The following is a 48942-nucleotide window of genomic DNA, read 5'->3' as shown; positions in this document are numbered from 1 at the left end:
CAGGCCCATGACCAAATGTATACTGTTTTCCAATTGGTTGATCAAAACGATAGATTTCACCCTTTTTATACCATCTCATCCAGGTCTCAACTTGAGATTTATTCTTTATTTGATACTTGTCCATAATTTCTTTGGTGGTCAATTTTCCCTCAAGTTTTTCTCTCACAACAGCCCACTTAGTTTCACTAGTATATAAGTTTTTGCCCATGCAAAAACACCCCCGATAAATGTACTTGTTTAAAGTGTAACATTTTCGAAGGTGTTTTATATTGTCTCATTAATTTAGGTTAGCCCAAAGGGAGATTTTTTCCTCAATGCTTTTTTTTGTCCACATTGACCCACACAATTACTTACCCAGACTATCTATATAAGTTGAACTTAAAAATTCCCCACTAATTAAAAAGGATTTCCATATATCACTCGTCGAATAAAGAATTAACTCTAATTGGCAGTGATTTCTGTGAGGGTGTTCTTTCCTCTCTCAATACATTTTTATGCACATGTTCTCCTTCGCACCAGATATAGTGGTTTGATTGCGGAGGACAGAACGAGTCAGCACCATTCCTGTTGAGTCACAAGACTTCCGGGTGGCGGAATGTCAGGGATCATCCGATTCAAATTGTACCGCTTGAACCAGGGTTACACAATGATATATAGGCATTCATTTATAGTATAATGTCAGTATTTTACCGGAGGAGAGACCTAATGAGAACTTATGATTTTAATCCGGAAAAGCCGTACCGAGATAACCCGGATTTGCACCTGCTTTACTGGGGGAGGGAGGAGTGTGCTCCCGGACATGCCGTTGGCCCAATGGTGCGAGACAACTACGTCATTCATTTTATCCACAATGGCTCGGGCACCGTCCAAGTAGGAAAGCATACCTATTCACTTAAAGCGGGGCAAGCCTTCCTCATTTATCCGAATGTTTTGACTTTTTATAAAGCGGACATGCAGTCACCCTGGGTTTATTCGTGGTTGGTCTTTTTCGGAGAACAGGTGGAACCGATTTTGGCTCGTACACGCCTGACCCCGGAGAAACCGGTGTTTCCTATGGACATTAGGATCATGCCCGATATGTATAATCAATTAACAATGGTTTCTGGACAAGAACCTGGCGCCGATCTAAAGATCAAAGCACTTATGTATAATTTTTTATCCGTTCTCACGGAGACTGTTCCACTTTCCATCCCCTTGATTTCAAGCCCGAGGAGACGGGACACCTATATCGTGCAAGGAATGGAATATATTCATGCTCACTACCATGAACAAGTATACATTGAACAACTAGCTTCGTTTGTTCGGCTGGAACGCAAATATTTCTCCACCATATTCAAGGAATCAGTAGGATTAACTCCGCAACAATACTTGCTGCAATACCGGATGAATAAGGCTTGCGAGCTACTCAGGAAAGGACAGTATACCGTTGGTGAAGTGGCCCATTCTGTGGGATATACCGACTCCCTGTTGTTTTCAAGAATGTTCAAAAAGTTAAAAGGAACCTCTCCAAAGCATTATCGCCATCTAATTAGCCATTCCGACATCAATCCATAAACCACATCCTTGGTKATATAGGCTTGACCCGACAGTTTCGCTAAAATAGATTTAATTCGTAATATTTTAATATTATTGAAGATTCAGAGAATAATTTAAAGGAGGAAACAAATTGCGAAAGACACTGCACAAAATCGTAACTCTCTCCCTAGTGCTGGCCATGTGCCTATCACTGGTCGTCTTCAGCGTCCCTGCCCCGGCAGCGGCCAATGACGCGGCACCTAGTCTGCGTCCGATGGAGTACTTGACACGTGGCTTGGTTGCCGCCCAGGTCCAAGACGGCATATTCCTTAGCTGGCGCTTCCTGGGAGACGAGCCCGATGGACTCTCATGGAATGTCTACCGTAAAGATGGTGACGCGGACTTTGTGAAGATTACCACCATCACGCCTCGGGATGTACAGCCCGAGAGCAACTACGAGACAAACCCAGGCATTGTGAAAGAAAACATCACACCGTCTAACTACACCGATCCGGATGGCCTCATAACTTCCATCTATGAGGTGGCGCCGGTAATCAACGGCGTTGAGGGGTTGAGGCAGGGCATGTCCGTACCGATGCTGTCGGCCTTGGCGGGAAGCTCGGGGCAGGCCAACAGAGGCGCCGTGCAATATATCCCGATGAAGCCGGCTCCGGAACCAGTGCCGCTTGCACACTTCACTTACCGCGGCCACAGGTTCGGCCCGGACACCAATCTGAACACAGCTAATATGGTTATTCCTGGTTCGAGCGGCGAGCACTGGTACATCGTCGACATGGATTTGCTCAGGGATTTCCGCGAGCCCCATGACAACAAGACCCCGGTCAGCAATACAGATCTGAGCGGATGGATCGACAAACTTAATGAGTACAACCACGAAACCTGGCAGCCGTCCAATTCCCTCGGCGCCGATGGCATCATCAGCAATGACCTATATGCTGAGCTGGAAGCCAAGTTCATAAAATACGTAGAGGAACTAGATTCCGGTACCAAGCTCCCATACGCGAAAACCAGCACAGGTGCGATACATACATCGCAAAGTAGCACCTACGCCACCCACGACATGACGGTGGGCGATTTTGACGGCGACGGCGAATATGAGATTGTCGTTAAGTGGCGCAGCACCCAGACAGACCCCATGTATTCAGAACCGATATTTAATGGAAGGAGCACCACAACCGCTCCCGAGTACATTGACGTGTACAAGTTGGACGGCACCCTGCTGTTCCGTGTAGACATGGGCTATAATGTAAAATCGAGCAACGACCACGAGAACACCCTGTTTGCACAAGACTTTGACAATGACGGCAAGGCCGAGCTCATGCTCAAGACCGGAATCGGCACCCGTATCGGCAACTGGGACGAAGAATCGCAGTCCGTTATCTATCCAGACACCCTTAACACCGTCGTTGGCGGCGAGGATGGCTTGAACGCCACCACGGACAAGTTCAAGGAATACTTTGTCACCGGCAACGAACAGGCTCTCGACACCTATTGGGCACTTCTTAATAGCTTTACCATCTCCTACCGCAGCCCGGTAGCCGGAGGCGGTAACGATGGAGTTAATAATCCGGATGTCAAACGATGGATCAAAACATACCACGTCGGCCCAATCGGCCCTGCTAAAGACGATCTCGAGTTTTTCTCGGCTTTTAAGTGGGATAACGACGCAGGCAAGGGCGTGCTCGTAGACAGCGCTAAATATCCATTCCCTTACGAGGGCAGCGTGGACGGAGAGAACTGGGCCATGACGCCGGCGACTCAGCGCGGCAATTACTCTTATCTAGCCTTCCCAGGCCCAGGCGCTGGAAGTTCCTCAAGCGATTATAAAGCGCAGATTATGGCTCAGAAAGAAGCCTACTGGCTTGAGAATCCGTGGAAAGAAGCTGTGTGGGGCGACGCACAGGGCAACCGTGCCAACCGCTACCTTGGCGTCGTGGCCGCCCTTGACGCTGTTAATAACTACGCTGTTTCTCAGCGTGGCTACTACGCAAGGACAACCTTTGCAGCCTTCAATATTGTGGACGGCAAAGTTAACCTCCAGGCTAGCTTCGACTCGGACGATCCGCAGTACTGGGCCCTGGGCGGGACTGCCTATGACTACAGGAATCGCGGTAACCATTTTACTGATTCGGCTGACCTCGACGGCGATGGCCGTGATGAGATTGTGATGAAAGCCATGGTCCTCGGCCTGAACGCAGATAAGACTATGATTCTGCCTAAGGTACTTAACGGCGACATCATGCCTACAATCGAAGGGCAGAACAGCATCCCTCCGGTTGCTAACGAATTTGAGTTCGCCACCGACGCAGTGCGAAACAACCCGCTGAACGTGTGGGCTCCACTCCGTCACGGCGACCGCAGCGCTCTGCTCCCGGTCAACAAGGATAACAACATTCGCATGTGGTCCGGAAGCGAGGAGCACTTACTGGACGACATCCGCAACGGCAGGCACTACGGCTGGATTCCTGGTGTAGAGGCCCACGACCCGCTGAAGGGCAAGCGGCTGAACGAGCAAGGCGAGATCATCTATGAAAACTCGCTCATCTACGGCGTATACTCAGGTAGAGACAACGAGGGTGCGGTGGCCGGAAACTTCTCTAACCGCTGGCCAGGTGTACAGGGACATTCGGATAACGGTGCGAGGAGCATGATTACCGGCGAGCTCCTGAACGGTGGAAATAACCTGGGAAGCGGCCAGTATGCTATCTGGTTCGGTGGCGGCCTGACGGCCATGGCCGTCAGCGGCTCAAACATCAGCACGGTCGACGACCTGACCTTCGCTTACTCCCGATATCTCACGACAGGCTTTACGTCGACAGGCAGTAAGAGCACACCGACACTCAAGGCCGACATGTTTGGAGACTGGCGCGAGGAGCTCATTCTCCGTGCCAGCAATAACCGTCTTGCTATCGTCACGACCTTGTCGCCGACCGAGTACGGCATCCGCACACTGATGCACGATCCGATGTACCGCAACGGCGTGGCGAATAAGAACACCGGCTACGATCAGGTAGGATTCGCTAGCTTCTATCTGGGCGACGAGGCTGAGCTGCCTTCCATGAGGACCGACATCGCTGTTCCGACGATGGCCCCCAATGCCCAGAGCCAGATGAGTGTCCTGAGCGTGACGGCGAACGCGATCAACATCGAATGGTCCCAAGTCTCCGGCGCTACTGACTTTACCCTGTATAGAGACGGAGTGAAGATTGGTGAATTCACCGGTACGAGCTATCTTGACAAGGGACTCGAGCAAGGTACAAAGTACAGCTACACCGTGATCCCGAGCGACGACATGAACACTGGCGTGGAGTCCCTCCCGCTGGATGTCACGACCAAGACGGCCTCCGTCAAGGCTTCGGTCGAAAAGCTCAAAGGCAACCTGAACGGGCTGACGATCAAGGTCACCGAAAATGATCTCGACGGGACCCCGACATATTACACTAAAAGCTACAGCATCAACAACAACGCTGCCGGCACCTATATGGTCGGACCGTACGAAGTCTATGTAGACACCAAGGGCAGCACCCAGATCCGCGAGTGCTACATCATCAAGTAACCAAGAGACAGTACAACAAATCAAAAGCAATCGGAGGGCGGCGCGATGCCGCCCTTCGATGCGTATAAACAGCTAGAAAAGCAAGCCGCGGAATTTGTGGTTAATTCATCATGATGATCAGATACCCTAGGAAATCTTTGCTCCTTCTTTAGTTCTTGATTACAACGACAAGGTTTGCCCCGTATTATTTAACATGGAAAAAGCTGCCCATTGGTTTGAGTAGCTTATTAGTAATTTATAAGTGAGTTATTATCTAGAGTCAAAGTAAAATGAATATATCCACGATCTCACATTATCCCAAGTCAATCCCATTAACTCAATTTTTCCTCATGCCTATGTGCGACTGCATATTTTAATCCGATTCTCAAAAATGAGAAACAAAAAAGACCAGGTGCCCCCCTAGGTCTATGTATGTAAGGTATTCGCTAGAAACCTTGATATTATTTAATTGGCGGGACTGTGTGGTAATCGAACCCACCAGACCTGGCACGCAGGTCTCAAGCAGTTTTGAAGTTTGCTGGCATCTGTTATTCTAGTATCTTGATGTACCTGAAGTACTGATAAATCACTCGTTAAAATATCTGCTCCTAGCTCGATTACAAATGAAACCACAAGGTAATCTACCACGCCATTGTTCCGAGGTAACCTGCAGTGAACGTAACCGCGGTATTTATTAAAGAATTGGCATCTGCTAATTGGGTAGTAATATGATATTGCTATTTGAGGAAAATTTTATCTTTAATTGTTGTTATTAGTCCAAGCATTTCAGTACCTATTTAATATGTTATTAATGGAGGTGATGAATTAAAATGGTTAAACTCTTTATTGACCCCGGACATGGCGGTACAGACCCTGGAGCTTTGGGGAATGGTCTACAAGAAAAAAATCTTACTTTACAAATAGCGATAACTTTAAGAGATATATTACTAAATGAATTTGAAGGTGCATCAGTCCTATTAAGTAGGACAAGCGATCAGACTGTAAGCTTAAGCGAAAGAACAAATGCCGCAAACAATTGGCGAGCAGACTATTATCTTTCCATCCATATCAATGCAGGTGGTGGTACAGGTTTTGAAAGCTATATTTATCCAGGAGTTGGCTCCCCTACAACCACATACCAGGATATCTTTCACGATGAGATTCTAAAGGTAGTAGATTTTGCTAATCGTGGTAAAAAATCAGCTAACTTCCATGTTTTACGGGAAACATTGATGCCAGCTTTGTTAACGGAAAATGGGTTTATAGATAATACCAATGACGCAAATAAATTAAAATCACCAAGTTTCTTAGCAATTATTGCCAGAGGGCACGCAAATGGATTAGCAAGGGCATTTAACTTAACGAGAAAACCAAATGTTCTATATAAGGTGCAAATAGGTGCCTTTCGTATTAAATCTAATGCAGAAAACCTTACAGCAGAGGCAATGGCCAAAGGTTTCGATGCCGTTGTTTTATTAAGAGATGGTCTATACAAAGTCCAGATTGGCGCTTTCAAATCAAAAGAAAATGCAGAATCTCTAGCAGCTAAAGCAAAGAATGCAGGATTTGATGCCATAGTGTTTATAGAATAATTCACTTACCCTAGCCAATTTATCTTATATGCTTGGGTAGAAGAGCAAGATTCAACATTCTCCTACTCAAAATTTCCATTTTAGGTAGGGGAATGCTATTTTGGTATCAATTAAAAAAGAATCTTCTCATTAAACCCCAAAAATTTAAGTGTGTTTATATCAATTGTTTTTCCTCTAAATACTTGATTACTTGCGCTACACATTCTTCAAACGAATACCTGCTTGTATCGATGATCAATTCCGGATTAACCGGTTCTTCATAAACAGAATCTACACCCGAAAACTCTTTTATCTTTCCCTCTCTTAGTTTTTGGTAAAGACCTTTTGGATCCCGTTTCTCGCAAACATCCAATGGACATTTAACAAAAACCTCTATAAATTCATTTTTTTCAACTAATTGACGTACTTGATCTCGATCTTTTTGAAACGGAGAAATAGAGGCTGCAAGGACAACCTGACCACTATCTACGAATAAATTTGAAACTTCACCGATACGCCGAATATTTTCCTGTCTGTCTTCTTTTGAAAAACCTAAATCTTTATTCAGACCGAAACGAATATTATCCCCATCTAATACATAATTCCTAATTTTACGATCAAATAACCTTTTAGCTATTTCCTTGGCGAGTGTGGACTTTCCCGAGCCGGATAATCCCGTAAACCAAACGATAAAGCTTTTATGACCATTTTGTTCTCTCCGATCTTTTTTTGTAATACTAGATTCATGCCATGTTATGTTCGTTGCCTGGATCTTTTTTCCTTCCATAGGCAAAAGTTCCGTTTGCTTCCGTAAACCTTTTATTAGTACATCAACCACCTCTTTACGGCTAAAGGTGCTGGGAGGGTATATACCGTTACTTATTAATTTCCTTACTTTTGTTCCAGAAAGAACTAAATGATTGTGTTTGTCATGTGGACATGTTTTGGTAGAAGCCATTCCTTCACACTTTAAGCAATAAAAACTATGTTCAAAGAACAGAATGTTGATTCCAAGTTCCTCGCTAGTGAAGTTCTTGAAGATTTCTTGAGCTTCATAGGTGTTGTAATAGTTACCTACTCCTGCATGATCACGCCCAACAATAAAATGTGTACACCCATAATTTTTGCGAACGATAGCATGGAATACAGCCTCGCGCGGACCAGCATAACGCATTGCCGCAGGAAAAACAGATAAGAAAACCCTGTCTTTTGGATAATAATGATTTAACAAGACCTGATAACTTTCCATCCGAATTTCTGCTGGTATATCATCAAGCTTTGTCTCACCAACTAGTGGATGTAAAAAAAGTCCATCTACAACTTCAAGTGCTGTTTTTTGTATATATTCATGGGCACGATGAATAGGATTCCTTGTTTGGAATCCCACCACCGTATTCCATCCTAGCTCTTTAAATTTACTTCTTGTCTCAGATGGATCGATATGGAACGAAGCAAATTCCCCTTTTTCATTTTTTTTTACTAATCTGATTTCTCCAGCTGCATAAATATTGGGCCGTTCATATAATTTTTTGACTCCTGGATGCAGTAGATCGTTTGTTTTATAAACGTTCATTGCCTCTATCTGCTTATTGGGTGTATACAATTGTTCTAATTTTAAGACACCATACACGCCCCCCTCTTTTACTAGCTTTATCCACTTGCCCACAGTTAAATCTTCCGCTTGCTTCTCATTAACTGGGAGTGTAATCGGAATACTCCAAACAGTACCATCCAAAAGCTGCATATTCTCTACAACGGAATCATAATCTTCTTTTTTTAAAAAACCTTTTAATGGACTATAAGCCCCAATAGCAATAAGTTCAAGATCACTTAATGCCATGTTATCTAGTTCTATTTCACTTTTTAGGGATTTATAGTCAAAATCCGGTTCAAATAAATTAATCAATGATCCCCCATGAGGAATACTCTGACTCATTTACGAACACCTTCCTTTACTTCTATAAATTGGTAGAAGTTACCGTAATTTGCTCGGCGATTTGTTAATTTTGGTAGAGGTTACCAGCTTGTACATTTTACATGCCCACAATGTTTGAGGAATTTTAAATAGAGGAGTCTCAAATATTTATACGAGATAAATATACAATATAATGATTAATATATAGATATATTCTTCTATAAATAGAATCAAATTTTCACCAAGATAATTGCTAATAAAGAAAAATGTCAACAATTGATGGTTATTATCATTAGGTTCTGGCAATCACTACACTTCCTATCCCTTATCCTTTATAAAAGGAATATAGTGGAATTTTTGATTAAGACTATCCATCTGCACGTACATAAGCATAAGTGTCCTCTAAACCTTTAAGAATATCAAAAGTAGGATGCCACTCAAGCGACTGCAAAGCGTTTTGATTATTAAGACAGCTATGTTTAATATCACCGTTTTTACCATCAACAAAAACGTAGCCAATAGAGGAACCGTGTATTATTCTTAAGAAGCCGATTAATTGGTTAATGGACGTTGTCTTTGAGGTGCTGATATTATAAATTTGATGGTTTCCACGTTTGATTGCGGCGACATTGGCTAAAACAATGTCCTTTACATAAATAAAGTCCCTGGTTTGTTCACCATCCCCATGTACCAACAACATCTCATTCCTCATTATGCGATTAAGAAAAACTGCTATAACCCCTCCTTCTCCCTTTGGTAATTGCCTTGGACCATATACGTTTCCATATCGGAGAATAGTAAATGGAAGTTTATACAGTTGAGAAAATAAACGGATATAGGATTCCGCACTTAATTTTGATACTCCATAATACGAAATGGGTACAGTCAAATCGGTTTCCGATAATAAATCAGTCTCCAAATCTCCATAAACTGCTGATGTCGACGCAAAGATGATTTTCTTTACCCGAGCTTCATGACAAGCTTCCAAAATATTAATTGTTCCATTAATATTGACACCCGCATCATAATTTGGTTCACTGATAGATTTTCCAACATCCGCCTGGGCGGCTAAATGGAATACTATATCCGGCTTTTCCTTGATAATTATCTGCTTAGCCTTTGTACCGCGAATATCCTCTACATGAATGTTGGCAGAAGGATGGACATTTTCCAACCTTCCCGTTATTAGGTTATCGAGTACATGAACTTTAAATCCTCTTTTAATAAGCTCATCAACCAAATGAGAACCAATAAAACCAGCGCCTCCAGTGACGAACACCTTCATAAAAATAATTTACCTCCTTTTTCTTCCCAACCCTTGCTGGCTAATTGAAATAGTTTAAGACATTAACCTTTATTCGTTTAAAGTCTTTTTTTTTCATTATCCTGAAAGATTTAATTTTCGCCATTAGGACAGGTTTACTACATTCAAATACTAGACTTTGAGTATCATGTATTAATCCATGAAAAATTCTTTTAAGAAAGTGGTCTTCTCCTACTTTCTTTTTTTTGGGAATAACTTTTAAAAATGTGGAAAGGCGAGTACCTACAAGCTAAATTTTTGATTCTATTACGGCAGCAGCTCCTGCGACGGCTAGAACAAGAAAAAGTGGAAAAGTTACCGGAAAATATAGATAAACAATTACTACAGTCAAAGAGGACCAAAATCCTACACACCAAAAACAGCTTAAAAGAGAACCGATGAAATAACGTATCCCTGTCCCCTTGATTTCCACATTCTCCTCTAATTGGCCGAAATTATTTTCTACTATGTTTACAGAGAAAAATGGTCGCCTGATAAATGCAGTAATTTTATCATAGACAATTAAATGAGTTACTCGAAAGGATGCAAAAATGATTATAAATAAATCAATCCAATCCAAACTGTACATTCACACACCTCATTTCATGTATAATTTGATACATTGTATGTATAGCCCCTTTAAACGTTCCATCACCTTTATCAAGAAGGAAAAAACACAGGGTTCTGACAATTGTTTTACTTCTCATTGGCTGAGAATCAAGGTCTTGACAATCGCATATATTTTCCATTAATGAATGAATGAAGGAGGTACCGAATAAAGTAAATTGGGGATGGTGTACTACAACGAAAGGGAGGACTTTTTATGGAGTATAATAAGTTGCCAAAAGAAAAGCAGATAGTCTGTTCTGTTGTTACAGAATTACAAGCCGCACAAGTTGCCAAATTATGCGAAAGCTATGGCATTCAAGCAATAATCCGAATGAAGCCTTTTGTTGATATTTCCCACCTAAAAAAAATTGTAAAGGCAAAGATGAAGGAAAGATTATATGATCCATGTCCCTGCGGTAAAGAAAAGAAGTTTAAATTTTGCTGTTACCCAAAAGAAGTTGATATTAAGTTATAAGCTTGTCTCTCTATTGTTTATTGAATTTAGGAGTTTTCAGAGAATGATTGAGTAAAAACATGTTAAATAGGCCGCAAAATACGGTCTATTTAACATGTTTTTGTATTTGAGCTGAGGTCTTCCAGATTTTCCTTGGTTAATATTTGCTTTTTACTCCTATCTGTTTGGGTTTTCCGCAGCCGCATCCCCCAGAATCAGACTTCACCCTTTTATTGGATACTGCCCCCTGTGTTGAATAACTGGCAGCTATTTTTCGACCCATATAAACTTTTGATTGATGTAATAAATTAGAAGAAGGAGATCCATTTACGATTTTGTCAACCCGTTTGTTTTTCAATTTAACTACCTCCTTGCTATTTAGGGTTCTTATAATTATATGTTTCTTTGAATTGTGATGTGTTCCCATTTATGAGTTAGAAAATGGTTAAAAAAATTAGTTTCATAAACCAACAGAAAACGGCGTTCCACTAGGCCGCCGTTAAGTCAATTATTTGATATTATTAATGTCAATGGGATGACTTTTTTGTTGTTCATCCTAAAACAACCTACATGTACTTTTTCTTTATGAAATGAAACAATAAAGTAAGCAAGTTGATCATAGGGGTTGTTTTCAATATCCCGTGATGAAGGAATTGCTGGTGAAGTGGGATGTGAATGGAAAATTGCTGTTAGTTTTTCATCATTCTTATTCATTTCCATAACTGCACCTTTAATAGCCTCTTTAGACATATAAAATCGATTAAGTTGGCGGGTTTCATTTTTTATTTTCCATAAAGTGCTGCCTGTTTCATTTATACTCGAAAGTAAACCACATACTTCATAAGGCAACCCTTGTTTACAATAAGCAATCATTTCTTCATAAACAGATTTCTTAATATAAAACTCTTGATTATTTTCTTCCTGAATCCCTTTTGTTTCAATAAATAGATCCGGATCCGGAAGAGGGAGGCTGGGTTGTTTTACTTCGTAATGTGAAAAAATCGAGTGTTGTGGCATTTGAATTCGCATTTTTCTGAGCATTTTGATATATACCTTGCTGTTGTGAAATATTTCGATGAAACCAATCTCCTGATTGCGGCTCCTGAGGAATAGATGGTTTGTTTTCTAAGGCTAATGGCTGCTCATGTTGCTTAATGGCTTCTACAGTTGGTTGTACTGCTTTTTGAATTCCAGAAGTCAAAGGTGGTTGTGTGATATATTGCCTAATAAAATTTTCCTTTTCTTTCAAACTGGATTCTACTACCACAAATTTAGCATTCAATTCTTCCAATTGTTTTTCTGTATTCACTCTGTCTTTTTCATATTGACCAATTTTTTCTTGATACAATTTTATCTCAGAAGTAAAGTGTATCATCTGATCTTGAAGGGCCCTTTCACTTTCCTTTTGGATTTTATAAATTTCTAATTCTTTAGCTTTCAATTTTGCCGCTAACTCTTCTTTTTTCTGCTCCAGTTCCTCCATTTTCACGAGGGTAGCCTTTGTTTTTGCTAATTCAGATTTTAATTCATCAATTTGTTTGGACCATGAGCCTTTTTCTGCATCAAAAGACTCTGATTTTTCTTTATACACATTCACCTGATCCTGGACGTGTTCTAGTACCTCCAGGTAGGAATCTTTTTCACGCTGATAGTTATGGGTTAGATTATTAAATTCTTCAATTTTCACTTCCAATTCATCTTTTAGCTTGAGTTTTTCTGTTTCAAAGAGTTCGAGGCGAGTCAAGGAGTCTTGGGCTTTCAGTAACTCGGTTTTCATCACTTCAATCTGATTTTCAAGCTCACTCTTTCTAGCCTCCGACTTTTCAAGGTCATCATTAAGCTGAATTATCTCTTGCATAAGTTTCTCATGCTCCTTTTTTAGTTGATTAATCACTCTATTTTTTGCTTCCAATTGGCCTTGCAGTGAAGATGCCGTCCTAATGATTGTTTTTGTTTGAGTAAAAACACCATTTAGTTGGGAGGTTATATTATCGAGTCTCTTCTCGTCGGCCTCCCTTTTCATTGAGAATTGTACAACACTCTCACGAATTGAAACGTTTTCCTCTGTGAGAATCTTAATTTTTTTTTGAAGGCCGACTTTTTCTTCTATTATCTGACGATTCTCTTTCCCTAGTCTCCTTACCTCTTTTAGCCTATTTTTCAGACGAGCTAATAGTTTGCTTTTTAAGGTTTCTAATTCCGTTATTTGTTTTTTTACATCCAAAAGTCCTGTTTGATTATTCCCTAAAACCTCAAGTACAGCATACTTCTCTGAGTCCAATTGGGTAATCTTCTGTAAATAGATTACGTTTTTCTTAGTTATTTGTTCCATATTTTCATTTAAAACTTCAAATTGCTGAACATAATTTTTATTATGAACAGTTACATCTTCTAATTCCTTATTTTTCAATTGCAGCTCGTTTTGCAAATTTCTTTTTTCCTCATTCAACTGGCTAATTAACTTCTTTACCTCCAATAACTCTGCATCCATATCATTATTTTGCTGGCTTAAAGTTTTTTCTCTTTTCTCAAGTGCCTCAACCCTATTTTTATATTCTTCGGTATCCTCTTGAAACTGTTTAATACTATGTTGTAAAATTCCATTTCTTTCGTCCTTTTCAGTTATTTTTAGACGTAATTCATTAAGACTAGCCTGTAATGCTTCGTTATGTTCAAAGACTTCTTCTCTTTCTTTAATCGCCTTTTTCAATAAAGGTTCAAGTTTTCGAATTTCAACTTCCCGATCATGTCCTTTAAAAAGGTTTTGTTGAGACTCTTTATGCTCTTCCTTCAAGAGGGATATTCCCTTTTTTAACTGCTCCAATTGGACTTCCTTTTCTTGTTTTTCATTCAATAATTTTTCCGAGATTTCCTTCTGCCTTTGTGCTTCTTTTCTTAACTCTTCAGCCAATTTGACAAGTTTGTCATTTTCTTCTGCAATCCGGTCATTTTTCAAAACTATCTCCCGTACATCATTGTTCTCCTTTAGTTGAGTTAATTTGATTTGATAAGCTTTATTTTTTTGAAACATCTTATTATATTCAATAATGAGCTCATCTCTATCTTGAGCATATGTCTTATAATCATTAAGGATCTTTTGCATTTCCCTTCTTAAATTATTATTATCTTGTAGCAGCCTAATCACTTGCTCACGGTTACTTCGTTCCTTTGTTTCACTAATTGATTGGCATTTTAAAAGTTCTGACTCCAGATGAATCACTTTCTGCTGTAGCTGCATTTGGGTTAGTTTGTCAAAACGCTGCCCTTTTAACATTCTTTTTCCTCCTCTAGGCGAAAGCCCATTTTCACATTTTATGCGAGTTCTAGTCTAACCTTTACAAAACACCATGCATTTTATTATTTTTCAATTTAAGGGAAAAGTGGGGTGTAATTAATATTTAGCTTGTTTTACTGTAAATTTAGAGAACATTCAAGTACTTAAGGAATATATTGTAATGGGTGAGCTATTGATTCCCTTCTGTCCCTTCCTGATTTTATGAAAATTCAAACAAACCTTAACACTTTTCAGGATAGCAGCATAGGATGCATGAGACTCAACCCAAAAAAAGAAATATAAAGAAAAGAAAGGATGATTTTTTCATGGATTTTAAAGCTATAAGCGGTGGTCAGGAGACTCTTTGTATCAAAGTAAACAAAGTCTACGACTGGGTAACTCGTCAAGTAGATGTTCCTCTATTGGCCTTTGATAGAGGTGACCTTGGCTCAACATTGTTCTTTGATTGCCCGGGGGGAATCACACCAACACCAGGTTCTGATGACCCTTGTGCTATTCTAGGTGGTAACTATATCGTAGATTGTTTCCCTTCAGACGAGGACGGAAACCCTATCGACCCTTTAGCACCTGGTGCTATTTTATGTCAAGAAATCCCGCAGCCAGAAGGTCGTGCAACCGGGCAGTTTCAATTGCCTGATGGATCAACAATTACACTACAGAAGGTAAAGGTATTGAAAAAGGGGTTTATTGTTGTTCGTGTTACAAATCCTGCAGGAGATGTTTGTACATCCCTACCAATTCCTTGGGCTGTTTCTGAAAAGTTTTTCCTTTGTGCGCCTCCTGGCACGTTCCTTCAATGTGAAATAACTGACTTTGAATGTGATGCTAACCTAATTTGTCGTCCATTAGCTACACCTGGAACTTTCGAATTCCAACAACTCGATATCTCCATCAATTTATGCCAAAATGTTCAGATGGAGGCATTAGTAAAACTAGAAATTACTGCAGACTTCTGTCAGCCTCGGACAGATATGCCGTTTGTATGTCCGCCACTTGCATTCCCGCCACAATGTCCTACAATCTTCCCAGGGGTAGGACCCACTCCCACTCTTTAATAGAGACGGGACATAAGTGTTAATTCAAGGAGGTGTTCCACCTCCTTTTTTTTGTTTTTAAGCACAAACATTAAAGTGCCAGTCCATTTCATTGAAAACCCTTTACTATCATGAATTAAAATTAGTTGCATAGAATATTAGGAAATCTTTGCTAATCGGGGGGGAGGAATTCATTTGTTCTGGAAAAGAAAAGAACAGATAATTGCAGAGGGGCAGGCTTGGTTCAATTACGCCGTAATGCTTCCTGATATAGAGGAAGAAGAAAGAGATTTGACGATCATTGGAAATTTCATCATGAAAAATACAGGTCAAAAAACACTTAATAATCCAATCATCTGTTTACGAACAAATCCTCCAAAAAATGTCCGTCTTGGAGGAAAAATCGGATCAGTATCCCACACTGCCCTAATGATTGATGGAACAAATACAGAAACTTGGCATTACCTTTTTGATAATTGGAAGGAAAAAATCTTGGAAACAGGAGAACACATTCTAAAACCTAATATTTGCAGGTATATAGAACCTGGTGGAAATCTAATCTTTGCAAACGAACTGCGTATTACAAAAACGAGTGAACAAAAGTTTGTAGTGGTTGAAGGATTTTTTTATTGTGATGAAATAAAAGACGGAATTCCCGCATTAAACAGTATTACAGTAAACTATTAGGTGACGTGATGATGAAAATATTATTTATTACTTCCAGCTATAAAGGAATTTATGATTATTTTGAAGAATGGATTGTTAGTGAGCTAAGAAAAAACCATGAAGTGGAATTTTTCCATTTCAAGGACGGACTATCTAATTTGCAGTTGCTTACTAGAAAGTTTAATCCAGAGGTTGCCCTTACCTTAGTTGGGTTTAAGTTACCTATCCAAATGGTTCATTGGTTAAAGAAACAGGAAGTTAAGACAGCTGTGTGGTTCACGGAAGATCCCTATTTTATGGATCGAACACAATTGCTTTCTAAATATTTTGATTATGTTTTTACCATTGATTCTGCAGCACTTGAATATTATAAAAACAACGGTCATTTGCATGCCTACCAATTACCACTTGCTGCAGAACCACATGTATTTAAACCTAAGGTAGTGGAAACAAAATACAAGAGCGATATTTGCCTTGTAGGGTTTCCTTATCCGGATCGAGTACAATTTATTCAGTTCCTTTTACAAAATACAGTCTACAATATTAAAGTTGTGGGTAATTGGTCAAACCGTTTATTTCGCTTCCGAAGCAACCCCAAATTAATGATTCATGAAGGATGGGTACCTCCTACCGTTGTCGCTGATTTTTATAACGGTGCAAAGATCGTGTTAAATACACTTCGGCCGTTTAATCTAAAGCAAAACCAAAACAAACTGGGGATTGTTGGCAAAAGTATAAATAACAGAACCTTCGATGCCGCAGCGTGCGGTTCATTTCAACTGATTCAATACAAAGAGGATTTACAACACTATTTTATAGAAAATGAGGAAATCGTATCATTCAAAAATAATCAGGAGCTTTGCCAAAAGATTGATTACTTTCTGAAATCTGAAGTAGAACGACAAAGGATTGCGGACAATGCAAGAAAACGCGTCCTGAGGGAACATACTTTTGAGAAGAGGCTTGAAAAAATGTTGGAGCTGATTAAGGATTCAACCAAATAAAAGCATCGTTCAGTTGGATAGCCCTTTTTAGTTAAGTATAGTTTGAAAAAATCTTTTATCTCGATTTCGAAGGAGATGTTACATTTGGAGGAAAAAAGTAAGCTTTTCCTTGTTTTATGCCTTCACCGTTCCGGGTCTAGTGCTACTGCGGGTGTTATGCATCTATTAGGTATTCATATGGGAAATAGGCTCCTTCAGGCAACCAAGCATAATCAAAAAGGCCATTTTGAAAATGTTGAATTTGTACAATTAAATCAGGAAATTCTGAGAAGCGTCAACAGTTCATGGAACAAACCACCTCTCCAAGGAAAAATCACGGAAACCAAGATTTCAGTTTCAAAAATCCGCACATTTATTGAAAAAAATCGGAAATCTATATGGGGACTTAAAGATCCACGCACATTGTTAACGTTTGAACTCTGGAAACCATATTTAGAAGAGGCTGCGGATATCACCTATGTGTTTGTGCATCGGCCATTCGAAGCCTCGGTCCGCTCTCTGGCAAGTCGGGATCGGAACACGATTGGAACGGCAAATCTTATATTAATACCCTATCTAAAAAGCCTCTATCACTACCGTCATACTTACGGCCTGTCTCCTGAAAAGATAATCGATGTTTCTTATCAAGATTTCTTAAATAATCCAGAAGCTTTTGTCAGCCAAATAAACAAACTAACCGGTAACCCCCCTGATTATCGGCTCAAGGAGGTTAAAGAATTTCTAGACAAAAAGTTAAAAACTTTTTAAGGAAAATTTATCATACCATTCTTACACTACTCCTTCGTCTGCAATTACACTTGATAAATACCCTTTTAATCGTTCATTAAAAAGATGAATCCTCTTGTTTGAATAGGAGTTTTTTGAAATGTATTTTAAATATCCTGTTGCATCATTCATTTTGTGATAGTGAATGATTACTGGATCACATCGTTTCATCTCGTTGCTCATGTTGAGAGTTAGATGAAAGTTCATTTGTAAAGGCAATCTTGCAAAAGGTAAAGGATGGTCGGCAAAGGCGATGGTTAAGGAAGCCTGCTCACAGAAAAAATACTGCTTGCCTAACAAATATTTTTTTTGTGACAGATCTTGTGTGTATTTTCTCCAAATAGGAAAAAAAGACTGTATCAATGCTCTTGGGAAAACTAATACACCTGCATTACAATACCAAATTGTTCTCTGCTTTGTTATGGCTGTGAGATAATTTTGCTTTGGTAGCGGGAGACGGTAATGGGCAAAAAGTTTATGAAAAATAGCATTAGGAACAGTTAACCCCGCTGCTATTTCTGCCTGGAAATGATCGCCATCAATAAAAGGTGAAGGGTCTTGGACGATAATTGTATCACAATCCAAAAGCATGATCGTGTCGTAAGAAGAAACTTCTGGCAATTCAAACAACCTGAGCTTGTTAGAAGGGGGGTGCGATATACTAAAACGACTCACAATTCTTACAAATACCCCCCATTTTTCTAGCTCTTTAACATATTCCGGATCTGCTTCTTCAACCATACAGACAAAAATATTTGCCCCTGCCATACTTCCGCCGAACCAACGGATTGATTGTACAAGTCTGAGGGCCTGTGTTTGATATTTCTTATTGTTTTCCGCCACACATCCAATCATTAACCGGCCCGCCCCAGGTACCAAACGGCGATATTCCTCTTCCACATATTTTTCCTTTATATCAAGACCATATTGGTTTAACAACCTTTTATGATGAATTACAAATCGTTCCTTTTGTTCATTACTAAATAAAGAAAGGTCTTCTTGCCTCACGAGTGCAAAACACCCTTCTTCAGATGAAGCCATAATCAAATCATGTCGAAGGCAATCCCGTAACATTGTCCCTCCTGTTTGTTTGTTACAGCGGATCCCAACGGAATCTATTTCATCCTCCTCAAGTTCATTAGGATTGTCATATAGAACCGTTTTAATGATAATCAGACCGCCCGGACAAAGGTTTTTTTTTATTCCCCCCCAAATCGCCTCCATTTCAAAGACAGGGATATATTCCAAAAAGTTTGAAAGAATAATAACTTTATATAGGTTGTTACTATTTAGGTCGTTTGCATGGCAACAATGTAACACTTTATCCTTTTCAACATTTTGGATTAAAGAATCAATAAAGTTACTGAGATTCATACATATTCCTCCTTTCTTTTAGAAACAATTCTCCTTAGGTCTGATTACCTTGTGATGTTTCCATTTTAGTAAAGCAAATCATTTTTTGATTCCTTGGGTGTCCCCAATCACCTATATATTCAAGCTGTAGGGAAGTATCCTTAATTAAATATTCAAATATGGAAAGATGATAATGGTACGGATCTTTGTCAAGGTAAGTAGTAAGTCCTCCCGGATGGTTTACGGGATTATCATTGGACTTTTCTGGAGATTCAAAAAACGTAGCGTAAAATTTTCCCCCTGGATTTAATACCTTTTCAATATTGACTAGGCACCTTTGGATAACATTTACTGGTAAATGAGTTAACACCGACTGAGCAATTGCATAATCAAACTCCTTTTTGAAAAGATGGAAATAAAAGTTATCGTTAACCAAAAGAATTGGTTTCTTTCCAGTTAAATTGGCCTTTTTAAGTTCTGACTGCCCTGCTTGTATAAGCGAAGGATTGATGTCCAAACCGCTGTACTTGCCTTCATTTAAATATTTAATAAAATAAATTCCACCTCGCAGACTGCCGCACCCTACATCCAGGAGTTCGTGATGCGGCTTCAGCCCCTTCTCTTTTAAAAATGCAATTTGTTTCTCTCCCATTTCTTCCCACATTCCGCCTATTATACTGCGATGGCGCACATTTTGTATATCCAGTTCGGTAAGTTTTAAATCATAATATTGATTCCACATTTCAAGATTCCCTCCCCCGACAGTTACTTTTAATATATTGCATGCATATGTATTTGGTTCGTGGTGGTTTCGAATACCAATTTCTTCATTATATAAAAACTAATTCCATTTGGGATTTTATTGGCGGGTTATACCAATTCCTTCATTATATATATGATCTGTTCATATGTTTAAATGACAAAACGAAAACAAATATCTCCATAGAGGTACAATTATTGAGTAAAACAAAAAGACAGGAGTCTATGACACTCACTTTTTACATGAATACTTATAAAAGATAATGGAATCTTTTCTGTCTAGTTAAAACAAAGGGAGATGTTTAAATGAAAATACTGCTTGCTACGTTTTGGGGTATTCCACATGTGGGTGGAGTATGGAATTATATGAAGCAGTTAAAAGAAAAGCTTGAATCTCTTGGGCATGAGGTGGACTTACTAGGGTATGGAGAAGGTAATAATTATTTACACATTGTAACAAAAAAGCAGGTTATTCAAAACAAATGCTTACTTCCCGTTATTAATAAAATACATGAACAATCCGAATCGTCTCTTTATTATAAAAACCCAATATTGAATTATTATGAGCATCTACGGTATTGTTTTGAATTAGGAGCTGCTTATTTCAATCTAGGAAAGTATGACTTAATTCACACTCAAGATGTCCTTTCTACCACTTGTATAAATCGAATAAGGCCGCAAGGAACGGCTTTAGTTGCTACACTTCATGGAAGTGTTGCTCAAGAAATGAAACATTTCGCCACTAACGTTTATAAAAACACCACATCAAACCTAATCATAGAATATTTTGCGAAAATGGAATATAACGGGGCTACGAGTGCTGAATATACACTCGTAGCAAATAAATGGTTAAAGGACTTGTTAACAAACGAATTCCATGTACCCGTTGAGCAGCTAAAAGTGCTTCACTATGGATACGATACAGATACATTTGTTAAACGAATGAACGAAGCGTCTTCCATTCAGCGCCCGTCTGACAAGAAAGTGATACTTTTTACAGGCCGGCTGGTTGAGATAAAAGGGGTTCAACATTTGATAACTGCTCTCAGCCAATTAAAAAGCTTACGCTCCGATTGGGTTTGCTGGATTGCAGGAGACGGAAGCAAAAAAAAAGATTTAGAGTATCAAAGGAAGATTTTGGGTTTAGAAAGAGATATTTTATTTTTAGGGAAGCGGGATGACATCCCCAGTTTGTTGTCCAATTCGGATATTTTTGTTCTCCCCAGTCTTCTTGATAATCAGCCTTTATCGGTCATAGAAGCTCAAATTGCCGGAAAACCTGTTATCGTAAGTGATGCCGGAGGATTGCCTGAGATGGTTGAACATGGAACCACAGGTGTTATTTCACCTGCGGGAGATACTAATACTTTATGCACAAATTTAAACTATTTATTAGCACACGATCAATACAGAGAATATCTTGGTTCTAATGCTCAAAAATGGGCTCTGCCTTATTGGTCTATTGATACAGCTGTTAAAAACTTGTTAGATGTATACCAAAGAGCACTTTCTAATAAATAAATATTAAAATTAGCATTCTGGAAACTTATTTCTTTTGATACTCTCCAACATTTTTCCTAAGGTTTATTAACTTAATCTCATGCAAAGGGAGGAAATGAATGAATATATTATTTGTTTTTTATGTTCCGAGCGGAGGAGTAGAGACTTTAAACCGTCAAAGATGCAGAGCACTTAAAAAGAATAATATCAATGGCCATTGCCTTTACTACGAAAAAAGAAGACAGTTGATCAATGATCATAATACCACTACGTTTATTACAAATAATGATGATGAAATAAAAAAGATCTTACAAACAGGAAATTATAGTGCTATTGTGGTAGTTTCTGATTTTCAAGCGCTGCCGAGATTTCGTAACTTGGGTTACAGAGGGAAGATGATTATTGAAATCCAAGGATATGGCCCAAAGGAGACAGCAAGAAATGCCCTTACTAATGCGAAGCCCCTTGTCATGCAGCATGCAAATGGATTCCTCAATCCAAAAACTCCACACATTACGCAATTATTAGATGAATTATATCCATCTTTTCCGAAATTCAGTTTCAATAATTGTTTTGATACCAGTCAATTTTCTTATCGCTCCTTACCGTTGAATAAAGCCCCTATGATTGCTTGGATAGGCAGAATTGAAGATAATAAAAATTGGCGTGAGTTTCTTCAAATAGGCAGCTACCTAATCAAATCATTCAACTCAAACCTTCAGTTACTTATGTTTGAAGATCCCACAATCAGTACACCTAAGGAAAGGAATGAGTTTCAAAAATTAATTCAACAACTCAACTTAAAAAATAATCTAACAATACATTCGAATGTACCTAATTCTCAAATGGCAGATTATTTCTCAATGATTGGAGATTCCGGTGGTTTTCTATGCTCAACATCCAAGGTAGAAGGAGCTCCATTGTCTATCCTTGAAGCAATGAGCTGTAGATGCCCTGTTTTAACTACAGATTCAGATGGTGTAAGAAGTTCAATTATTCATAATCAAACCGGAAAATATTATACTTTAGGAAATATTACAGAAGCCGTTATTCAAGCAAAAGAGTTAATGTCAAACAAGACAGTAAGAGAAAATATTCGTTCACATGCCGTTGAATATGTAAAGAAACATTTTAGTCCTGATCAGTATTGTGTAAATTTTATCAATATGCTTAGCTCACTTGGAGTAAAGGTTTAGTAATAATCGACTACAGATTTATAATCGGAAATCAATTAGATCGTTTTTCGATTCAATGCAACTAACCCCCGGCACTCCATGGAGCTAGCCGGGGTTTGGTTTAGGAAAACATTTAATTTTTCATATCATATCCATCTGTTCGATGAATACAGATCCCTTTAAGGTGGAAACACGAAGGAATTACGGTCGCCTGCACGATTTTTAGCGTTTTTGATTATTAAAAGATTTATAGACCTGAAGAAATTGAGGATCAGGAATCGAATAGTCGGGCGGAAGCCGGTTAACAATCATTTCCCACATGGCCTTTTCTTGTACTGGGGCAAAGAGTAGTAATTCTTGTGGTGTGAAAAATTTGATTCGATTTATCACTTTTTCTGGATGCCTTCTTCCAATTTCAGAATGAAGGTGTGATGATCTTATCCGACTTCTCTGCTGTCGGTTGGTCTGAGATGATCGAATCCGCCCTTTCTGCTGTTGAATAGGCTGGGGAGCTCCGTCCCGATTCCTTTTCGGTTGATTGGGCTTTGGAAATCTGACTCGTTGTCTTAGCTGCTGATTTGCCTTTTGCTGTCCGAGTCGTGTTCTTTGTTGTTGATTGGTTTGGAAGTGCCTGACTGGTTTTCTCTGCTGCCGATTGATTTTTGATGACCAGATTCGGCTTCTGATTTGACCATTTAGTGCTGATCTCTCAATATGAGGATGATTTGGAAGGGATTGAGGTAAAGGCATTCTCTGTTTCTGACGGTTAGGGAGTAATTGCTTAATTGGCCTTCCAAATTGATTATTATAGGGTGATAACTTATTTCGATTTGCTTGTATTGGTTTAAGAAACCTTGTTTGAATCCTTCTTACTTGATTAATTTTTTGACCTCTACTCACTAACCTCTCCCCCATTCTTACGTTTAAGCACTTGCTCATATATTGTTATTGTTTTTTCTACCATTAATTCTAAGTTCCATCTCTCTTCTGCCCATTTTTGAGCGTTAGAGGCCATTGAATGTCGGAGAACTTTATTTTCAATTAATTTCCGGATATTTTGATATAAAAGTTCGCTATTTCCTTTTGGTGATATGAACCCCGTATGGCCATGGGCTACTGCTTCAGGCAGACCACCAGCATCAGTAGCCACCACCGGTTTCCCGGCCATATGAGCTTCCATAATCGCATATGGAAAAGATTCTTGTAGGCTAGAGAGTACACAGATATCTCCTTGTTTTAAAATCGCTGGAATATTGTCTTGCGACCCTAGAAACATTACGTTGTGAAGCAGTTTTAACTTTCTAGCCATGCTTACTAACTCATTTCGTGAATTTCCATCGCCGACTATCCAGCAAACCCAATCCGTACGCTGTTTTTTTAATTTTGAAAGAGCATCTAAAAGAGTTTTATGACCTTTAATAAACACCAATCGGGCTGGACAAACGATAACGGTTTTACCAGCTGGAGCAAGGACAGGGGAATTCCCCTCCATTTTTTTTCTAAATTGACCAATATCCAAAGCATAGGGAATGATCGATAGCTGTTTTTCTTCTACATGGAAATCATTTATTAAAAGATCCTTTAGCCATTGTGTTGCTACAATTGTGATGTCGCTGGAAGCTGAGCCCATATACTCCTGCCATTGCATATATCTCCATTCAAAATCCATTCTTGGGTTGTTGGTTTGATTTTTTATAAATGATCGATCTCTGTTTTGGATTAGATATTCGGTCGCAATACAGCCATGAATACTTGCAACGAGTGGAGTTTTTTTGGGTTTTACACGTGATAATAACCGTGTAGAAAAAATATCCTGAGTATGAATTAAATCATAATTTTCTAGATTGAAATAACTGGCTGCTAGTTCAAAGCAATGGTGGTTTATTTCATTAATAAAAGAAAAACTACCCCGATTCGCCATACATTGATTTACAACCTTGGATATTTTATTAATTTCAATAAATTTATTTGTATTAACCAAATAGAATTGATTTAATGATGGATGCTTTGCAAGAATATCAACCTTATGACCTATCCTTTCCAGGCCATTTTTTAATTGTTCAATGTACATGGCAGATCCCCCTACAACAGGGTGTTTCCAATATGTTACGATTAATATTTTCAACTCTGACACCTCATTTTCGAGTTACCATATCTTATGATACCACCTAAAAAAGGACCGGGCGGCAAGGTTGCCCGATCATTATCTAAATAGAATCAATAGCTGGTTTAGATCTCACACCCTTCAAACCACGGTATCCAGTTGAAAGGAACCGCAATGCCTTGTTCATTTGGGATGCTGGTCCAAGAGACTGGGTTAAGTTGCCTTTTTCTAAAAATATTTTCCTAAAGAACTATCTTCTTTTTTGATCAGTCGGAGTAGGCTTGGGCATTAAAACTTTCTGGACCTGTACGTGTTGGTGCAATTGGCACTCCGCCTGGTATGCTAATGAAAGCCTGATAGATTAAAAATGCAGGTGGCGGGTTAAAATCAGCACCTGTAAGAGTTATTATTCTTCTTGAAGCAACTCCTAAAGTACCTGAAACTTGTGATGTTTCTGAAGCTGAATAAACAAGAACACGATTTGGACCTGTCCCCCTGTATATTTCAATATTAATCGGAACTAATACCTGAGCGAGTGAACTAACTGCGATAGTTCCAGTAAATTGAACACGTCTATTTGGCCCTGCAGCCGAAAGGTTGAGTCCAAGGGTAGCAAAAAGAGTAGGGGTAGAAGAGAGAGGAATAGAAATCGCATCGCTATAGCTAATATTTTGAGAAATTTGAGCGTCTAAGAATCTAGTCACACTAATCACCTCCTTTTTTTCGTTGTAGTTAATCTTATGTATTAAAAACTATTTTTGTATGGACAAGTTACTTGATATATTCATACATTTTCACTAATTGGTAGAATTCGCCAATTTAATAGAATTTATATCCCTTAACTTCTCGATTTATATTTCAATGATATAACCATAGAATAGATTTTATTATTAGCTTTAATAAAAATAGTTTAAAAGTACAAGCTATTTTATAAGTTTCTAATAATATACAGTAGTATATCCGAAAGGAGGTTAAAGTTTTGGCTAATGTAATACTAGATTATAAAGCAAGCGTACCCAGCAATACATTCGGTGGTACGGCAGCGGTATCAATTCCGCAAATACCTAATCAGTTGCAAGTTGCTGATTTAGGAGTGTTCCTCTCCGAACTTACGCCATCAGCCGAAAGTAATCGAGTTTATTTGTCTGCCGATGTAGGAATTAATTCCCAGCTCGGTTCTATTTTCAATAATGCGGTTTTTTTCCGAATTTACCGAGATGGAGTAGAAATTTTTAATACTACAGTTGGTTTACAAAATACACCAGTACTTCCGGCACACGACTACAATGTTACCTTGAGTACCATTGATGAAGGTGTTCCGTTTGGTTTTCATGTCTACCAGCTAACATTACAGGCAGCTGTTGCCAATAGTAACCCAGCTCTTTTTACTATGGCTCAGGTTGTAGGTCCTGTTACATTTAGTGGTCTTGCAGTTGGGACAACCTAACCACTCAAATAACTTTGTGAGAAAGGAGTAAAAAAATGACAGAAACGATCTTGGCGTTTAACGATTCGGTTCCTTCCAGCAGATTAGGAGCAACCCCCCCTATAGTCATACCATTCGGTTCCCAACAAACAGTAGCCTCTTTTTCCATTCTTTTTAATGCCAGCACACCAGCAAGTAATCGGGTAGAATTGAATGCTACTGTAGGGGTAGCGGCTACGTCGTCCGTTGCACAGGTTATATTTCGGATTTTCCGAGATGAAATTCTGATTTTTTCAACCCGGCAAGGATTGCAAACTGCAAATGAACAATTTTATACCGTTAAAATGACAGCAATAGATTTTAACGTACCAGAAGGTACTCACAACTATATGTTGACAGTTGAACGATTAGCTTCTGCAAACACAGCAAGTGTAGCCGGTCCCATTACATTTGGCGGTATAGCATTTGGTCCCATTGATTAACTTCATTAGCTAAACAACTCATTGAAAGGAGTGAAAATGCATGCCAGAAATTATTCTTGATTATAAAGCCTCTGAGCCAAGTAACCAGACGGGCGGTGTTCCAGCCTTTCCTCTACCAGTTGGCGGAATTCAGCTGGCGGACTTAGGAATATTCATCGTGCCGCCGGTACCGGCAACCAACCGGATTGAATTAAAAGGGACAATCGGAATACAGGCTTTAACCGGCACACCTGTGGTCATTTTTCGGATTTTTCGTCAGGCGGACGGTGTTGGTCCAGAAGTGGAAATTTTCAATAAAAGGGTTACACCTGAACCAGCTCCTGCGGAAGCCTTTTATACCGTATCTTTTTCCACCATTGATTTTAACGTAGCTGCATCGAGTGGGTTTATTGTTTATAGATTAAGAGGTGAGGTTCTTTCCGTTCCAGCGGGTACTGTTAACGTAGTTGGACCCGTAACATTTACGGGATTAGCTGTAGGAAATATTGATTAAAACGATCTGAAATCCAATAATTAATTTGAAGCTTATAAGTATGAAAACTAAGAAGAAATAGAAGGAGAAGACTTATTCCGCATAAAAGTCTTCTCCTTTATGAGTTTGGAACCTGATACTAAGTTCTTCTGCTTTGCTCCTGCTTGTACTTTTGCAATTGTTTTTGTTCATCTACCGTTAAAGTAGTAAGTTTTTGAGATATGAGCTGCTTAGCAAACTCATATAATTCCAAATCTAATTGATTATATTGTTTAATTAAGTCTATAACGGAAGCTGGGACCTCTTGTTTTCGCAGGCGTTTTTTTGTTATATTGCGTTTATCGTAGTGAATATTATTCCAACCGTATTCCTTTTTAATCAGAAATAGGGACTCATTAAATAATTCAGTTATCCCTACCACTTTAAATGTTTTTAAATTTTCTTTTGCTTTTTCGAGGTTAGGATGAAGTTTTTGTCCGCATATCATCAAGGTCTGTAAATTTTTAGCTTCTGGCTCATTTAATACAAATTCCCGCAAGCTCATATTTTTAACTCTTTCATATCCTTTATAGTTTCGAAGAAAATAATATGAAGACAAAACACGGTCAATGGGCTCCCGTAACATAGTAAAGTAGGTACATGATTTTTTAAATTGCTCGTGGACCCCATAAAAATAATGACCTGCAACTGCTTTGATGTTCCTCTTTTCCTCTATAGTCAATTGATCAGCTTTTTTCATTATACCTCCCAACGAATCATGATCAAATATTTCTCCAAAAACGTATTGTTGTCTTAAAATTTCACTTAAAGTAGTTCCCCCAGTTTTAGGTATATGCATGAAAACGGTAAGTTTATCATTAATCATAATGATCATCTCCACTCTATTTAAGATAGATATTATGCTAAATAACATATGTTAGTGAGGTTAAAAATGGAATGGAGATAAATCATTTTAAACATTAGATATGGTAATTTTCTAATGTTAATAGGTTTTAAGAACCAATTTATATCAAATGAAAGAATTATTACATATGCTAAATAGTGTAGTACATGCGAGAATAGAAATCTAAGTTTGCTAGGACGGATTTTCATTAAACATTTACCTTTAAGGAGGATGAGAAGTGTATCCAAAAGTTTCCATTATTATTCCATTTTATAACTGTAAATATGTAGATCAGGCAATTCAAAGTGCCCTGAATCAAACATATCCTAATAAAGAGATTATTGTAGTAGATGACGGTTCGACGATTTACACTGAAAAAATTGCTCCATTTCATGATCAAATTGTTTATCTAAAAAAAGAAAACGGAGGTACTGCTACAGCATTAAACCATGGAATACGTTCAGCTACTGGGGAATATATTGCCTGGTTAAGCTCTGATGATTATTTTCTTCCCGAAAAAATATTGAAACAGATTACTTTTATGCAAAACAAAAATGCAAAAGTTAGTTTCACAAATTATGATATCATCGATAAGGATAACAAAGTCATTATTCCTTGTTGTGGCTACCGTTTTTCGGATTTGAAACAGATTTACAATGCTTTTTTAACCAAAAACTCTGTTAATGGCTGTACTGTGATTATGGAGAAGAACCTATTTGCCCGGATTGGGTACTTTAATCCTTACCATCGGTATACACATGATTATGAAATGTGGTTTCGTTTATTGGTAAACGGCTATAAATTGTATTATTTCGATGAAGTGCTCGTTAAATTCAGGAAGCACGAAGAATCAGGAACAAGCAAATATCAAATTAAAATGCAACAAGAAATAGCTGAAATAGAAATGTATTATCGGCCCCTTCTTTTAAAATATATTGAACGGATATAACTAGCTAAAACCCCTTGGATCCCAAGGGGTTTAGTTAGTTAAGAAGTTTTAATTTATCACTGGAGACAACGTTACCTTCAATTCTAATTTTGTCCTTTTTAGACGGGATAATTGGTAAATATATCAAATCCAATTGGTAAACATAGCAATAGATTACCATTGCAACAAGAATATAACCGCATAACCTATTAAGAAAAGTAAAGGGCCAAGCATGAAAGAAACTCAAAACTAACTAACCCAGTGGTAATATGTCAAGTGAAAAAAAAGGAATTCTAGTGCGATTTTTTAGAATCCGGATCAACTGGAAATTCTTGTGGAAAGTGCTCTTACTACTAATAGACGAGGGGGATTAACTGTGAAAATAATGACCATTTTAGGTACACGGCCTGAGATTATTCGCCTAAGCCTCATTATTAAAAAATTAGATTATTTTGCAGAACAGCACACTTTAGTTCATACAGGACAAAATTTCACTTCGTCACTGAGTGATATATTCTTTCAGCAGTTAGGAATTAGAAAACCTGATTTTGTATTGCAGGATCATCAGCAAACCTTAGGACAGCAGCTATCGGAAATGTTTAAAAGTCTTGAGACTATCCTACTGAAGGAAAAACCAGATAAAGTATTAGTTTTAGGTGACACAAACAGTGGATTAAGTGCTATTTTAGCGGAAAGAATGGGGATCCCAGTTGTCCATATGGAAGCTGGCAACCGCTGTTTTGATCTAGAAGTTCCAGAGGAAAAGAACCGTCGTGTGATCGACGCCATTTCAAGTTTCAATTTGCCATATACTCCTCAAAGTAAAGAAAATTTGGTAAGGGAAGGGATTCCTTCAAATCGAATTATTCTGTCCGGCAATCCGATTTATGAGGTATTAGAGAATTACAAAAACGATATAGAAAACAGTGAGATCCTTAACAGGCTATCGTTAAAAAAGGAAAACTACTTTTTAGTTACGACCCACCGTGCTGAGAATGTTGACCATGAAGACCGCTTATTAGAAATTATGAAGGGGATTAATTTGGTGGCTGAGAACTATCAAAAAAGGGTAATTTGCAGTATTCATCCTCGTACAAAATCGCGATTAGAAAGCAATTCATCATTATCGGTTCATCCGTTAGTAGAATTTCATGAGCCCTTTGGCTTTTTTGATTTTGTCAAACTAGAAAAAAACGCTTTGTGTGTCTTAACAGATAGTGGAACAGTCCAGGAAGAATGCTGCTTATTTTTCGTACCTACAGTAACCATTCGTAAAACCACAGAAAGACCCGAAACAATTGAATGTGGAAGTAACATGCTATCAGGGATAAATGCAGATAAGATACTTGATTGTGTTCATGTTATGGTAACACAGCCAAAAATATGGTCCTACCCTGACGGATACGACCATAAAAACGTTTCGGATAAAGTGATTAAAATTTTGTTAGGAGGCATGGAAATTGTTTAAAGATAAAATTATCTTCGTTACAGGCGGGACAGGTTCGTGGGGACATGAACTAGTTAAACAACTTTTGACATACAATCCGAAGGAAATCCGTATTTTTTCAAGAAATGAGACCAATCAATTTGCCATGAAACAAGAGTTCGACCATAATCCAACACTGCATTTTATTATTGGAGATATAAAAGAGAAAGACACATTAATTGAAGCAAGCCAAGGTGTAGATTATATTTTTCATTTAGCTGCTTTAAAGCATGTTCCGGTATGCGAGGATCAGCCCATCGAAGCATTAAAATCAAACGTAATTGGAACGCAGAATGTAATAGATGCTGCTATTAGTTCCAATGTTAAAAAAGTGATTTATATTTCTACCGATAAAGCCTCAGATCCTTCTAACTTCTATGGGTTATCAAAAGCTATGGGCGAAAGACTAATTATTCATGCGAATACATTAAATACGACAACGAAGTTTGTATGTATCCGAGGTGGAAATGTATTAGGGACAAATGGCAGTGTCATCCATGTGTTTAAAAGGCAAATTCAAGAAAAGCAAAAAGTTGGAATTACAGATGTAAGAATGACTCGTTTTTTCTTAACCGTAAAGGATGCAATAAAGCTATTATTTAAGGCAACTTTTGAAAGCATCGGGGGGGAAACTTTTGTCATGAAGATGCCTGCCTGCAGGATTATTGACATTGCTCAGGTATTAATAGAGGCATCCAATAAGGAAAATATTCAGATTGAGACCCTCGGGATCCGGCCAGGAGAGAAAATTCATGAACTACTTCTTTCAGCATATGAAAGTACAATGACAGTCTCTTATGACGAAGAATATTTTGTTATTTTGCCAGCCATTAATATTAATGGTGTAAAGGAACATTATGCAAAATATCCCCCTGTAAATTTAGAAAGCTATAATTCTAGTACAGGATTAATGAGTAAAGAAGAAATTAAAGAGATGTTAACAAAAGGCGGTTTTATTTAATGAAACTATTGGTTCTTGGTGGAAAAGGAATGGCAGGACATGTAATGACAGCCTATTTCACAGAAAAAGCGTATGAAGTGTTCTATACATCAAGAGTTAGAATTGATCAAAACAGCCATTATCTCGACGTAACTGATTTTGCAAGACTCGAAGAAATTATTGAATTGATAAAACCTGATATTATCATCAATTGTGTGGGCATTTTAAATGAACACGCAAGTAATGACCCCTTACTGGCTTTCCAAGTAAACAGTTTATTACCGCACCAATTGATGAAATTGATTGAGCGTCATCAAGGAAAACTTATTCATATTAGTACAGACTGTGTTTTTTCTGGAAAAAAAGGTAATTACATTGAAGATGATATACCGGATGGTACATCTGTTTATGCTCAATCTAAACGTTTAGGAGAAATTATTAGTGATAAACATTTAACCATTCGTACTTCAATCATAGGACCGGAATTAAAAGAAGATGGGATTGGATTATATTTATGGTTTATGAAGCAAACCGGGGAAATTAAAGGATATAAGAAAGCCTATTGGAATGGTGTAACAACACTTGAACTAGCCAAAGCAACGGAAAAAATGATTATGCACAATATTACTGGCCTTTATCATCTAGGTTCAGATACAATTGTTTCAAAGTACGAACTATTAAAAATGATCCAAAAGGTCTTTGAAAAGAATAATGTGAAAATCATTCCAGATTATGAAGTAGTGCTCGATCGAACGATTAAAAGCACAAGGACAGATTTTCAATACTTGGTTCCACCTTATGAGGATATGTTAGTAGAATTAAGGGACTGGATGCAAAGGCAATGAATCAACGGCACCGATTGTTAATTACAGGGGCAAGTGGGTTTACAGGTCAGCATGCATGCAAACATTTTGTGAAGGCGGGTTTTGATGTTACAGCCATAATAAATAACAACACTTATAAAAATAACGACGTTCGTATAGAACGATCGGATCTAACAAATAAAGATGAAGTAAATCATTTAATTAAAAAAGTCAAACCCCACTATCTTCTTCATTTAGCAGGACAAAATCACGTTGGACAATCATGGATAGATCCAATTTCTTCTTTAGAAGCAAACACCCTATCCACTGCCTATATTATTGATGCACTTCGCCAGGAAAATCCAAATTGTAAAATTGTAGTTGCAGGTTCAGCCCTTCAATTTAACCCAGCAAATATGTCTACTCTTACTCACCCATATAGTCTAAGCAAGACACTGCAAGTATTAATCGCTCAATCGTGGGCAGTTCTCTACAATTTGCATATTGTAATTGCCAAACCCTCTAATTTAATTGGACCAGGCTTCTCAAACGGTGTATGTTCTATTTTTGCTAAAAAGATAGCAGACATGGAAATGAATAAAGCAGACAAGGTACTTGAAGTGAACAACCCAAATGTCCAACGGGATTTTATCGACGTCAGAGATGCAGTGAGTGCTTATGAAACTCTCCTTTTGAAGGGGAAATCTGAAGAGATATATGAGATATCATCAGGGAAGAACCGCTCGCTGAAAGAAATAATTAACGGATTAAAATCATTAACAACCGTGAACTTTGAACTGAGGTCACTGTCAAATGAGATAGTAGAACAGACGGCTGAAGCAGGTCCAGTAAAACTAGTAAAAATAGGCTGGAAACCTGCCTATTCGCTTGAAACATCATTACTTGATATTCTAAATTTTTATCGTAGGAATTTAAAATAACTAAGTTAGGAACGCACATATAAACGCATTCATTTATATTAAAGAGGGAGAAACACATGAAAATTCTTATTACATCGATTACCTATTCAGGAAAAATTGGTGTTTCAACCTATATTGAACAACTTGTTCAAGGATTGAAATCTCAGGGACATCTTGTTGATGTTTTTACCTATAATCCTTTCTTAAAGAACCAGAAAAAGCAAATAACTATACAAAGCCAGGTTGCCGTTTATCGTGCTGCTGCTGCTCGTTTACCTTTTGAAACGTACGACCTCATTCATTCACAAGGTATCATACCCACAGTAGCCATTTCACAAATAAGGCCCAAAAATGTCCCTTTAGTCAGTTCATTACACGGCGCATTAGCTTCTAATATGTTAATCAATGGTGGAATAACAAAAAGTACCTCAGTCTGGCGGCAAATGATGGACGTTGAGTCTAAAGCAGTATCTTCAAGTGATATTTGTATTATTTCATCAAACTGGTTAAAAAATGTTTTTCTAAGTCAATATAAAATCCAGCAGAATCAACCCTTTTCCATCGTTCGCTACGGGATTGATACAGCAGAGTTTACTCGAAAGATGGAATTGCCCTCCTCAATTACAAAGCCAATAAATAAATTTATACTCGCCTGTACAGCACGCTTAATTCCATTAAAAGGACAGCTATTTCTAATAGACTCGCTTGCAAAGTTAAAACACGAGCGGCAAGATTGGGTTTGCTGGCTCATTGGAGATGGCCCTCTTCGCAATCAGCTTACACAAAAAGTAAATAGACTGGGACTTGGAGGACACGTAAAGTTTCTTGGAAATCAAGAAAATGTCCCTTCCATATTAAAGGAGGTTGATTTGTTTGTTTTCCCGAGTTTGCAGGATAATATGCCCTATGCCTTAATGGAGGCACAACTTGCAGGAGTCACAGTTGCCGTCTCCGATGCTGGAGGGATACCGGAAATGGTCCAAAATGGAGTAACTGGACTGATTTCCCCCAAGAAAGACAGTCATGCTCTCTATTTAGACATAAAAAATCTTATGGAAAATAAACAACTGCGGGAAACCTTATCACAAAACGCGAAAATTTGGGCAATCGACAATTGGTCAATTGATAAATTAATTAATAATACGATAACTGTTTATCATCAAGTATTACAGATAGAAAATTAATTCAATAGACAATAGAAACCAAATGACAACAGGTGGAATTTTGTGAAAAAGTTATATAGTGTCATAGAGAACAAAAGGACAGAATTACAGTGGAATTGCATTACGTGAAAATTACTCCGGTTAACACATAAGGCAAAAACGCATCTCCAAAAGGGGCAGAAGAAAACTAAGCGCCCTCCTTTTCCCAGTGATGATGCCGATGATTCGGCTAATTCCCTATCACTACTTACCATCTTTACCAAGTAGTGAACGCGTAGCGTGCACATATGTGGAATCATTTAATATAAAAATTTTGTTAAGAATCGTGTTAAAAAATATTACTTGACACCCCAGCAACAGATCCAACCATTGATAAATCAATATTTATAGAGGGTGGTGATTGCTTGGAAGTTAGACATACGCTTGGTGTCATTTTATTGTATGTTTTGGAAAAAAGGCAATTTTGAAACACTTMGAATCAACGCCGACAATGCGATTCTGAAAACTTTATTCAAAATGATTATCCAAGTACATGTACGAAGTGACGGTCTAGCACCAAGCAAGAAAACATCGCGCGGGGTTATTCGGGAGGCATCACCGAATTTTAAGACTAAAGCGCAATTATATTTCACTATAAAGGTAGTAAAGAAAAGCGCGAATTATTAAAAAAGATTTTGCTGATTTTGAGCGTAAAGAATAAGGCCTTATGCTGGAATTTTGATAGGTTGGTTCGAGGGGAGGTAGATTAGTTTGTTTGTTTTTGTTATGTCTGACCCTTTTTCTTCGATGGGTACTCAGTGCTCTATATGTAAACAGAATTGTGGCTTTGAAGGCGTCTTGCTCCGGGGCGGATTTACAGGTCCTTTCACTTATTGGGTCTGTCTTGATTGCGATGATTGGCTGGTTCAAATTGCCCGCCATAATTATACTCAAGATGAAGGTCCCAAATAGGGAAAAGCGCGAGTGCTCCCTTGGCTCACGCTTCCCCTTAAGGAGGTTCGACTTAAACTTGTTCTGTATTTGTCAGGGTCCTCGTTTTGGAGTGAAAAATCATATACCTTATTACTCATCTACAAAGTAAACATTAATTATAATCATATCTTCATAGCTTATCAGCTAATGATATTGCAGTAGAAGGCTAAAGATTACTTGATGTACAAGAAGACGTGGTAATATAAAGAGCTCTAAACTTTAACACAACTAGGCGTCCGATGAGAGATAACGTTGATACCTAAGTCTTCCGGATACCAAAGGCAATTATTGTTGCTGTGTTGCGCGATACTTTCATGAGCGTATTTGATTTGGCGATATCAGTTGATTTAACCTCCCCTTTCTGACTTATTTAAAGATAAAAGCATCTCGTTATATCTTGAGAAAAAATTGCCCTCTGGAAAAATATTATTTAATGAGTCACCGTATTCCTGAACAAAATTTAATAGTGAATAAATCTCAATCTCTGTTAGCCTTTTACTCCACAGGTCATTCCGATTCCTGTCAATTTTCCTAATGATGTTTGTGGGGAGATTGATGGGAATACCTAAAAAGAACTGACAATCTGTTAAAACTTTTTCAGGCTCCATTATTAACTCTTCTTCTTTGATTAAGAAAATCCGATCTGATGAAATGGACTGGGAAAAATCTGAAATGGCTTTGTTGGTTTCATACCAATATTCCGCTAAATACGTAATATCCCCCCCTGGAAAACAACGTTTACGATCGAGTTGGGCCGGAATACCATTAAAAAAGCATTCCCAGCATCGGACTGTTTCCAAATCATTCTTTGCAGGCCAGTAATGAATTACCTTCCGGTTTAGTATCTTTTTAAGGCTAGCTGTTACACTTGGCATATCGCGGTATATCCAAATAAATCTTGCATCAGGAAAAAGGGCGTTGACAAACGGCAACTTGTTCCCTAAGTGGGGGTTTTTATTTAATAGGAAGGCATGATTTATATTTTTACGGCCTTTATTTTTTTTCATTTCGGTGATAAATGCACGTGACAATCGCTCTGCTTGAAACGGTTGAACGTCAGTTTCTGTTAAGCAAGGACATTCTCGATCTAAAGTTTTCGGTGAGGCCATCGGTACATTTCCAACCTTTGACCAAACCCCTCGCAATTCAAACGGGCAATGAATAATATTTGGGTGGCCACCCAGCAAATCAGCCAGCATTGTCGTTCCGCTACGCATGCTACCTACCAAGAAAATTGGTTTTTCAATTTTCCCAATCATTATATCCCCCCAAAAAAGATACTGTTTTTGGTAAAGTTCAAGTAAAGAGCGATTGTTGGCTGCAATCGCTTTTTACATACTCATTTACTTGTTTTTTCCGTACCTTTTATACATTTGTGTTGTTTGTTTCACCATGGCTTGTGGAGAAACTAATTTTACATTTTTACCAATTGTTGCTTGAACAACTCTTCCCTGGTACAAGCCATTAGGTGAAAATCGTTTATTAAACTCATGGCATAAACACATAAAATCACCTCACTTCATAATATATTATATTAATAAGACTTATTTTTGCTTGTACGGTTGCACAAGGGATTGTTTTTTTGCGAATAAAAGTAATACCATCCTTCATAAAGGATATATTTTTAGGTTTTTCAACTTGGAAGTATTTATTTTATTTAGGTGGAAGTCTACAGGGGTAATGAGTATGTATAAAATTAGGTTGGTGGGACTCACAGAATTTATATTTTTAGTTTTGGTTCTCATTATTAAAGGTAGTCCGTAGATTGCGGATGACCTCGATTACAAATTCAAGTTCACTCTTTGAAAGCTTCTTTCCGTCCAACACGAAATTATATTTCTTAAATAGTTCCTCATGAGAAGAAATATCCAATTCCCCCATAAATTTATTTTCGTCTGAAGTATAGTCATTGTAGTCATCGAAAAAATAATTCATATTTACATTATAAACGTTAGCAATTTTTTTTAATAATTCCAATGATGGCTGATAAATTCCTCTTTCTATTTTAGAAAGGTTACTATAATCATAATTTATCTTGTTGGATAAATCCTTTAAGGTATCGCGATTTTTCTTTCTAAKGACTTTAATTTTGCCTTTCATGCAGTCAGTCCCCACTTCCTTTTTTATTTAATTTTAGCTTGAACTACTCATAAATGGAATATTTTTCTTATGAATTGGTGGTTATTGCAAAAAAAAATAAAAAATTGGTTCATAACACCCAAAACGTGCATATACTTATATTGAAAAAATCATCCTTTTACAACAGGTCAAAGACCTGTTGTCTTTTTATATAATTACCAAAATTACGCTTTAGATTTTGATTAAAAAATATGTTGATGATGTATTGTAACTCATGTTTTTAGTTAGTAAAATATTCATAGGATAATAGTAATATGTTTTTTTATATTTTAAATAATATTAATAGTTTTGAATCATACTAATAAGTAAGGTAAGATCCTTCATAAAGAGAGGTGCAATACTTTGCATGAAATTAGCATTACACATCTTATAAGTATGCTCATACACGATTTTGAAAATGTACATGGCAAGATCCGTTTTGAAGTTAAAAAGATAAGTAATTCATTTATCTTTACAAATGTAAATCAGATGATGCTAGATACCCTAAAACTAAAACGGGAAGATATAATCGGAAAAACATATTCCGAACTTCCTATAACACAAGATTTGGCAGATAAGATTCCAGCCATATATGATAAAGCATGGAACGGTCAAGAAATGCTTCAATTTATATCTCCTAAAACTAATGAGAATGTATGTTTAGTTGTTGCTATAAGACCAATCTTAAAAAATGGGAAAACGGATAGATTAATTGGATGTTGTGTACCGATTGATGTTAAACAACTTGGGGGTTACTATTTACCTCATTTTGACCAATAACTTATTATAGATAAAAACACTTAAGTTCCAAAAAATAAAATCTTTATTAATTCCATTAACACTATTTTCTATATATAAGTTAAAATTTAATAAAAATTCATAATTGGTAAAATAAGAAATATAATAAATAGTAGTTGGTACATTAATCAAAAAAGTATTTCATAGGCAATGGTCCTGGTATTTTAAGATTTTGTTTCTATTTCTTTTTCATAAAAATGTTTATTAGCTTTATATAATGCATCATGAGTACCTGCATCTAACCACCAGCATTTTAAGATCCCAAAACTTAGACCATTTCTATTTATATAAAGATTATTCAAATCAGTAATCTCTTTTTCTCCTCGGTATGAAGAATGTAATGAATCAATTAATTCAAATACTAATTTGTCATAAAAATAAATTCCTGTGACACAAAACCTTGAAATAGGATTTTTAGGCTTTTCAATGATAGAAATTATAGAATTTTTACTTTCATCTAATAAAGCAACTCCATATCTTTCTGGATCCATTACTTCTTTTAATAATACTTTTGCCTGATGATTTCCTTTTTGAAAATCAACAATAAAGGGTAGTAACTCGTCATCAAATAGATTGTCACCTAACAAGACGATAAACTTATCATCAACGAACTCTTCTGCACCTTTTAAAGCATCTGCAATCCCTCCACCGTTTTCATTTTGAATGTTATAGGACAAATTAACACCTAATTCTTCACCATTGCCCAATATATTTATGAATGAACTTAAATGTTGTTGGTTCGTAATAATTAAGATATCTTTAATTCCAGCATGTTTTAACCGACTTATTGGCCAGTAGATCATTGGATTAGGGCCAACTGGGAGCAAGTGTTTATTAAGAATTTTAGTAAAAGGTTCTAAGCGAGTCCCTTTACCTCCAGCTAGTATTACTCCTTTCATTGTTACATCCCTTTCCATTTAGTTTCACTTTTTATCAAGATATGAAAAGAAAAGGTTTGCTATAACTTTCTTCTTAAAATAATACAGAATAGTCTTTTTACTGTGTCTCTAAGGCTACATTAGGAAAAATTTTTTCCCAATTAACAAACATAGATCTAAATCTAAATCAACCATTTGTAATTTCGTTTATTTATTCAAGCTTTTTATTTAAGGGATACTTGCTTTTAAAAGTGAAATTGGTGTTCCCATTGATTATTGGCTCCCACCACCATTTATTATTAAGATACCAATGAATTGTCTGAGTAATCCCTGTTTTAAAAGTATATGCCGGTTTCCAACCCAACTTTTCTATCATAGCAGGGTCAATAGCGTAGCGTTTATCATGCCCTAAGCGGTCTGCTATAAATTCAATTAACTCTTCAGATTTTCCCAACATTTGAATAATAGTTTTTACCACTTCTAGATTCGTTTGCTCATTATGTCCGCCAATATTATAAACACCACCATTAACGCCTTGATGAAGGACAAGATCAATTGCAGTACAGTGATCACGTACATGAAGCCAATCTCGGATATTTTTCCCGTCTCCATATACTGGTACCTTTTCATTATTTAGTACACGTGAAATCGTTAAGGGTATTAATTTTTCAGGAAATTGGAACGGGCCATAATTATTAGAACAACGTATTATATTAATTGAAAGTCCAAATGTTTTATAATAAGCACGTACTAATAAATCAGAAGATGCCTTACTTGCACTATAAGGATTATTTGGTTGGAGTGGAGTTTCTTCAGTAAAAAATGTCGTTGAATCAACATTTAATTCACCATATACCTCATCGGTTGAAACATGGATGAATTTTTTAACCCCCAACTGTTTTGCAGCATCTAGTAAAACTAAAGTGCCCAACACGTTCGTACTAACGAATTTTTCAGGACTTGAGATGGATCGATCAACATGACTTTCTGCCGCAAAATGGATAACATATTCAAATTTTTCTTTTTTAAAAAAAGAGAAAATCGCCTCTCGTTCTATAATATCTGCTTGTATAAAATGATAATTTTCTTTCTTTTCAATAAGATAGTGCTTTCTTAAATCACCTGCATACGATAATGAATCTAAATTATAAATATCGTAGAAAGGATATTTATTAACCAAGTACTGTACGAAATTTCCACCAATGAATCCTGCCCCACCCGTTACAAGAACTTTTTTCTTTGCCATTATTTCCCCTCCAATTTTAAATTGGTTAAAAAATGTTCTAATGCTTCCTGCCAGGAAGGTAATGGATTGAAACCATTATCAATTAATTTTTGTTTAGACATACGGGAGTTTTTTGGTCTAACGGCTCTTGTGGGATATTCTTCTGACGTAATGGTATTTACTTTTATCCTTTTGTTTGTTATATGAAAAATTTCGTTGGCAAATTCTGCCCAACTGCAAAACCCTTCATTCGTTGCATGATAAATTCCATATCTTTCTGTTTGGATCATATCTAATAATAAGCGTGATAACTCAAATGTATAGGTAGGAGAACCAATCTGATCCCCCACAATATTTAGCTCACTACACTTTTCCGTTAACTCGAGTATTTTCTTAACAAAATTGGTACCATTCATTCCAAATACCCACGATATTCGTACAATGAACCATTCGTTTAAAAGGGACTGTACCACTTTTTCACCTTCATATTTAGTAATTCCATAAAATCCAACAGGATTAGGTACATCTGATTCGATAAATGGCACTTTTCCCAATCCTTCAAAAACATAATCGGTACTAATAAACATAAACTTCGCAGCTATTTCTTTAGCCGCATTAGCTAAATGAGTTGTACCTTCAACATTTACTTTCCAACATTTCTCCTTATCATCTTCTGCTTTATCTACTGCAGTGTAGGCCGCACAATGAATAATCGCATCTGGATTCTTTTCATGTATAAACTCCTTAACAGATGGACCATCCGTAATGTTTAATTCTTTTGATCCAATGCCAACCATGTCAATTCCACGGTTTACTCCCTCTCGAACAACATCATAACCCAGTTGTCCTGAATAACCTGTTACTAGAATTCTCATCGTTTATTCTCCATAGATAAAATTATTTTTAGCATCTGATAGGAATGATGTATGTTTATCTTTTACTGATAATATAGGAGGAGTAATATTATTAGGCCACACGATTCTAATTTGAGGGTCATTCCAAAGAATTCCACAATCACACTCAGGAGAATAAAACTCATCCGCCTTATATTGAACGTCTACATTATCTGTTAATGTCATGAATCCATGTGCAAATCCTTTTGGGATAAGTAATTGTCTTTTATTCTTTGCACTAAGTTCAATACCGACCCATTTTCCATATGAGGGACTACCTTTTCGAATATCTACCGCCACATCAAAAATTGCTCCATTCGTGCATCGAACGAGCTTAGTTTGTGCTTTAGGTTTTAATTGATAATGCATTCCTCTTATTGTCCCTTTAGCGATAGAGAACGATTGGTTATCTTGAACAAAGCTTATTTCTAAGCCAGCCTCTTGAAACAAGGCATGGCTGTAGGTTTCCATAAACCATCCGCGATAATCACCATATACCTTGGGTTCAATTATTTTTACCCCTGGTAAAGAAGTCTCTATAATATTCAATTCATACCACCTCTTCATTTAACAGTATGACGACATTTACCATTTAGACCTTACCTTATGCTATAACAATTTTAAAAAGGAAACCTTATACATATACTGGAACCCTCTATTTTGTCCTCTCATATTGTAGGTTAGAACCATTATTAGATAAGTCAACAATACAAAAAAATTATTCATTTAATAGCACATTTATTAATTTTATTTGTCTATTCAAGAAATTGTTCAAAAGGAGAGTTTTTTTTGAAAAGACTAATAATTCTAACTTTGATTGGATTGGTAGCACAGTTAGTAGATGGTTCCTTAGGTATGGCCTATGGAGTTACCTCAACCTCATTATTACTTATGTTTGGTATTACACCTGCTATAGCCTCTGCTTCGGTTCACATGGCAGAAGTAGTTACAACTGCTGCATCGGGAGTTTCGCATATTCGATTTGGAAACGTGGATAAACATGTTGTCTATAGATTAATAATACCTGGTTCTATTGGGGCTTTTATTGGTGCCTGTTTTTTAGGCAGTATTCCTGGTGACATCGTTAAACCCTATGTTTCCTTTTTTCTGTTAATGTTAGGTGTCTATGTCATTTATCGTTTCCTGTTTAATTTTAATCCTTCCAAACAACTATCAGAAAAGAAACTGGGAAATAAGCACTTTGTACCTCTCGGCTTTATTGCTGGTTTCTTTGATTCTGCAGGAGGCGGGGGATGGGGTCCAATCGCAACACCTGTATTATTAACAAGCACCACGATGGAACCAAGAAAAGTAATTGGATCAGTAGATACAAGTGAATTTGCAATTGCTGTATCTTCTACACTAGGTTTTCTTTTAACCTTAGGGTGGACACATATTCATATCCAATGGGTAGTTGCATTAATGATTGGTGGTATTATAGCTGCGCCAATTGCTGCTTGGTTAGTCAAGATAATACCGACTAACCTTTTAGGAACTCTAGTCGGTGGAATTATTATCTTAACTAATATCAGAACTATATTAGGAGTTTTAGATGTCTCTCATACAATAAGTCTATTTACTTATGTAGTGCTTTCCATTTTTTGGGTAGTTGCTGTAATTAATGTAATTATGAAAATAAGAAAGAATATCTGTAAAAACCAGGATAAAAAGTAAGACCATAGAGAGTAGTTAGTAACTTTTTATGGCTTTTTTTCAGTTATATTTTAAACTTCAGCATGACAGATAGGTAAGGGTTTGACGTTGTCAGCCCCTTTGCCCCTACTAGTAACGTATTTTCGACTTTCATCTCATCCTGTTAACAGCCATATCCAATGACGGTTTAATCCACTGCTTCCACTAGTGAGTGTTCGGGTAATAGGAATCGATAGTGTAGTGACAAGAAATTGCAACAATTCTTCTCCTAATAAACCAGATTCGGACAAATACCATATCATACCAAGTTTTACCGATTTGGTATTTTTCCTCTGATATCAAATGCGTATACCTTTATTCCCTTTTCACCTAAACTCCGAACGATACCAATCCCCGTTGCACTCAAATCAAACACAACGGCAGGTATATCATGTCCCATTTCCCTCCCTCCTGTCATAGTAAAGATTGATAATTTCCTTCAATCTTTTGGGTCGTCTTATGGAGAGACTTATTTTGAATGGAATAAAGGCGGTTTTGATTCATGCTTTCATTTTCCACAACCGTCGCAATCATATGAAGCTAGCAGGAGCGAAGATGCCCGTCTTTACAGAAACGGCGATAGAAGCAATCGCAACACGGTCTCAAGGCTGCCACGGGTCATTAATACCTTAACTATTAACAGTTTATTATTTGGATCTCAACTACAGAAAGAACAGATCGATGAGGAGTTCATCAGATTAGCTATAGAGGATAACGGCTTATCATGAGGCGAGGGATATTAGTATTTGACCATCATTTGCAAGAATGGAGAGTATGGTTAGGCCAGCAGCCCCACTGGATAGACCAGGGTTATGCATTTGAGATACGGATCCATAACAGGTATCTACATGCATAATTTGGAGAAGGTTTTTGATTGGTTCGTAACCTTGGACCATGAAGTAAGATTTGTACTCCACACTTACGAGGTGTACAAATTCGAATAAAAATACAGGATTATATGCCAGTTGTTCCCCTTTTAGGGGTTTTCATTTCTTGGAATTAAGCCGGAATAATTTGAACAAGTTTTTGCACATCCGAAATAAAGTGAAAAAAATAGCATATTATTTCAGATTTCCTCCTGGATTAAAGTGAAAAAGAGAGTCTGAAATAATGTGCTCGTTTACAATTAGTTGTTTTTACATAATTTGTTCATCGGAACCTATTCAAAGCCCCTTTTATTCGTAACCCTTATCTTTGCTTAAAAGTACAAGCATTATTAGATATTCAAAATATAATTTATTGTAAGTAAAATTACAATTACAAGAGGTGAGGTGATTTTATTGGGTCTTCAAAAATGTTAATCATGCGGTTCAGTAGTGGTTGGAAGTCCCTTTTCTTTCGGGAGGAGGGGAACTTACTTGCGGTGCTTCCTTACTAATTTATGAAGCAGATGGACGTTGTGTAACAATTACTGGACAAGGTCAAGTTAATGTTCCAGCACCAGGAGCAATCCCTTGTAATGCAGTCTTAGAATTTGAAACCTGTGACGGGCAAATTATAAGAAAAGTATTACCTAATCCAATTCCACCGCAAACTGCAACTCAAACGCCAGGTTTTACTGTTGCTTGTGTAAGACGACTCACACTTCGGTGTGAACAAGTCCCAGGAGGAGTAGGTTGTAGTGCTAGATTCCAATATAACGTGAGTTATTGCGAAGAAGTGTGTTAGTAATACAAGTAAAAGCAAGCTCATCAAGAACAGGACTATCGGTCGTAACAGTTTCCTTTTCGGCTCATACTGCCTACCATTTCGTACTTTTTTAATAGTTTCTGATATTCATTCAAGGCATATTGAACACCTCGATCGGAGTGGTGAATATGACCTTTCCCTGGTTTTTGGCGCTTATAAGCCATTTTTAATGCGGAGATTACTAATTCCTTTGTCATGGTTTTACCCATCGCCCAACCTACTATTTTACGAGAAAATAAGTCCATTACGCTCGCCAAATACAACCAAGCCCACATTGGTCGGAATATAGGTGATATCCGTTACCCACAGCTGGTTTGGCTTACTAGCCTTAAATCGTTGGTCTAGAACGTTTTAGTTAAGGGGTATTACTCTTCTATGTTTTCTACCATTTTTTTATGCGGTATAAAACGCATCTTTCTTCCGGGCAACATTCTCGACTTGGACATTCAAAACAATAGATCGTATCTCCGTTAAAATTTCATTTTTCATAAATTCACCTTCCTTTCATTTTGTTATAAAGAAATTGCGAAGGAGTGAAATTGTGATAAAATATATTTTTGTTATGGATGGCGAAAAAATAGCAATGACAATGAATGGGTCAGGAAAACCATTTAGAGAAATGCTTGAAAAGTTTAAATCTATGGGTTTGGGCATTAAGGAAGTGACCCCGTTTGAATATCAACTCGAAGAAAAGAGACAGGAAGAAATGATGTGGGAAAAGATGGAGAGTTAGGACTCTAGTTCGTCTTTCGAACCAAAATTCTATTAAGAAAGTAATAGTGACATAAAGGGTTGTGGCTAAATGAAAGAAATGGATCTTTCTGAATTAGAGGAAAGAATAAGGCGAAACAATGAAAAATACACAGATGTTATTGATAAATATAGTAAATCATTAGATGAAAGAGGTCTTAATAAAGGTAGACAAAGACCGAAAGACCCTGATGAACATAAGATTCTTGATTCATTTAAACGAAAATAGTTTACTAATCTATTCGTAAGCATAAAAGGACCGCTCCCTCAAAATTAAAGAAGCGGTTTATTTTTATTCTTCTTAATCGTTATAATCAACTTCCGAGGTAACTCCCCTATCCCAGGTTCGTACAATATTGAGACTAGTAAACTCCTCATGCAGTTCTAAGGCTTTGTTGTCGATGCTTTCGGAAATGGTTTCAAAGGCCTTTAAAAGACGGAAGAACTCATTCTTGTCTTCCTCTGAAGCACTATCGGCTTGTTCGTAAAGGGTGGTCATTTTCTCAAAATAGGAAACCAGAGTTTTCATGCGTTTATTAAGTTCCAAGACATCTTTGCTCTTAAACTTGATGGTGTACTCTTCGGTCCGTTCTCCTAAATCGATATACTCTTTTAATATAGCACTTTCTTGTTCAAGGTTTTGGAGCATTTCTTCTATCTCTGACCGCTCAACTTTGTCTTCCTTTTCACCAATATCTATTGTGTCGAAGGCTTCCTGCAATGGAAAGATACCCAAATTTAAGGTACTATGATGGTTATATGCTCCCGCAGCCTCCTTCTTAAGTCATTTACATAAAAAGAGCGATCTTTACTTCATTATAGAAACTCGTGTCTTCTGGTTGTGCCTTAGGCACCGTGGCCTTCTTTTTCATCTCATTAGCAACAATTCGGGATGTGTCTTTTGCCAACCGTTTTGAGGCTCCCCAAAACAACTTATCGAAAAAACCCATTATAATTCCTCCTATTTGTCAGTACACTTATTTTATCATGAAGCGGCATAAAAGGGATTTTTAGTTAATTTCGGGGAATGGATGCTAACACCTTCCCGCCTGTAATAAGAACATACAAATCGCAAAAGTTCGGGCCGAGCCTTTGTTGCTCCACTACCCTTTTCACGGTAAATCATAAAGCAATTAGCATTCATTAGTTGGTCGAGCTGCCTGTCGAGATTCTGGTCCGCACTTGACACCCTTGCATAGCCTTTGTTCATCCTTATTCCTCCTCTATTCCTTAAGTGAAGGTGTATGAATGAATATTTGGGACATGTATATGGGACTTTACAATCCCTTTAAATTCAACGCAAACAAACCCTCCCGTTAGGGTCTATCTTATTGGGAAGTTTAATGATTGTAATTTTCCTCCGTTTTTATTTGGAATAACTKTATAATATTAACTAGTGGAATACATTTCTATTAATAAGTTAACAAGATGTTTGTACTTATTCTTTTGGTAAAGGAGAGGAGTATTATTACTGCTTCAAAAGTAAGAATAATTGGGATTATCTTCCTAACATTAGGAACTTCCTATTATCTCTATTTTGGAAATGTATTGGAAGAAGTAGTCCGTTTAAGATACCCAGAGGTGTTTAATGTGGATATAGGAGAGCCTGTAGAGTGGTTACCTGATGTAGATGATAGTTACAATCCTGTCTTTTCGGATGAAGATCAGGAGAAAATAGACAAAAAAGCTGAGGTTATGAATGAGGAAACCGGAAAGATAAATGCCCTATTTTTTTTCTTATTCGCCAGTTCCTTTTATTTCATTTTTGGCAGAGAAGGCATCTCCAATTTTATAAATGAAACGATATTAAAAAATAAGACAAGAAAAGAGAACATTAATCATGAATGATATAGTGCGATTGGGATTATCGTTATATCTTTTGTTAGGTGCTTTTGGAGTTGTAGAGGATTTTAACTTACTGAGGTGGATAGTGTCTATTGGTGTTGGATACTGACTCTTTCATTTATGGGTGAAAGAGCGCGTAAATACAGGCATAAAAGCTACATACTTTTGTCTTTTTATTATTGTTTTAATATTATTTAACCCTATACTTCCGATATATTTGTATGACAGGTCTATATGGCTGTTAATAGATATAATTGCTTCAGTCGCTTTGTTTGTAAAACCTATGCTTATTAATAATATCGATAAAGAAAAGAACTCAATCCCTTTTTAAACGCTCAGGAGCTCCCCTCTAAACCCAATGTGTAATAGGTTGCTCCTTTCATTTGCCCCTATCCTCTGTCCCACCTTACTTCTTCATCCATCTTTTCCAAAAAGGCTTTTTGGATTCCACTTTATCTTCTGCCACTGCAGCAGCAATTAATTTTTGAGTTTCCTGGAGTTGTTGGGGCGCTGCATTCGTTTCATTGTTATGAGCCACCAACCGTTTTATAACCTCATTCTTTTTTCTATGACTTCACTTTGCTTATGGGCTTTAAGCTCCTGGTTGTCCAATCTTTCGTTTAATTTGGACCCTAGTTCATATATGGATAAAATCTTGATGGGTCTGCTTCCTTCACATCATCTAAAGGTACGACATACATTTTAGTCGGTGATAAACCCTCTGTTTTTGTGATTAAGCTTTTAAATTTTGTGCTTTTCATGAATGATTCCATTCTACTCTCTCCTTTTAATATGTTTTTTTGAAATGCAAAAAAGCTCACTTCATCTACATGTCCGTCTGCTGCAAAACATTTACATTTGCTAAGAAAAAGACCTCATAATAATGGGTTCCTTTACCTATCGTAAACTAGTACCATTTGTGCACAAAAAATCAGGGTTACAATTGCTAGTGTAACCTGTACATTATATAACAGTTTTGATTACAAATTGGAATTGAAAAGTCACAAATGTTCCGTAAGGTTCACTATAAATTTACTTCTAAGTATTTTAAAAAAATAAAACCCAAGGACTAAGCACTCCAAAACTAATGATAATAATTTTATCAAGCCTGTTATCCAAACTTGAATATTTCAATTCTTCAAACTACTATCAACACAATCAATAGTAACTAATAAACTTTCCATTAATGCCCCAGTATGGACTTCAATTATGTACTCATAATCGTAAAACCTACCAAAAACAGCTTCTTCCCCTTCCAAATCAAGTAAATAACTCATAGCCACTTTTTCCTTGACCATTGAAATTATTGGTAGAATGTCTGGATATTCTTTTTCAAAAAATATGGCAGAATTTTCCCTTAATTTAAACCTAACTAACAAAAGAAACACCTCACTAAGGTTTTATGTGTTCAGAGGTTTTTGGGTCATAGTTTCAACATCCTTTTCTCAAAGCAAACTTCACTGTTCTTATATTAAAATATCCAATAAATACATTTATATGTAGAGGTACTCTTCAACAAAACTGACCGTTAGTGGAACAAGAAAAAAAGAGCTGCCGCAGCAACTCATTACGATCTTCAACTCAAGCTACCTGTTAGTGAAACAACTACAGTAAGCCCGAATTATAAAAATAAGCGTACCTTTCCGGTACGCATCACAAATAGCCGTACATCCTAACTTTTTCAATCGGATTTACGGCCTTTTTCAGTTATTTGCTACATTCTGCCTGAATCATTTTTGACCAGGGCATATATTGATCTAAAATTTTAGGGTTTTGTTGAATACCAAGATTCGGTAGATCCGTAAAAAGTTTCTTTATATATTCATAGAAATCAATGCCGTTACTTTTGGTAGTTTCAGCGATACTTAAACAGATAGCATTGGCTTTTGCACCAGCTTCACTTACACTAAATATAGCCAATTTTTTCTTCCTATAACATTGGGGCGGATGGCATTCTCGGCTGGATTATTATCCATTTCAATTCGCCCATCATTTAGAAAT

The 48942-nt window shown here is 37.3% G+C and carries 53 protein-coding genes and 5 pseudogenes; 28 read left to right on the top strand and 30 right to left on the bottom strand.

The window, feature by feature from the left end; all coding sequences use genetic code 11:
- A pseudogene (locus BTR25_RS23280) lies at positions 1 to 139 on the bottom strand (IS3 family transposase); the annotation flags it as partial.
- A 566-nt stretch (positions 140 to 705) separates the two neighbouring features.
- Here BTR25_RS23280 and BTR25_RS23275 point away from each other — a divergent pair.
- From BTR25_RS23275 to BTR25_RS23265, 3 genes are all read left to right on the top strand, one after another.
- On the top strand, positions 706 to 1554 hold the full coding sequence (locus tag BTR25_RS23275; protein ID WP_075690377.1) for an AraC family transcriptional regulator: 849 nt from the start codon (positions 706 to 708) through the stop codon (positions 1552 to 1554).
- A 112-nt stretch (positions 1555 to 1666) separates the two neighbouring features.
- Entirely contained in the window at positions 1667 to 5092 is a 3426-nt protein-coding gene (locus BTR25_RS23270; RefSeq protein ID WP_075690376.1) for a rhamnogalacturonan lyase family protein, read from the top strand.
- A gap of 809 nt (positions 5093 to 5901) precedes the next feature.
- Positions 5902 to 6663 carry an N-acetylmuramoyl-L-alanine amidase gene (locus BTR25_RS23265; protein ID WP_075690375.1) on the top strand — a complete coding sequence of 254 codons (762 nt, stop codon included), beginning with the start codon at positions 5902 to 5904 and terminating at the stop codon, positions 6661 to 6663.
- A 154-nt stretch (positions 6664 to 6817) separates the two neighbouring features.
- Here BTR25_RS23265 and cysC read toward each other — a convergent pair whose 3' ends face one another.
- The 4 genes and pseudogenes from cysC to BTR25_RS23245 form a co-directional block, all read right to left on the bottom strand.
- Positions 6818 to 7429 (bottom strand): adenylyl-sulfate kinase, encoded by a 612-nt coding sequence (cysC, locus tag BTR25_RS28305; protein WP_254842783.1) that lies wholly within the window; start codon positions 7427 to 7429, stop codon positions 6818 to 6820.
- Positions 7430 to 8578, bottom strand: a pseudogene (gene sat, locus BTR25_RS28300) (sulfate adenylyltransferase); the annotation flags it as partial. It lies immediately after the preceding gene.
- Positions 8579 to 8924: 346 nt separating this feature from the next.
- Entirely contained in the window at positions 8925 to 9842 is a 918-nt protein-coding gene (locus tag BTR25_RS23250) for an NAD-dependent epimerase/dehydratase family protein (protein ID WP_075690374.1), read from the bottom strand.
- A gap of 268 nt (positions 9843 to 10110) precedes the next feature.
- Positions 10111 to 10449 carry a DUF1360 domain-containing protein gene (locus BTR25_RS23245; RefSeq protein ID WP_075690373.1) on the bottom strand — a complete coding sequence of 113 codons (339 nt, stop codon included), beginning with the start codon at positions 10447 to 10449 and terminating at the stop codon, positions 10111 to 10113.
- 234 nt (positions 10450 to 10683) lie between these two features.
- On the opposite strand from BTR25_RS23245, the gene BTR25_RS23240 reads away from it, so the two are divergent.
- On the top strand, positions 10684 to 10944 hold the full coding sequence (locus BTR25_RS23240; protein WP_075690372.1) for a YecA/YgfB family protein: 261 nt from the start codon (positions 10684 to 10686) through the stop codon (positions 10942 to 10944).
- Between the two features lie 136 nt (positions 10945 to 11080).
- Here BTR25_RS23240 and BTR25_RS23235 read toward each other — a convergent pair whose 3' ends face one another.
- The 3 genes from BTR25_RS23235 to BTR25_RS23225 all read right to left on the bottom strand — a co-directional run bounded on the left by BTR25_RS23235 (position 11081) and on the right by BTR25_RS23225 (position 14197).
- Positions 11081 to 11281 carry a hypothetical protein gene (locus tag BTR25_RS23235; RefSeq protein ID WP_075690371.1) on the bottom strand — a complete coding sequence of 67 codons (201 nt, stop codon included), beginning with the start codon at positions 11279 to 11281 and terminating at the stop codon, positions 11081 to 11083.
- Positions 11282 to 11427: 146 nt separating this feature from the next.
- The gene (locus tag BTR25_RS23230) at positions 11428 to 11940 is read right to left on the bottom strand and encodes a M67 family metallopeptidase (RefSeq protein WP_303046868.1); all 513 of its coding nucleotides are present in this window, start codon (positions 11938 to 11940) and stop codon (positions 11428 to 11430) included.
- Positions 11861 to 14197: a coiled-coil domain-containing protein gene (locus BTR25_RS23225; protein ID WP_075690369.1), complete on the bottom strand. Its 2337-nt coding sequence runs from the start codon at positions 14195 to 14197 to the stop codon at positions 11861 to 11863. Before BTR25_RS23225 ends, BTR25_RS23230 begins: the two co-directional genes overlap by 80 nt.
- 326 nt (positions 14198 to 14523) lie before the next feature.
- On the opposite strand from BTR25_RS23225, the gene BTR25_RS23220 reads away from it, so the two are divergent.
- From BTR25_RS23220 to BTR25_RS23205, 4 genes are all read left to right on the top strand, one after another.
- Positions 14524 to 15273, top strand: a complete 750-nt coding sequence (locus BTR25_RS23220; protein WP_075690382.1) for a BMQ_0737 family morphogenetic spore coat protein — start codon at positions 14524 to 14526, stop codon at positions 15271 to 15273.
- A 174-nt stretch (positions 15274 to 15447) separates the two neighbouring features.
- Positions 15448 to 15939, top strand: coding sequence for a hypothetical protein (locus BTR25_RS23215; RefSeq protein ID WP_075690368.1), 492 nt, complete (start codon positions 15448 to 15450; stop codon positions 15937 to 15939).
- 8 nt (positions 15940 to 15947) lie between these two features.
- On the top strand, positions 15948 to 16922 hold the full coding sequence (locus BTR25_RS23210; RefSeq protein WP_083652525.1) for a CgeB family protein: 975 nt from the start codon (positions 15948 to 15950) through the stop codon (positions 16920 to 16922).
- 84 nt (positions 16923 to 17006) lie between these two features.
- Positions 17007 to 17669, top strand: a complete 663-nt coding sequence (locus BTR25_RS23205) for a sulfotransferase family protein (RefSeq protein ID WP_083652524.1) — start codon at positions 17007 to 17009, stop codon at positions 17667 to 17669.
- 21 nt (positions 17670 to 17690) lie between these two features.
- Here the strand turns inward: BTR25_RS23205 and BTR25_RS23200 are convergent, their stop codons facing one another.
- Entirely contained in the window at positions 17691 to 19061 is a 1371-nt protein-coding gene (locus BTR25_RS23200) for a glycosyltransferase family protein (RefSeq protein WP_075690365.1), read from the bottom strand.
- A gap of 34 nt (positions 19062 to 19095) precedes the next feature.
- Positions 19096 to 19782: a class I SAM-dependent methyltransferase gene (locus BTR25_RS23195; RefSeq protein ID WP_075690364.1), complete on the bottom strand. Its 687-nt coding sequence runs from the start codon at positions 19780 to 19782 to the stop codon at positions 19096 to 19098.
- Between the two features lie 323 nt (positions 19783 to 20105).
- Here BTR25_RS23195 and BTR25_RS23190 point away from each other — a divergent pair, with 323 nt between their 5' ends.
- Both BTR25_RS23190 and BTR25_RS23185 read left to right on the top strand, forming a co-directional pair.
- The gene (locus BTR25_RS23190; RefSeq protein ID WP_075690363.1) at positions 20106 to 21320 is read left to right on the top strand and encodes a glycosyltransferase family 4 protein; all 1215 of its coding nucleotides are present in this window, start codon (positions 20106 to 20108) and stop codon (positions 21318 to 21320) included.
- A gap of 98 nt (positions 21321 to 21418) precedes the next feature.
- Positions 21419 to 22495: a glycosyltransferase family 4 protein gene (locus BTR25_RS23185; RefSeq protein ID WP_075690362.1), complete on the top strand. Its 1077-nt coding sequence runs from the start codon at positions 21419 to 21421 to the stop codon at positions 22493 to 22495.
- A 201-nt stretch (positions 22496 to 22696) separates the two neighbouring features.
- Here BTR25_RS23185 and BTR25_RS23180 read toward each other — a convergent pair whose 3' ends face one another.
- The 3 genes from BTR25_RS23180 to BTR25_RS23170 form a co-directional block, all read right to left on the bottom strand.
- Entirely contained in the window at positions 22697 to 23374 is a 678-nt protein-coding gene (locus BTR25_RS23180; protein ID WP_075690361.1) for a hypothetical protein, read from the bottom strand.
- Positions 23367 to 24608, bottom strand: a complete 1242-nt coding sequence (locus BTR25_RS23175; RefSeq protein WP_303046867.1) for a glycosyltransferase family 4 protein — start codon at positions 24606 to 24608, stop codon at positions 23367 to 23369. The genes BTR25_RS23180 and BTR25_RS23175 overlap by 8 nt, the downstream gene beginning before the upstream one ends.
- A 236-nt stretch (positions 24609 to 24844) precedes the next feature.
- On the bottom strand, positions 24845 to 25282 hold the full coding sequence (locus tag BTR25_RS23170; RefSeq protein WP_075690359.1) for a hypothetical protein: 438 nt from the start codon (positions 25280 to 25282) through the stop codon (positions 24845 to 24847).
- Between the two features lie 275 nt (positions 25283 to 25557).
- On the opposite strand from BTR25_RS23170, the gene BTR25_RS23165 reads away from it, so the two are divergent.
- From BTR25_RS23165 to BTR25_RS23155, 3 genes are read left to right on the top strand one after another with little or no spacing between them, the layout of a single operon-like run.
- Positions 25558 to 26025 (top strand): hypothetical protein, encoded by a 468-nt coding sequence (locus tag BTR25_RS23165; RefSeq protein WP_083652522.1) that lies wholly within the window; start codon positions 25558 to 25560, stop codon positions 26023 to 26025.
- A 35-nt stretch (positions 26026 to 26060) separates the two neighbouring features.
- Complete coding sequence (locus BTR25_RS23160) at positions 26061 to 26486, top strand: hypothetical protein (RefSeq protein ID WP_075690358.1); 426 nt, start codon at positions 26061 to 26063, stop codon at positions 26484 to 26486.
- A 40-nt stretch (positions 26487 to 26526) separates the two neighbouring features.
- Positions 26527 to 26979, top strand: coding sequence for a hypothetical protein (locus BTR25_RS23155; protein ID WP_075690357.1), 453 nt, complete (start codon positions 26527 to 26529; stop codon positions 26977 to 26979).
- Between the two features lie 118 nt (positions 26980 to 27097).
- Here the strand turns inward: BTR25_RS23155 and BTR25_RS23150 are convergent, their stop codons facing one another.
- Entirely contained in the window at positions 27098 to 27823 is a 726-nt protein-coding gene (locus BTR25_RS23150) for a sulfotransferase family 2 domain-containing protein (protein WP_075690356.1), read from the bottom strand.
- Between the two features lie 256 nt (positions 27824 to 28079).
- Here BTR25_RS23150 and BTR25_RS23145 point away from each other — a divergent pair, with 256 nt between their 5' ends.
- The 7 genes and pseudogenes from BTR25_RS23145 to BTR25_RS28295 all read left to right on the top strand — a co-directional run.
- Entirely contained in the window at positions 28080 to 28790 is a 711-nt protein-coding gene (locus BTR25_RS23145; RefSeq protein ID WP_075690355.1) for a glycosyltransferase, read from the top strand.
- Between the two features lie 355 nt (positions 28791 to 29145).
- Entirely contained in the window at positions 29146 to 30237 is a 1092-nt protein-coding gene (gene wecB / locus BTR25_RS23140; protein WP_075690354.1) for a non-hydrolyzing UDP-N-acetylglucosamine 2-epimerase, read from the top strand.
- Complete coding sequence (locus BTR25_RS23135; protein WP_075690353.1) at positions 30230 to 31216, top strand: polysaccharide biosynthesis protein; 987 nt, start codon at positions 30230 to 30232, stop codon at positions 31214 to 31216. The genes wecB and BTR25_RS23135 overlap by 8 nt, the downstream gene beginning before the upstream one ends.
- Positions 31216 to 32040, top strand: a complete 825-nt coding sequence (locus BTR25_RS23130) for a dTDP-4-dehydrorhamnose reductase family protein (protein WP_075690352.1) — start codon at positions 31216 to 31218, stop codon at positions 32038 to 32040. Before BTR25_RS23135 ends, BTR25_RS23130 begins: the two co-directional genes overlap by 1 nt.
- Positions 32037 to 32939 carry an NAD-dependent epimerase/dehydratase family protein gene (locus BTR25_RS23125; RefSeq protein WP_075690351.1) on the top strand — a complete coding sequence of 301 codons (903 nt, stop codon included), beginning with the start codon at positions 32037 to 32039 and terminating at the stop codon, positions 32937 to 32939. The genes BTR25_RS23130 and BTR25_RS23125 overlap by 4 nt, the downstream gene beginning before the upstream one ends.
- Before the next feature lie 56 nt (positions 32940 to 32995).
- Positions 32996 to 34102 carry a glycosyltransferase family 4 protein gene (locus BTR25_RS23120; protein ID WP_083652521.1) on the top strand — a complete coding sequence of 369 codons (1107 nt, stop codon included), beginning with the start codon at positions 32996 to 32998 and terminating at the stop codon, positions 34100 to 34102.
- Between the two features lie 88 nt (positions 34103 to 34190).
- Positions 34191 to 34310: pseudogene (locus BTR25_RS28295) on the top strand (transposase); the annotation flags it as partial.
- 1090 nt (positions 34311 to 35400) lie between these two features.
- Here BTR25_RS28295 and BTR25_RS23105 read toward each other — a convergent pair.
- From BTR25_RS23105 to BTR25_RS23100, 3 genes are all read right to left on the bottom strand, one after another.
- Positions 35401 to 36312: a sulfotransferase family protein gene (locus BTR25_RS23105; protein WP_075690348.1), complete on the bottom strand. Its 912-nt coding sequence runs from the start codon at positions 36310 to 36312 to the stop codon at positions 35401 to 35403.
- An 84-nt stretch (positions 36313 to 36396) separates the two neighbouring features.
- Entirely contained in the window at positions 36397 to 36558 is a 162-nt protein-coding gene (locus tag BTR25_RS27860) for a hypothetical protein (protein WP_175596869.1), read from the bottom strand.
- 223 nt (positions 36559 to 36781) lie between these two features.
- The gene (locus BTR25_RS23100; RefSeq protein ID WP_075690347.1) at positions 36782 to 37153 is read right to left on the bottom strand and encodes a helix-turn-helix domain-containing protein; all 372 of its coding nucleotides are present in this window, start codon (positions 37151 to 37153) and stop codon (positions 36782 to 36784) included.
- A gap of 381 nt (positions 37154 to 37534) precedes the next feature.
- Here BTR25_RS23100 and BTR25_RS23095 point away from each other — a divergent pair, with 381 nt between their 5' ends.
- Complete coding sequence (locus BTR25_RS23095; RefSeq protein ID WP_075690346.1) at positions 37535 to 37951, top strand: hypothetical protein; 417 nt, start codon at positions 37535 to 37537, stop codon at positions 37949 to 37951.
- A 182-nt stretch (positions 37952 to 38133) separates the two neighbouring features.
- Here the strand turns inward: BTR25_RS23095 and BTR25_RS23090 are convergent, their stop codons facing one another.
- The 4 genes from BTR25_RS23090 to rfbC all read right to left on the bottom strand — a co-directional run bounded on the left by BTR25_RS23090 (position 38134) and on the right by rfbC (position 41514).
- Positions 38134 to 38868 carry a sugar phosphate nucleotidyltransferase gene (locus BTR25_RS23090; RefSeq protein ID WP_075690379.1) on the bottom strand — a complete coding sequence of 245 codons (735 nt, stop codon included), beginning with the start codon at positions 38866 to 38868 and terminating at the stop codon, positions 38134 to 38136.
- Between the two features lie 190 nt (positions 38869 to 39058).
- Positions 39059 to 40093: a dTDP-glucose 4,6-dehydratase gene (rfbB, locus tag BTR25_RS23085; protein ID WP_075690345.1), complete on the bottom strand. Its 1035-nt coding sequence runs from the start codon at positions 40091 to 40093 to the stop codon at positions 39059 to 39061.
- Entirely contained in the window at positions 40093 to 40947 is an 855-nt protein-coding gene (gene rfbD, locus BTR25_RS23080) for a dTDP-4-dehydrorhamnose reductase (protein ID WP_075690344.1), read from the bottom strand. Before rfbD ends, rfbB begins: the two co-directional genes overlap by 1 nt.
- A gap of 3 nt (positions 40948 to 40950) precedes the next feature.
- On the bottom strand, positions 40951 to 41514 hold the full coding sequence (gene rfbC / locus BTR25_RS23075) for a dTDP-4-dehydrorhamnose 3,5-epimerase (protein ID WP_075690343.1): 564 nt from the start codon (positions 41512 to 41514) through the stop codon (positions 40951 to 40953).
- A 240-nt stretch (positions 41515 to 41754) separates the two neighbouring features.
- Between rfbC and BTR25_RS23070 the strand changes: the two genes are divergently transcribed.
- A complete protein-coding gene (locus tag BTR25_RS23070; protein WP_075690342.1) occupies positions 41755 to 42639 on the top strand; it encodes a sulfite exporter TauE/SafE family protein in 885 nt (294 codons plus the stop codon).
- A 289-nt stretch (positions 42640 to 42928) separates the two neighbouring features.
- Here BTR25_RS23070 and BTR25_RS28560 read toward each other — a convergent pair whose 3' ends face one another.
- Positions 42929 to 43057 carry a hypothetical protein gene (locus BTR25_RS28560; protein ID WP_303046866.1) on the bottom strand — a complete coding sequence of 43 codons (129 nt, stop codon included), beginning with the start codon at positions 43055 to 43057 and terminating at the stop codon, positions 42929 to 42931.
- A gap of 74 nt (positions 43058 to 43131) precedes the next feature.
- Here BTR25_RS28560 and BTR25_RS28290 point away from each other — a divergent pair, with 74 nt between their 5' ends.
- Positions 43132 to 43290, top strand: coding sequence for a hypothetical protein (locus BTR25_RS28290; RefSeq protein WP_254842782.1), 159 nt, complete (start codon positions 43132 to 43134; stop codon positions 43288 to 43290).
- Between the two features lie 687 nt (positions 43291 to 43977).
- Positions 43978 to 44325 carry a hypothetical protein gene (locus BTR25_RS23065; RefSeq protein WP_075690341.1) on the top strand — a complete coding sequence of 116 codons (348 nt, stop codon included), beginning with the start codon at positions 43978 to 43980 and terminating at the stop codon, positions 44323 to 44325.
- Between the two features lie 41 nt (positions 44326 to 44366).
- Here BTR25_RS23065 and BTR25_RS23060 read toward each other — a convergent pair.
- A pseudogene (locus BTR25_RS23060) lies at positions 44367 to 44697 on the bottom strand (IS3 family transposase); the annotation flags it as partial.
- A gap of 190 nt (positions 44698 to 44887) precedes the next feature.
- Here BTR25_RS23060 and BTR25_RS23055 point away from each other — a divergent pair.
- Together BTR25_RS23055 and BTR25_RS27855 are read left to right on the top strand one after the other, a co-directional pair.
- On the top strand, positions 44888 to 45079 hold the full coding sequence (locus tag BTR25_RS23055; RefSeq protein ID WP_075690340.1) for a hypothetical protein: 192 nt from the start codon (positions 44888 to 44890) through the stop codon (positions 45077 to 45079).
- Positions 45080 to 45148: 69 nt separating this feature from the next.
- Positions 45149 to 45325, top strand: a complete 177-nt coding sequence (locus BTR25_RS27855) for a hypothetical protein (RefSeq protein ID WP_175596867.1) — start codon at positions 45149 to 45151, stop codon at positions 45323 to 45325.
- Positions 45326 to 45397: 72 nt separating this feature from the next.
- Here the strand turns inward: BTR25_RS27855 and BTR25_RS23050 are convergent, their stop codons facing one another.
- The 3 genes from BTR25_RS23050 to BTR25_RS23045 all read right to left on the bottom strand — a co-directional run bounded on the left by BTR25_RS23050 (position 45398) and on the right by BTR25_RS23045 (position 46306).
- Positions 45398 to 45817 carry a hypothetical protein gene (locus tag BTR25_RS23050; protein ID WP_139311316.1) on the bottom strand — a complete coding sequence of 140 codons (420 nt, stop codon included), beginning with the start codon at positions 45815 to 45817 and terminating at the stop codon, positions 45398 to 45400.
- A gap of 67 nt (positions 45818 to 45884) precedes the next feature.
- Positions 45885 to 46046 carry a hypothetical protein gene (locus tag BTR25_RS27850; RefSeq protein WP_175596866.1) on the bottom strand — a complete coding sequence of 54 codons (162 nt, stop codon included), beginning with the start codon at positions 46044 to 46046 and terminating at the stop codon, positions 45885 to 45887.
- Between the two features lie 35 nt (positions 46047 to 46081).
- Positions 46082 to 46306, bottom strand: a complete 225-nt coding sequence (locus BTR25_RS23045) for a recombinase family protein (RefSeq protein ID WP_075690338.1) — start codon at positions 46304 to 46306, stop codon at positions 46082 to 46084.
- Positions 46307 to 46524: 218 nt separating this feature from the next.
- Between BTR25_RS23045 and BTR25_RS23040 the strand changes: the two genes are divergently transcribed.
- A complete protein-coding gene (locus BTR25_RS23040) occupies positions 46525 to 46944 on the top strand; it encodes a hypothetical protein (protein ID WP_075690337.1) in 420 nt (139 codons plus the stop codon).
- Between the two features lie 121 nt (positions 46945 to 47065).
- Positions 47066 to 47272 carry a DUF6804 family protein gene (locus tag BTR25_RS28680; protein WP_368483009.1) on the top strand — a complete coding sequence of 69 codons (207 nt, stop codon included), beginning with the start codon at positions 47066 to 47068 and terminating at the stop codon, positions 47270 to 47272.
- A gap of 75 nt (positions 47273 to 47347) precedes the next feature.
- On the opposite strand, the gene BTR25_RS28555 is transcribed toward BTR25_RS28680, so the two are convergent.
- From BTR25_RS28555 to BTR25_RS23030, 4 genes and pseudogenes are all read right to left on the bottom strand, one after another.
- On the bottom strand, positions 47348 to 47482 hold the full coding sequence (locus tag BTR25_RS28555) for a hypothetical protein (RefSeq protein ID WP_303046865.1): 135 nt from the start codon (positions 47480 to 47482) through the stop codon (positions 47348 to 47350).
- Between the two features lie 91 nt (positions 47483 to 47573).
- A complete protein-coding gene (locus BTR25_RS27845; protein ID WP_175596865.1) occupies positions 47574 to 47714 on the bottom strand; it encodes a hypothetical protein in 141 nt (46 codons plus the stop codon).
- 357 nt (positions 47715 to 48071) lie between these two features.
- On the bottom strand, positions 48072 to 48320 hold the full coding sequence (locus tag BTR25_RS23035; protein ID WP_075690336.1) for a hypothetical protein: 249 nt from the start codon (positions 48318 to 48320) through the stop codon (positions 48072 to 48074).
- Between the two features lie 328 nt (positions 48321 to 48648).
- Positions 48649 to 48942: pseudogene (locus BTR25_RS23030) on the bottom strand (IS66 family transposase); the annotation flags it as partial.

Origin of the sequence: Bacillus sp. MRMR6 (assembly GCF_001940785.1) — a bacterium.
Taxonomy (GTDB): Bacteria; Bacillota; Bacilli; order Bacillales; family Cytobacillaceae; genus Neobacillus.
The sequence above is the reverse complement of the archived record's forward strand: the minus strand, read 5'-3'. Positions and strand labels throughout refer to the sequence as shown.

Excerpts from the sequence above, each read along its gene's own strand:
- BTR25_RS23125 (WP_075690351.1), top strand. The coding sequence starts at position 32,037 with ATGAATCAACGGCACCGATTGTTAATTACAGGGGCAAGTGGGTTTACA.
- rfbD (WP_075690344.1), bottom strand. The coding sequence starts at position 40,947 with ATGAGAATTCTAGTAACAGGTTATTCAGGACAACTGGGTTATGATGTT.
- BTR25_RS23245 (WP_075690373.1), bottom strand. The coding sequence starts at position 10,449 with ATGTACAGTTTGGATTGGATTGATTTATTTATAATCATTTTTGCATCC.
- cysC (WP_254842783.1), bottom strand. The coding sequence starts at position 7,429 with ATGGAAGGAAAAAAGATCCAGGCAACGAACATAACATGGCATGAATCT.
- BTR25_RS27845 (WP_175596865.1), bottom strand. The coding sequence starts at position 47,714 with ATGGAATCATTCATGAAAAGCACAAAATTTAAAAGCTTAATCACAAAA.
- BTR25_RS23225 (WP_075690369.1), bottom strand. The coding sequence starts at position 14,197 with ATGTTAAAAGGGCAGCGTTTTGACAAACTAACCCAAATGCAGCTACAG.
- BTR25_RS23040 (WP_075690337.1), top strand. The coding sequence starts at position 46,525 with ATGTTTGTACTTATTCTTTTGGTAAAGGAGAGGAGTATTATTACTGCT.
- BTR25_RS23045 (WP_075690338.1), bottom strand. The coding sequence starts at position 46,306 with ATGAACAAAGGCTATGCAAGGGTGTCAAGTGCGGACCAGAATCTCGAC.
- BTR25_RS23195 (WP_075690364.1), bottom strand. The coding sequence starts at position 19,782 with ATGTGGAATCAATATTATGATTTAAAACTTACCGAACTGGATATACAA.
- BTR25_RS23120 (WP_083652521.1), top strand. The coding sequence starts at position 32,996 with ATGAAAATTCTTATTACATCGATTACCTATTCAGGAAAAATTGGTGTT.
- BTR25_RS23105 (WP_075690348.1), bottom strand. The coding sequence starts at position 36,312 with ATGATTGGGAAAATTGAAAAACCAATTTTCTTGGTAGGTAGCATGCGT.
- BTR25_RS27860 (WP_175596869.1), bottom strand. The coding sequence starts at position 36,558 with ATGTGTTTATGCCATGAGTTTAATAAACGATTTTCACCTAATGGCTTG.
- BTR25_RS23240 (WP_075690372.1), top strand. The coding sequence starts at position 10,684 with ATGGAGTATAATAAGTTGCCAAAAGAAAAGCAGATAGTCTGTTCTGTT.
- BTR25_RS23230 (WP_303046868.1), bottom strand. The coding sequence starts at position 11,940 with ATGCCACAACACTCGATTTTTTCACATTACGAAGTAAAACAACCCAGC.
- BTR25_RS23190 (WP_075690363.1), top strand. The coding sequence starts at position 20,106 with ATGAAAATACTGCTTGCTACGTTTTGGGGTATTCCACATGTGGGTGGA.
- BTR25_RS23150 (WP_075690356.1), bottom strand. The coding sequence starts at position 27,823 with ATGATTAATGATAAACTTACCGTTTTCATGCATATACCTAAAACTGGG.
- BTR25_RS23200 (WP_075690365.1), bottom strand. The coding sequence starts at position 19,061 with ATGAATCTCAGTAACTTTATTGATTCTTTAATCCAAAATGTTGAAAAG.
- BTR25_RS23250 (WP_075690374.1), bottom strand. The coding sequence starts at position 9,842 with ATGAAGGTGTTCGTCACTGGAGGCGCTGGTTTTATTGGTTCTCATTTG.
- BTR25_RS23155 (WP_075690357.1), top strand. The coding sequence starts at position 26,527 with ATGCCAGAAATTATTCTTGATTATAAAGCCTCTGAGCCAAGTAACCAG.
- BTR25_RS23210 (WP_083652525.1), top strand. The coding sequence starts at position 15,948 with ATGATGAAAATATTATTTATTACTTCCAGCTATAAAGGAATTTATGAT.
- BTR25_RS27850 (WP_175596866.1), bottom strand. The coding sequence starts at position 46,046 with ATGGGTTTTTTCGATAAGTTGTTTTGGGGAGCCTCAAAACGGTTGGCA.
- BTR25_RS23265 (WP_075690375.1), top strand. The coding sequence starts at position 5,902 with ATGGTTAAACTCTTTATTGACCCCGGACATGGCGGTACAGACCCTGGA.
- BTR25_RS28560 (WP_303046866.1), bottom strand. The coding sequence starts at position 43,057 with ATGGGACATGATATACCTGCCGTTGTGTTTGATTTGAGTGCAACGGGG.
- BTR25_RS27855 (WP_175596867.1), top strand. The coding sequence starts at position 45,149 with ATGAAAGAAATGGATCTTTCTGAATTAGAGGAAAGAATAAGGCGAAAC.
- BTR25_RS23130 (WP_075690352.1), top strand. The coding sequence starts at position 31,216 with ATGAAACTATTGGTTCTTGGTGGAAAAGGAATGGCAGGACATGTAATG.
- rfbB (WP_075690345.1), bottom strand. The coding sequence starts at position 40,093 with ATGGCAAAGAAAAAAGTTCTTGTAACGGGTGGGGCAGGATTCATTGGT.
- BTR25_RS23090 (WP_075690379.1), bottom strand. The coding sequence starts at position 38,868 with ATGAAAGGAGTAATACTAGCTGGAGGTAAAGGGACTCGCTTAGAACCT.
- BTR25_RS23160 (WP_075690358.1), top strand. The coding sequence starts at position 26,061 with ATGACAGAAACGATCTTGGCGTTTAACGATTCGGTTCCTTCCAGCAGA.
- BTR25_RS23220 (WP_075690382.1), top strand. The coding sequence starts at position 14,524 with ATGGATTTTAAAGCTATAAGCGGTGGTCAGGAGACTCTTTGTATCAAA.
- BTR25_RS23185 (WP_075690362.1), top strand. The coding sequence starts at position 21,419 with ATGAATATATTATTTGTTTTTTATGTTCCGAGCGGAGGAGTAGAGACT.
- BTR25_RS23275 (WP_075690377.1), top strand. The coding sequence starts at position 706 with ATGAGAACTTATGATTTTAATCCGGAAAAGCCGTACCGAGATAACCCG.